The organism is Sphingomonas paeninsulae, from assembly GCF_003660165.1.
GTDB classification, from domain to species: domain Bacteria; phylum Pseudomonadota; class Alphaproteobacteria; order Sphingomonadales; family Sphingomonadaceae; genus Sphingomonas_O; species Sphingomonas_O paeninsulae.
Genome location: NZ_CP032827.1, coordinates 113,303 through 168,545, shown reverse-complemented (window position 1 = coordinate 168,545; position 55,243 = coordinate 113,303). Strand labels below are relative to the sequence as shown.

Annotated in this window: 62 protein-coding genes, 3 pseudogenes and 1 riboswitch (1 of these 66 only partly in view); of the genes and pseudogenes, 24 read left to right on the top strand and 41 right to left on the bottom strand. The window is 59.9% G+C overall.

From position 1 onward, the window contains the following. Positions 1-1,108: 1,108 nt before the first annotated feature. Together D3Y57_RS00895 and D3Y57_RS00890 are read left to right on the top strand one after the other, a co-directional pair. Positions 1,109-1,789, top strand: coding sequence for a ParA family protein (locus tag D3Y57_RS00895; protein ID WP_121150487.1), 681 nt, complete (start codon positions 1,109-1,111; stop codon positions 1,787-1,789). After that, positions 1,786-2,130 (top strand): hypothetical protein, encoded by a 345-nt coding sequence (locus D3Y57_RS00890; RefSeq protein WP_121150485.1) that lies wholly within the window; start codon positions 1,786-1,788, stop codon positions 2,128-2,130. Before D3Y57_RS00895 ends, D3Y57_RS00890 begins: the two co-directional genes overlap by 4 nt. Before the next feature lie 1,081 nt (positions 2,131-3,211). On the opposite strand, the gene D3Y57_RS00885 is transcribed toward D3Y57_RS00890, so the two are convergent. Next, a complete protein-coding gene (locus D3Y57_RS00885; RefSeq protein WP_121150623.1) occupies positions 3,212-3,475 on the bottom strand; it encodes a hypothetical protein in 264 nt (87 codons plus the stop codon). 332 nt (positions 3,476-3,807) lie between these two features. Here D3Y57_RS00885 and D3Y57_RS00880 point away from each other — a divergent pair, with 332 nt between their 5' ends. The 13 genes and pseudogenes from D3Y57_RS00880 (at position 3,808) to D3Y57_RS00825 (ending at position 16,188) form a co-directional block, all read left to right on the top strand. Continuing rightward, a complete protein-coding gene (locus D3Y57_RS00880) occupies positions 3,808-4,395 on the top strand; it encodes a hypothetical protein (protein WP_347400355.1) in 588 nt (195 codons plus the stop codon). Then, positions 4,337-5,827: a relaxase/mobilization nuclease domain-containing protein gene (locus D3Y57_RS00875; protein WP_239025683.1), complete on the top strand. Its 1,491-nt coding sequence runs from the start codon at positions 4,337-4,339 to the stop codon at positions 5,825-5,827. Before D3Y57_RS00880 ends, D3Y57_RS00875 begins: the two co-directional genes overlap by 59 nt. Next, complete coding sequence (locus D3Y57_RS00870; protein WP_121150480.1) at positions 5,824-6,699, top strand: hypothetical protein; 876 nt, start codon at positions 5,824-5,826, stop codon at positions 6,697-6,699. The genes D3Y57_RS00875 and D3Y57_RS00870 overlap by 4 nt, the downstream gene beginning before the upstream one ends. 194 nt (positions 6,700-6,893) lie before the next feature. Further along, positions 6,894-7,478 (top strand): hypothetical protein, encoded by a 585-nt coding sequence (locus D3Y57_RS00865; protein ID WP_121150619.1) that lies wholly within the window; start codon positions 6,894-6,896, stop codon positions 7,476-7,478. Positions 7,479-7,795: 317 nt separating this feature from the next. Next, positions 7,796-8,029, top strand: a complete 234-nt coding sequence (locus tag D3Y57_RS00860; protein ID WP_121150478.1) for a hypothetical protein — start codon at positions 7,796-7,798, stop codon at positions 8,027-8,029. 184 nt (positions 8,030-8,213) lie between these two features. Then, positions 8,214-9,413 carry an ATP-binding protein gene (locus D3Y57_RS00855; RefSeq protein WP_121150476.1) on the top strand — a complete coding sequence of 400 codons (1,200 nt, stop codon included), beginning with the start codon at positions 8,214-8,216 and terminating at the stop codon, positions 9,411-9,413. Positions 9,414-9,966: 553 nt separating this feature from the next. Beyond that, a riboswitch (Fluoride riboswitch) is annotated at positions 9,967-10,037 on the top strand. A gap of 23 nt (positions 10,038-10,060) precedes the next feature. Next, positions 10,061-11,416, top strand: a pseudogene (locus tag D3Y57_RS00850) (voltage-gated chloride channel family protein); the annotation flags it as partial. Between the two features lie 48 nt (positions 11,417-11,464). Beyond that, the gene (locus D3Y57_RS20555) at positions 11,465-11,890 is read left to right on the top strand and encodes a DUF190 domain-containing protein (protein WP_347400361.1); all 426 of its coding nucleotides are present in this window, start codon (positions 11,465-11,467) and stop codon (positions 11,888-11,890) included. Positions 11,891-11,935: 45 nt separating this feature from the next. Beyond that, positions 11,936-13,579 (top strand): alkaline phosphatase family protein, encoded by a 1,644-nt coding sequence (locus tag D3Y57_RS00845; protein WP_239025682.1) that lies wholly within the window; start codon positions 11,936-11,938, stop codon positions 13,577-13,579. 20 nt (positions 13,580-13,599) lie between these two features. Continuing rightward, the gene (locus tag D3Y57_RS00840; protein WP_121150614.1) at positions 13,600-14,034 is read left to right on the top strand and encodes an EamA family transporter; all 435 of its coding nucleotides are present in this window, start codon (positions 13,600-13,602) and stop codon (positions 14,032-14,034) included. Between the two features lie 70 nt (positions 14,035-14,104). Continuing rightward, complete coding sequence (gene crcB / locus D3Y57_RS00835; protein WP_121150472.1) at positions 14,105-14,494, top strand: fluoride efflux transporter CrcB; 390 nt, start codon at positions 14,105-14,107, stop codon at positions 14,492-14,494. Position 14,495: 1 nt separating this feature from the next. Beyond that, entirely contained in the window at positions 14,496-15,314 is an 819-nt protein-coding gene (locus D3Y57_RS00830; protein ID WP_205590023.1) for a universal stress protein, read from the top strand. Between the two features lie 322 nt (positions 15,315-15,636). After that, positions 15,637-16,188: a hypothetical protein gene (locus D3Y57_RS00825; protein WP_121150470.1), complete on the top strand. Its 552-nt coding sequence runs from the start codon at positions 15,637-15,639 to the stop codon at positions 16,186-16,188. 110 nt (positions 16,189-16,298) lie between these two features. Here D3Y57_RS00825 and D3Y57_RS00820 read toward each other — a convergent pair whose 3' ends face one another. From D3Y57_RS00820 to D3Y57_RS00750, 15 genes and pseudogenes are all read right to left on the bottom strand, one after another. Continuing rightward, positions 16,299-18,224, bottom strand: coding sequence for a type IV secretory system conjugative DNA transfer family protein (locus D3Y57_RS00820; protein WP_162986850.1), 1,926 nt, complete (start codon positions 18,222-18,224; stop codon positions 16,299-16,301). Between the two features lie 13 nt (positions 18,225-18,237). Further along, positions 18,238-19,259 (bottom strand): annotated as a pseudogene (gene virB11 / locus D3Y57_RS00815) (P-type DNA transfer ATPase VirB11). 3 nt (positions 19,260-19,262) lie between these two features. Then, positions 19,263-20,564 carry a type IV secretion system protein VirB10 gene (gene virB10 / locus D3Y57_RS00810; RefSeq protein ID WP_121150468.1) on the bottom strand — a complete coding sequence of 434 codons (1,302 nt, stop codon included), beginning with the start codon at positions 20,562-20,564 and terminating at the stop codon, positions 19,263-19,265. Between the two features lies 1 nt (position 20,565). Beyond that, on the bottom strand, positions 20,566-21,573 hold the full coding sequence (locus D3Y57_RS00805; protein ID WP_121150466.1) for a TrbG/VirB9 family P-type conjugative transfer protein: 1,008 nt from the start codon (positions 21,571-21,573) through the stop codon (positions 20,566-20,568). Between the two features lies 1 nt (position 21,574). Next, positions 21,575-22,252 carry a VirB8 family type IV secretion system protein gene (locus D3Y57_RS00800; RefSeq protein ID WP_121150464.1) on the bottom strand — a complete coding sequence of 226 codons (678 nt, stop codon included), beginning with the start codon at positions 22,250-22,252 and terminating at the stop codon, positions 21,575-21,577. Between the two features lie 464 nt (positions 22,253-22,716). Beyond that, on the bottom strand, positions 22,717-23,754 hold the full coding sequence (locus D3Y57_RS00795; RefSeq protein ID WP_121150608.1) for a TrbL/VirB6 family protein: 1,038 nt from the start codon (positions 23,752-23,754) through the stop codon (positions 22,717-22,719). A 72-nt stretch (positions 23,755-23,826) separates the two neighbouring features. Further along, positions 23,827-24,096 (bottom strand): hypothetical protein, encoded by a 270-nt coding sequence (locus D3Y57_RS00790; RefSeq protein ID WP_121150462.1) that lies wholly within the window; start codon positions 24,094-24,096, stop codon positions 23,827-23,829. Positions 24,097-24,098: 2 nt separating this feature from the next. Continuing rightward, on the bottom strand, positions 24,099-24,824 hold the full coding sequence (locus tag D3Y57_RS00785) for a TrbJ/VirB5 family protein (RefSeq protein WP_121150460.1): 726 nt from the start codon (positions 24,822-24,824) through the stop codon (positions 24,099-24,101). 1 nt (position 24,825) lies between these two features. Further along, complete coding sequence (locus D3Y57_RS00780) at positions 24,826-27,192, bottom strand: VirB4 family type IV secretion/conjugal transfer ATPase (protein WP_121150458.1); 2,367 nt, start codon at positions 27,190-27,192, stop codon at positions 24,826-24,828. Further along, the gene (locus tag D3Y57_RS00775; RefSeq protein ID WP_121150455.1) at positions 27,185-27,526 is read right to left on the bottom strand and encodes a VirB3 family type IV secretion system protein; all 342 of its coding nucleotides are present in this window, start codon (positions 27,524-27,526) and stop codon (positions 27,185-27,187) included. The genes D3Y57_RS00780 and D3Y57_RS00775 overlap by 8 nt, the downstream gene beginning before the upstream one ends. Then, positions 27,519-27,842, bottom strand: coding sequence for a TrbC/VirB2 family protein (locus D3Y57_RS00770; protein ID WP_121150606.1), 324 nt, complete (start codon positions 27,840-27,842; stop codon positions 27,519-27,521). Before D3Y57_RS00770 ends, D3Y57_RS00775 begins: the two co-directional genes overlap by 8 nt. Before the next feature lie 20 nt (positions 27,843-27,862). Continuing rightward, positions 27,863-28,660: an LPD7 domain-containing protein gene (locus D3Y57_RS00765; RefSeq protein ID WP_121150453.1), complete on the bottom strand. Its 798-nt coding sequence runs from the start codon at positions 28,658-28,660 to the stop codon at positions 27,863-27,865. Next, complete coding sequence (locus D3Y57_RS00760; RefSeq protein ID WP_121150451.1) at positions 28,657-29,259, bottom strand: lytic transglycosylase domain-containing protein; 603 nt, start codon at positions 29,257-29,259, stop codon at positions 28,657-28,659. Before D3Y57_RS00760 ends, D3Y57_RS00765 begins: the two co-directional genes overlap by 4 nt. Further along, positions 29,256-29,609, bottom strand: coding sequence for a hypothetical protein (locus D3Y57_RS00755; protein ID WP_121150448.1), 354 nt, complete (start codon positions 29,607-29,609; stop codon positions 29,256-29,258). Before D3Y57_RS00755 ends, D3Y57_RS00760 begins: the two co-directional genes overlap by 4 nt. After that, complete coding sequence (locus D3Y57_RS00750; protein ID WP_121150446.1) at positions 29,606-30,397, bottom strand: lysozyme family protein; 792 nt, start codon at positions 30,395-30,397, stop codon at positions 29,606-29,608. The genes D3Y57_RS00755 and D3Y57_RS00750 overlap by 4 nt, the downstream gene beginning before the upstream one ends. 275 nt (positions 30,398-30,672) lie before the next feature. Here D3Y57_RS00750 and D3Y57_RS00745 point away from each other — a divergent pair, with 275 nt between their 5' ends. The 4 genes from D3Y57_RS00745 (at position 30,673) to D3Y57_RS00730 (ending at position 33,481) form a co-directional block, all read left to right on the top strand. Next, positions 30,673-31,332 (top strand): hypothetical protein, encoded by a 660-nt coding sequence (locus tag D3Y57_RS00745; RefSeq protein ID WP_239025680.1) that lies wholly within the window; start codon positions 30,673-30,675, stop codon positions 31,330-31,332. Between the two features lie 45 nt (positions 31,333-31,377). Continuing rightward, positions 31,378-31,704, top strand: a complete 327-nt coding sequence (locus D3Y57_RS00740; protein ID WP_121150444.1) for a single-stranded DNA-binding protein — start codon at positions 31,378-31,380, stop codon at positions 31,702-31,704. 216 nt (positions 31,705-31,920) lie between these two features. Further along, positions 31,921-32,364, top strand: coding sequence for a hypothetical protein (locus D3Y57_RS00735; RefSeq protein WP_121150602.1), 444 nt, complete (start codon positions 31,921-31,923; stop codon positions 32,362-32,364). 247 nt (positions 32,365-32,611) lie between these two features. Further along, positions 32,612-33,481: a DUF7146 domain-containing protein gene (locus tag D3Y57_RS00730; protein ID WP_239025679.1), complete on the top strand. Its 870-nt coding sequence runs from the start codon at positions 32,612-32,614 to the stop codon at positions 33,479-33,481. A 254-nt stretch (positions 33,482-33,735) separates the two neighbouring features. Here the strand turns inward: D3Y57_RS00730 and D3Y57_RS00725 are convergent, their stop codons facing one another. From D3Y57_RS00725 to D3Y57_RS00715, 3 genes are all read right to left on the bottom strand, one after another. Beyond that, complete coding sequence (locus D3Y57_RS00725) at positions 33,736-34,161, bottom strand: TonB-dependent receptor (protein ID WP_121150441.1); 426 nt, start codon at positions 34,159-34,161, stop codon at positions 33,736-33,738. 2 nt (positions 34,162-34,163) lie between these two features. Then, entirely contained in the window at positions 34,164-34,928 is a 765-nt protein-coding gene (locus D3Y57_RS00720; RefSeq protein WP_239025678.1) for a Crp/Fnr family transcriptional regulator, read from the bottom strand. Positions 34,929-35,119: 191 nt separating this feature from the next. Then, complete coding sequence (locus tag D3Y57_RS00715) at positions 35,120-35,509, bottom strand: response regulator (protein ID WP_121150437.1); 390 nt, start codon at positions 35,507-35,509, stop codon at positions 35,120-35,122. A 218-nt stretch (positions 35,510-35,727) separates the two neighbouring features. Here D3Y57_RS00715 and D3Y57_RS00710 point away from each other — a divergent pair, with 218 nt between their 5' ends. The 3 genes from D3Y57_RS00710 (at position 35,728) to D3Y57_RS00700 (ending at position 37,309) form a co-directional block, all read left to right on the top strand. Then, positions 35,728-35,937, top strand: a complete 210-nt coding sequence (locus D3Y57_RS00710) for a hypothetical protein (RefSeq protein WP_121150435.1) — start codon at positions 35,728-35,730, stop codon at positions 35,935-35,937. 266 nt (positions 35,938-36,203) lie between these two features. Then, positions 36,204-36,833 (top strand): phosphatase PAP2 family protein, encoded by a 630-nt coding sequence (locus tag D3Y57_RS00705; protein WP_121150598.1) that lies wholly within the window; start codon positions 36,204-36,206, stop codon positions 36,831-36,833. Between the two features lie 296 nt (positions 36,834-37,129). Then, a complete protein-coding gene (locus D3Y57_RS00700) occupies positions 37,130-37,309 on the top strand; it encodes a hypothetical protein (RefSeq protein WP_121150433.1) in 180 nt (59 codons plus the stop codon). Positions 37,310-37,597: 288 nt separating this feature from the next. Here D3Y57_RS00700 and D3Y57_RS00695 read toward each other — a convergent pair whose 3' ends face one another. The 8 genes from D3Y57_RS00695 to D3Y57_RS00665 all read right to left on the bottom strand — a co-directional run bounded on the left by D3Y57_RS00695 (position 37,598) and on the right by D3Y57_RS00665 (position 42,307). Then, positions 37,598-37,984 (bottom strand): DUF6180 family protein, encoded by a 387-nt coding sequence (locus tag D3Y57_RS00695; protein ID WP_162986849.1) that lies wholly within the window; start codon positions 37,982-37,984, stop codon positions 37,598-37,600. 217 nt (positions 37,985-38,201) lie between these two features. After that, entirely contained in the window at positions 38,202-38,582 is a 381-nt protein-coding gene (locus D3Y57_RS00690) for a lysozyme inhibitor LprI family protein (protein ID WP_162986848.1), read from the bottom strand. 215 nt (positions 38,583-38,797) lie between these two features. Beyond that, positions 38,798-39,763: a tetratricopeptide repeat protein gene (locus D3Y57_RS00685; RefSeq protein ID WP_121150427.1), complete on the bottom strand. Its 966-nt coding sequence runs from the start codon at positions 39,761-39,763 to the stop codon at positions 38,798-38,800. Continuing rightward, positions 39,760-39,942: a hypothetical protein gene (locus tag D3Y57_RS00680; RefSeq protein WP_121150425.1), complete on the bottom strand. Its 183-nt coding sequence runs from the start codon at positions 39,940-39,942 to the stop codon at positions 39,760-39,762. The genes D3Y57_RS00685 and D3Y57_RS00680 overlap by 4 nt, the downstream gene beginning before the upstream one ends. 56 nt (positions 39,943-39,998) lie before the next feature. Further along, on the bottom strand, positions 39,999-40,718 hold the full coding sequence (locus D3Y57_RS00675; protein WP_121150423.1) for a surface-adhesin E family protein: 720 nt from the start codon (positions 40,716-40,718) through the stop codon (positions 39,999-40,001). Between the two features lie 196 nt (positions 40,719-40,914). Then, positions 40,915-41,073, bottom strand: coding sequence for a hypothetical protein (locus D3Y57_RS19945; RefSeq protein WP_162986847.1), 159 nt, complete (start codon positions 41,071-41,073; stop codon positions 40,915-40,917). Positions 41,074-41,128: 55 nt separating this feature from the next. Then, a complete protein-coding gene (locus tag D3Y57_RS00670; protein ID WP_121150420.1) occupies positions 41,129-41,701 on the bottom strand; it encodes a DUF3617 domain-containing protein in 573 nt (190 codons plus the stop codon). Positions 41,702-42,025: 324 nt separating this feature from the next. Further along, the gene (locus D3Y57_RS00665; RefSeq protein ID WP_121150418.1) at positions 42,026-42,307 is read right to left on the bottom strand and encodes a hypothetical protein; all 282 of its coding nucleotides are present in this window, start codon (positions 42,305-42,307) and stop codon (positions 42,026-42,028) included. Positions 42,308-42,488: 181 nt separating this feature from the next. Here D3Y57_RS00665 and D3Y57_RS00660 point away from each other — a divergent pair, with 181 nt between their 5' ends. Beyond that, complete coding sequence (locus D3Y57_RS00660) at positions 42,489-43,490, top strand: tetratricopeptide repeat protein (protein WP_162986846.1); 1,002 nt, start codon at positions 42,489-42,491, stop codon at positions 43,488-43,490. A gap of 255 nt (positions 43,491-43,745) precedes the next feature. On the opposite strand, the gene D3Y57_RS00655 is transcribed toward D3Y57_RS00660, so the two are convergent. From D3Y57_RS00655 to D3Y57_RS00605, 11 genes and pseudogenes are all read right to left on the bottom strand, one after another. Next, a complete protein-coding gene (locus D3Y57_RS00655) occupies positions 43,746-44,537 on the bottom strand; it encodes a hypothetical protein (protein ID WP_121150414.1) in 792 nt (263 codons plus the stop codon). A 394-nt stretch (positions 44,538-44,931) separates the two neighbouring features. Then, positions 44,932-45,126: pseudogene (locus tag D3Y57_RS21470) on the bottom strand (lysozyme inhibitor LprI family protein); the annotation flags it as partial. Between the two features lie 286 nt (positions 45,127-45,412). Then, on the bottom strand, positions 45,413-45,760 hold the full coding sequence (locus D3Y57_RS00645; RefSeq protein WP_121150410.1) for a hypothetical protein: 348 nt from the start codon (positions 45,758-45,760) through the stop codon (positions 45,413-45,415). A 163-nt stretch (positions 45,761-45,923) separates the two neighbouring features. Then, positions 45,924-48,245, bottom strand: a complete 2,322-nt coding sequence (locus tag D3Y57_RS00640) for a nitric-oxide reductase large subunit (protein WP_121150408.1) — start codon at positions 48,243-48,245, stop codon at positions 45,924-45,926. A 75-nt stretch (positions 48,246-48,320) separates the two neighbouring features. Next, entirely contained in the window at positions 48,321-48,662 is a 342-nt protein-coding gene (locus tag D3Y57_RS00635; protein WP_121150406.1) for a cupin domain-containing protein, read from the bottom strand. Between the two features lie 33 nt (positions 48,663-48,695). Next, positions 48,696-49,022, bottom strand: a complete 327-nt coding sequence (locus D3Y57_RS00630) for a hypothetical protein (RefSeq protein WP_121150404.1) — start codon at positions 49,020-49,022, stop codon at positions 48,696-48,698. 26 nt (positions 49,023-49,048) lie between these two features. Then, positions 49,049-49,576, bottom strand: a complete 528-nt coding sequence (locus D3Y57_RS00625; protein ID WP_430738978.1) for a hypothetical protein — start codon at positions 49,574-49,576, stop codon at positions 49,049-49,051. Then, positions 49,536-50,747, bottom strand: a complete 1,212-nt coding sequence (hmpA, locus tag D3Y57_RS00620) for an NO-inducible flavohemoprotein (protein WP_121150400.1) — start codon at positions 50,745-50,747, stop codon at positions 49,536-49,538. The genes D3Y57_RS00625 and hmpA overlap by 41 nt, the downstream gene beginning before the upstream one ends. A gap of 45 nt (positions 50,748-50,792) precedes the next feature. Beyond that, positions 50,793-51,062 (bottom strand): TehB family protein, encoded by a 270-nt coding sequence (locus D3Y57_RS00615; RefSeq protein ID WP_121150398.1) that lies wholly within the window; start codon positions 51,060-51,062, stop codon positions 50,793-50,795. Position 51,063: 1 nt separating this feature from the next. Then, entirely contained in the window at positions 51,064-51,753 is a 690-nt protein-coding gene (locus D3Y57_RS00610; protein ID WP_121150396.1) for an alternative oxidase, read from the bottom strand. Between the two features lie 17 nt (positions 51,754-51,770). Beyond that, positions 51,771-52,175, bottom strand: coding sequence for a group III truncated hemoglobin (locus tag D3Y57_RS00605; RefSeq protein WP_121150394.1), 405 nt, complete (start codon positions 52,173-52,175; stop codon positions 51,771-51,773). A 91-nt stretch (positions 52,176-52,266) separates the two neighbouring features. On the opposite strand from D3Y57_RS00605, the gene D3Y57_RS00600 reads away from it, so the two are divergent. Next, on the top strand, positions 52,267-52,713 hold the full coding sequence (locus tag D3Y57_RS00600; protein ID WP_121150392.1) for an Rrf2 family transcriptional regulator: 447 nt from the start codon (positions 52,267-52,269) through the stop codon (positions 52,711-52,713). Positions 52,714-52,968: 255 nt separating this feature from the next. Here D3Y57_RS00600 and D3Y57_RS00595 read toward each other — a convergent pair whose 3' ends face one another. The 3 genes in view from D3Y57_RS00595 to D3Y57_RS00590 are tightly spaced (at most 6 nt apart) and all read right to left on the bottom strand, a layout consistent with a single transcriptional unit that may run on beyond the window. Continuing rightward, positions 52,969-53,442 (bottom strand): phosphatase PAP2 family protein, encoded by a 474-nt coding sequence (locus D3Y57_RS00595; protein WP_239025677.1) that lies wholly within the window; start codon positions 53,440-53,442, stop codon positions 52,969-52,971. Then, positions 53,439-53,693, bottom strand: coding sequence for a hypothetical protein (locus D3Y57_RS20545; RefSeq protein WP_239025676.1), 255 nt, complete (start codon positions 53,691-53,693; stop codon positions 53,439-53,441). The genes D3Y57_RS00595 and D3Y57_RS20545 overlap by 4 nt, the downstream gene beginning before the upstream one ends. Before the next feature lie 6 nt (positions 53,694-53,699). Further along, on the bottom strand, positions 53,700-55,243 hold the 3' portion of the coding sequence (locus tag D3Y57_RS00590) for an efflux RND transporter permease subunit (protein ID WP_121150390.1). Its footprint extends 1,513 nt past the window's final position; 1,544 of the gene's 3,057 nt are visible here — the last part of the coding sequence; the start codon falls outside the window, past its right edge — the gene reads right to left on this strand; its stop codon occupies positions 53,700-53,702.

The following is a 55,243-nucleotide window of genomic DNA, read 5'->3' as shown; positions in this document are numbered from 1 at the left end:
ACCGCGCTAACCGCGCTAACCGCGCTAACCGCGCTAACCGCGCGCTCCGGGATAGTCGTTGTGTTCGCTGTGTCATTGATAATGCATCTGGCACGCTGATAAGTATAGCATAGCGCCGGATTAGCAGCCTTCAGACAGCGACACATTTTGTCACGTCCGCGCGAACACAGCGGTTACAGCTCTCCGCGGGGAGCGGGCAACAGTGTTTCCAGGAACACTTACGAGTGAGGAAGTCTTTTTGGTCGCTCAGGACCCGCGAAACTCCCCCCCCCTCCCTCTCCTTCCCTCACCAGCCCTGCATCGTTGGTCTAATGTCATATTCTGACGCCGCCCGCTTCAAAACCAGATATGTCTTTGCGAATTCGGTTCTTCGGTGGGCTTCGCCGCAACGCTCGCAATTCAAATCGGCGCAGAGGTGAAGCGGCTACATAGGTTACATCGATCGCAACGGTTACAAGGAACCGTTGCGTTACAGTCGGTGCGGTGGCGACGACTGACGAGCGCGGTTCGCAGATGTCGCACCGAACGTGTCTGCGCATAACGATCTTTGACGATTCCAACTCCCAATAGAACACAAATATTGTAAAATTAGCGCGGAGACATGTAACCGCTGCGTTCGAGCGCTCCGCGTTGTCCGTCGGGATGTAGGCGCAACTTCGAACCGTGAGCACTTAAGAATGGTTCCAAATCGCGAACGGTGGGCCGCCGGCAGCGGGGTTTAAGCCGTCTCAACCGCGTCGATGACCCGACGAAGTGTTAGGCCCGATTTTCCAGTCCATACTGTTGGTCGTTAGTGGGCAGGGGGCGTTCATGCGCTGCACTATCGTTCGTTTTAGCGCTCCGTGCGCTCCACTGCGGCCGCGCAGTTACAACGGAGCGTTCTCGATTTACTTATCGCACGTGGCGCACGACCTCCGTCGAGGGGGTCCGCTTGCTCGACGACACCTTCATTAAGCTCAGAAGCGGCACTGTAACACAACTGTTAATGCGAACGCATATAACCGCGTGGTGCTCTGTGTTCTCGCGAACCGTCGTGACTTGCCGACCCGCGCGAACCGTTGTAACGCGTCGTCACGCCATAGCGGCGCGCGCTGACCGGAGGTTTCGAATGCCCGTTATCACTTTGCTGTCGCCAAAGGGGGGGGTGGGCAAAACGACGACGGCGCTATTGCTGGCCACCGAACTCGCGGCGCAAGCGGCGGACGTCATCCTAATCGATGCCGACCCGAACTTTCCCTTGTCGAAATGGGCCGCTCTGGGAGGCAAGCCCGACAATATCGAGGTGATTGAGGAGATCGACGAGGAGACGATCATCGACACGATTACGGAAGCGCGCAAGCGGGCCAAGTTCGTGATCGTCGACCTGGAGGGCAGGGCGTCGGGTCGCGTTACCAACGCGTTGCTTGTCTCCAACCTTGCACTCATCCCGATGCAGGGGTCCGCCCTGGACTCGAATGAAGCTGCCCGTGCTTTCAAGAACGTGCGACAGGTTTCCAAACACCGCGAAAAGCCGCTCAAATTCGCCGCAGTCCTCGCCAAGACGCAGGCGTCCGATCGGCTTTGGCCTCGAGAGCTCAAACAGATCATCGCCGGACTGGAGCAGGCAGGTATTCCGGTGATCAAGACCGCGCTGGCGGACCGCGGCGCGTTCCGGGCGCTCTTCAGCTTCGGCGGGACATTGGCGACGTTAAAGAATTCCGAAGTTGGTTCGCTAACGACAGCGCGAGCGAACGCTGCGGCGTTCACGCTCGACGTCCTGACTCTGCTCAACGAAAAGGCTTCGGCATGACCAACGGAACCGCGCGCCCGGGTATGGCGACTTTTTCCCTCGACGATGATGACGAGATCCCGGTTCCGACTGCGCAACAGCGCGCGGCGGCCAAGCAGGGAGGGGAGCGCCTTGGATTTAAATCCGAGCCCGCTGAAGCGGCTGCCAAGCGCGTGCCGCCGCCGGCCCGGGAAGCGATCTACACGGCAAACTTCCACATCCGTACGACACCTGAGGACCGTGAACGCTATGACGAATTCGCCTATCGCCATCGCATGAAGAAGGGCGAGGCGATGAAGCTGCTACTCGACCTTGCGGAAGAAGCCGAGGCGGTCCGCAGTAAGGCGACCAAGCGCGGCTAGCTGCCAACCCGGAACGGTCCAGCGTCAGACAAAGGAACGAGATAGCGGCGGCGCCTGTTCCTCTGATTGCGGATTATCCGGCGGACCGCACGGTTACGACGGAGACCTGTAACCAGTTACTGAAGACATGCTCGTGGTGTTGACCGGTTCATCCAGAGTGGGGCAGGGGAGTGACTTTCCTCCGAGAGTATCTCGTCGCTGTGCGCAACGTGGTCGCCTTCCTTGTGACGACAAAAGACCCGGTCACATGCTGGCGTCGATCAAGGATCACATCTGTACCGTATGGCCTGATGTCCGGATTTGGGTGAGGTGACCAGCACGGTGGCGTCCGCAGCGTCGGACACCAACATTGCAGGTTAGCGGCAACGAAAACTTTTGATACGTTCTGACAGGCGGGGCTACTGAGGAGATGCTCGGGTGCGTGGTGCCGGGAAGGACTGGGCACGCGCCAACGCTGGAATATGGGCCTGCGGCCGCTCAGCTTGTCGGGTCTGCCATCTGAATGATCTACAGTGAGTCAGACACCGCACGCGCCTCAAGATGAGCGCCTATGCTGCGGGCCGAGCTCGTTCAGGGGATCATGTTGGGCGTTGTCTGCATTGTCCGCAGCGCGGTACAGCGCCGCTGAGAAAGCCCGGAGACACGGGCAGGCGACAGCGGGCTGCACTTACTGTCGTCGCCTTGCAACCTGCTGAAGCTTCTTGCCGTCGCGCCGCGGATTGCAGGCTGGCTGTCTTACTTTCAGGCGTCCGTTGATCGAAGCGCCGGTGGGGAGGCGTATTCGCTGGCGCGCCCGCTGAACAGGATCGGAAGCGATCGGCATGACCTCGAAAAGCGGCCAGTATCGTTTAAGGGAATCGAGATTTTCTCGCCCGACTGCCCGCGCGCTTTTCCGAGATCATCAGCAATATTTTGCGGACCGATCGGCTACGCTGTCTCACACCATCGGCTATTGAGAGCCGCAGCGGCTATCGTCAGGCAGCGCGTGCGTTCGTCCTCGAAACGGACGCAGACACACGTCAGCTAGCAGAGGTATGGGGGCAGGGGGCCGCACTTCCCGGTGCTGACTTGGCCTCTGGATTTAAGCGAGAGATGCCAGATGTTTCGCGACGGCCGATCCACCGTGAACCGCGATAGCCGAAGCGATAGCCCTCGCATCCGCTTTGTCGATCGCCCCGACTTGGATACGTTCGAGCGCCGCCATCAGAACGGGACGACCGGCATCCTTGGCAGCAGTCTCGATCGCTTTAGCCCGTTCGTCGAGCGCTGTAAGTTCGGCTCGCAACGCTTCACGTCGTCTCTCGATTGAGGCTAGATCATCAGCCCTGGTGGCAGCTCGTGGCATGATTTGTTTCTCCATGGCGGCGATCCACCTCGATCAGAATTGACGGGTCAGTTCTCGATCAATCTGGGGTCACCGAAGCTTACAGAAATTTGCCTCCAACCGTTCGAGTGCCGACCGATCGAAGCAATTGCACCACATAGTCCAGTTCGATGTCGTCTTCTCCTCCGCGTTTGGAGTGATTCCACTCCAACGACAGTGTTGTTAAGTATTAGAGAGGGGTTAGTTCGAAGGGAGTTGGATTCGTAGGGATGGCAGGATATGCCACATGGCACCAATGTCGGACATTGGTTGATGTGGTTCCGCTGCTCGGGGCTTTAGGAATGAAAGTAAGCGTGCGGTTGAGTGACGGGCTGGTCGCGGAGATCGACCGCGCAGCCTCGGCACAGGGGCAGAGCCGCAGCGCATGGATGGCGCTGTCACTGACCCGTGCAGCCCTGATCCAGGAGAACGATCACCTGCCGACGCCAGCGCGCGGATGCGAAGGGGCTGCGGACGACCAGATACGAGTGACCGTCAGGCTGGACCGCAGTGAGATCGAGGCGATCGGCGTTGTCGGCGCTGATATGGGATTGAACAGGAACGAATGGATCAAGCGCGCGATACGGTGGCAGCTATGGGACAGTGCCGCTCGCCTTCGTCTTGCGCCGGCTACGGCTGCTGAGATCGGCAAGCTCCGCAAGCAAGTCCTGGCGATCGGACGCAACATCAATCAGGCGGTCCACGCCATGAACGCAGCCAATCAACCCGGTAGTTCACTTGCTATAGACCGTATCGCTGAGCCCTTCGTAGAGACATGCCAGGAGCTGAAGAGTCTGCTTTTCTCGACGCGCCGTTCGCTGTCGACGTACGTCGGTGGCGAGGTTGAGTATTGGACGGGCGCGCATCGTGATGTGCCCGCCGTCCGGGACGCCAGCGAATGAGGTTTCGGCTTTCCGCTGGTACGTTGGACTCTATGGCCGGGGTGTTTGCCCCGCCGAAAAAGCATCGCATGGGTTCCGGTGGCGGGAGCGGGAAGGGGCGAGCGCAGGCGGATCGATGCTCGGGATGGCGGTCGCATCCATGTTCCCGAACGCGGCATCGGGGTCAGCCGGGTCTGGAGCTCGCGCGCAGACGAAGCGCGCTTTCGGAGGTGGTTCCCATGCAGCCTTAAGTCGCCGTGCAGTGTCGACGATGGAGCGAACGGCGCGGCGCGTCCCGGAGGTGATGGTCCGCATCACCGGCCGACAGCATGGTGGGGGGCACGTCCTCGCAAACTTTTCCTACATAAGCCGCCTGGGTCATGGTGCCGAACAGGAACTGGAGCTGCAAACGAGCGAAGGCGACGTGATTCGCAGCGGCAAGGAGATGCAGACCCTCGCCCAGGATTGGCACGAATGGGAGATGGACGGTGACGCCCGAAGGAAGGGGGCAACCTCGATGTCAATGATCCTGTCGATGCCAGCGGGCACCGATCCGGAGAAGCTGAAGGAAGCGGCGCTTGATTTCGCCAAGGTCGAGATGGCCAACCGATCGTGGGTCGCATCACTTCATGTCGACCGTGACCACCCGCACGTTCATCTTACATTTGCGCGTCGCGATCATGATGGCCGACGCTTTCACCCAAACCGCGATGACCTCTTCCGCTACCGTCAGCGGTTCGCAGAAAAACTCCGCGATCGCGGCATCGAGGCCAACGCGACGCCTGCCATCGCGCGCAGCATCGACCCCAAGCATGAGCCGATCGCGGCGATGAAAGTGCGCGAGAAGGGGCAGCTCTCAACATTAGATCGAAACCGCTCGGCGCGCATTGCCAAGCTTCGTGACCTGGGCACTGCGGATCCTGTGGGTGCAGTCCTGTCCAAGCAGCAGGCATTGGTCAGAGCGGCTTATGAGCGATCAATAAAGGAGCTGTCCTCATCCCCATCACTGGCCGACCAGGTCATCGCGATAAGCCTCGAGCGATTCATAACGTCTTTGCCATCGCCAGAGCCAAACTCTGCCAGAGCCGCGAGGATGGTAACCGGTACCAAAGGCGAGGTTGAGCGAGAACCGGTGGCTGACCGCGGCGCGGGGAACGCCAGTGCGGACCCTGATCAGCTCGCGGCAGCGCTCGCGCGATCGGGGGCGATGCGCGAACAGCTCGATGCCAATCGGGGTGCGCCAGAGGTTCCCGGACGCTCGAAGATCGAAGAGACGGGTGAGCGGCCTTCAGGTATATCCGACCGCTTGCGTTCGCTGATGGAGGATGCCGAGAAGCAATCCGCTTGTCCGGTGCCCAACAAGGCTGACGAGATCCGCCGCCAGACGCAGGAACGCGATCGTGCACAACGCGACCGAGAGCGGACGCCCGATAAAGATGGGCCGCGTCGATGAGCACAGAAGCAAACGCGGCTGCGCTAGCGGCCGTCCTCGACGCGCTGACCCTCGTCCAGGGGCAGCTCGATACGATGGCAAGAGGCAATGCCCGCATTGAGGCAGCGCAAAACGACATTTTGGGTCGGCTCGATACGATTGATGCCAGCCAGGCTGGGGTGACGGATCTGGTTCCGGTGCTTGAAGCCATCCTGACGCGCTCGATCGAGGATCGGGACCTGACGGCGGCACAGTTTGCGACGATCGCGGGGATTGCCGCGTTTGCGCATGCTGCAGCGAACGGAAATCTCGCGTCGCTGCCCGTTGACGTTGCCGACGATCCAATGCTTGAGCGCTTTGCACTCACGCAGCCGGCCGACAGGATGGCGCAAGACCGCGTCATGGTGGACTGGCACGAGGCTGCGCGAAGCGCCAGGTCGGCCGAGCTCCAGGCTCTTTTGGCAAGACAGTATCAGCCATCTCCGACTGACACGCCCGAAACGCGCGTGCTGCGGTATAAGCTCGCTGCGATCACGCGCGCCGAGATCGAGGGGAGGGGGGCCATCCCGCCGACGCCGCCCGCCTCAACCGTCGCCAAGGACCGCTCAGGGCCCGCCCAGGATGCCTGGTCGGAGCATCTTGCCCGCTTATGGCGAGCGGGGGAGAGCATCGCGCTGTTCGCCGAGCCGGAACTTGCCGGCTCGCTCGACCTCTTCGCAAATGCCGAACGCGGCGGGGGAGGGGATGAGGATCGGCTGTCGGCCGACCTCGCGATCCTGCACCGCACCTTGGGCGATCGTCTCGCAAGTGGGGGGCGGCCTTCGATTGCTGACGCCCCTTTACGGGCCTCGCATGAGCCCGCCTCCGAAATTCAGCCGGACAGGCAACGCTAGCGTTTCATCATGCGGCGAGCGCGGGCAGCGATCATTCGGCAGGAAGGCCAAATTTATTGAACGGTGAACGTCATGACGCTGCGATCGTGGAGGTAGACCCAACGAGCATGGACGCGTCGCCATTGCATGAATTTTAAATGAAAAGTTGAACAAGCTGGATGTAAGGTCTATCTCTCTGGATGAGGGATAAGACGATGACTGCGCTGACAGAACTTACGAAGCACCTGCGCCCAGGGCAGGTTTACCGCCGGAAGGATCTGGCGCGATGGTCGACATCCGTCGATCGCCACCTCAAGCAGCTGCTTACCGAGGGGCGCCTCGAGAAGGTCGCTGGCGGACTCTACATGGCGCCGCGCAAGACTCGCTTCGGTAGCGCTCCAGCGAAGCCCGAAAAGCTGGTGAAGAGTTTCCTCGGCGACGATCGTTTCCTGATGGTCTCGCCAAGCGCCTTCAACGGCCTGGGTGTGGGTACGACCCAGCTTCACAACGAGCCCGTGGTCTACAACCGCAAGCGCCACGGTCGTTACAAGCTCGATGGGCGGACCTATGATTTCCGAATGCGCTCGACTGTACCCGCTCAGCTCTCGCAAGAGGTGCTTCTGGTCGATCTCCTCCACAATCTCAATCGGCTACCCGAGGATACAGCGGACGTTCTGCCGCGTGCGCTCAAGCGGGCGGAGGCAATGGATAAAAAGCGTCTTGCGCGCGCAGTCCGGGATTTCGGATCTGCGCGCGCGGAGCGCCTCCTGGCGTCGGTGCTCCACACCGTGCCCGCCTGAGCACGACGCGGCATGCTGCTTCACGAGAGTTCGGATTTCCGGGACCTGATCGACGTCACCGCCCGCGATCTGTCGATCGACCCTGGACTGGTGGAGAAGGATTATTGGATCATGCACGCCGGACAAGATCGAGGACTCGCTTGCCTTGCTGTCCGAGGATCCCATTGTAGGCGAAGACCCGCGCCTCTCAGAGTTAAGGGGCCGTCGTCAACGCTGAACCCGTACTCGGCTCAGCGCCACCGTCGGCGGTAGATGCGGGGCGCAAATTTGAATGTTGGATCGCCTTCCGACCGCTTCCCCATGACCTGCCAAAGATTGTGCTGCAGGCCCGCATCGACGGCCATGCGCATTGCCGAACGGAAGCCACTTTCGTTCTGAATGACGATACGGCGGCGTGGTGCCTGCTGCCGCTTGAAATCGGACTTAAGGAAGTCGAAGAAATATTGAGATACCTTTTCGATATCTCCTTGATCGTCTCACCTGCGATGTTCAAGGAACCCACCCGACGCACTGAAAACCAATCACTGAAGCTCGCGCTTCACCTCCCATGAACAAATTCTCAGCGGGTTCACAACGGTCCTGACTCGTCGCAAGTCATCGCCTGTTGCTGACAAACGCGTCAACCACGTTTCCGAAAATTCCGCGCGTTCATCTTGATTAGCTCGAGGTCAAGCGAGATATAGCCGACTTAGATAGTTCTATACGAATCGCCTAGAACTATCTAAACAGCTTAGAATGGATCCACGCCGTAACCCCTTCTCGCCTGGCGCGGGTAGCCGACCGCCCGAACTTGCAGGCCGAGAGGAAGTCCTCGAGACCGTTGCCGTCGCGCTCGACCGCATCCGCAACGGACGTCATGCGCAAAGCATGATCCTGCTCGGCCTGCGGGGGGTTGGCAAGACGGTGCTCCTCAACGCGATGCGTCGGGCAGCGGAAGGCGAGGGCATCTTGAGCGTGCCGATCGAGGCACCAGAGGGTCAGTCGCTGCCCGCCATGCTGGTCCCGGCACTCCGCACCGCAATGCTGAAGCTCGATCGGGGACAGGCGGCGATGACGCTCGCCAAGCGGGGTCTGGGAGCACTCGCTCGGTTCGTGAAGGCATTCAAGCTGAGCTACGGTGAGCTGGAGGCTTCGCTTGATCTTGGCGAAATAGGGGTCGCCGACAACGGCGATCTCGAAGCCGATCTGATCGACTTGATCGACTTGGCCGGGGCGGCGGCAGGGGAACGCAAAACGGCTCTCGTGCTGTTCATCGACGAACTGCAATATGTGGCTGAACGCGAACTGGCGGCATTGATTACGGCGCTTCACCGCGCTCGCCAAAATGATCGCCCTATCACGCTGGTCGCTGCCGGCCTCCCCCAGCTGGCCGGGCAAATGGGCAAGGCAAAGTCTTATGCCGAGCGGTTGTTTTTGTTCACCAGCATCGGTCCGCTTGGGGACGACGCTGCCGCTTCCGCCATCGTCCATCCGATCGAGGCGGAGGAATGTGCCATCGAGCCGGACGCGGTCGCGAAGATCCTCGCCGTCACCGAGGGCTATCCCTATTTCCTGCAAGAATGGGGCAAGCAATGCTGGGATGCAGCGGACGCCTGCCCGATCACGGCAGCAGACGTTGACCTCGCGCACCCGACCGCGATCGCCGCGCTCGACGACAGTTTCTTCCGGGTCCGTTTCGACCGGCTTACGCCGTCGGAGAAGCGCTACCTGCGCGGTATGGCCGACCTGGGCGAGGGGCCTTTCGCGTCAACCGCGATCGCCGATCATATTGGCCGCAAGCCTTCCAGCTTCGGACCCGTGCGCGCGTCGCTGATTGCCAAGGGCATGATCTACACGCCGGGCTACGGGGAGACGGCGTTCACCGTGCCTATGTTCGGCGCGTTCATGCGCAGAGCAATGCCGGTCGCGGATGGTGCGGCGGCGCAGGGAGAATAAATGCGCGAAGCCGGGTTCAGGGTGTGGTTGGGCAAGCGTCTCTGGAAAGGGGAACCTCTCACCAAAAAGGCTACTGCAAACCGGGTTCGGCGAAGCCAGCGGGCAGAACGCGGACTGCAGGGCCCGGGTTTTCCATATGAGACCCTCGATCAGCTGTTTGATGACGGGAAGTGGGACATACCTGCCTTCCAAGCGACCCGCTCCGGACGGCGGCTTCGAGTAGTAGCGGTCGTTCCGAGTCGACGCGAACGCGTCTGCCTATGCGCAAGTTTGGTGACAAGCGACCGTTGGCCTGACCACGGCGGCGAGTTACTCGTTTTCAGGGCTGGCCGCTGATCGCTCGCTTGAGTGTTCATCGGTGGAGGCATCTGGGGCGGACTGATCGGCACCCGGATCGCCAAGCGCCTCGGAACAGGGCACACGCTCAGCGCTGTCTATGCGGTGCTCATCTTCGTCATTGCGCTCGATTGGGAGAGATCGCGATCTTCCGCACCACATTTCACGACTCAATCCGTCCGGCACCGTTTGACAAGAAGTGACCGATACGTCATCAGCGCATCGAGGCGATGGATTTCCGCCTGGCTTTGGCCGAACCGCCCTCGGGCTGATGATTCCTACCTGCTGCGTTTTCGCAACAAGGGGGAATTGTGCGCGCTACTTTTGTTAATCTCGTCCAGTCGCTGAATCTCGCGTCCCATGCGATGGCGCGGCGGGATCACGCCGTGTCCGTGGTCCGCTGGACCTTGTTGCTCGTGCCAATGGCGATCGCCGTGGGGACGCTGTGCGCCGCTTTCCTCTGGAGCCTCGATGCAGCGACCCGCGCGCGCTTTGAGCATCCATGGCTTCTTTTCCTCCTGCCTGTCGGCGGAGCTGGTGTCGGCTGGCTGTATCACCGGCTCGGGCGGTCGGTGGAGGGTGGCAATAATCTCATCGTCGAGCAGATCCATGAGCCCGGCGGTGGTGTGCCCCTGCGCATGGCGCCGCTGGTGTTCCTTGGCACCATCGTCACCCATCTCCTTGGCGGTTCGGCAGGGCGCGAGGGCACCGCAGTACAATTGGGCGGCAGCCTGGCCAGTGCGGTCGCCGGGTGGTTCCGGCTCGATCCACCGAGCGTGCGGATCATCCTCATGGCCGGTGTCGCCGCCGGCTTCGGCGCCGTGTTCGGAACGCCGCTCGCCGGGGCCTTGTTCGCGCTTGAAGTGCTGGCGGTGGGCCGGGTTGAATATTCGGCCCTTGTCCCGTGTCTCGTCGCGGGGTTGGTCGGTGATTGGACATGCCAGGCATGGGGCATCCATCACGCCGCCTATGCGGTCGCGCGCTTCGCTCCCGCAGGGCAGGGCCTGCTGTTCGAGCCTGGACTGCTGCTCAAGGCGGCGCTTGCTGGGGTCGCGTTCGGCCTTGCCAGCCTGGTGTTCGCAGAGGCCAATCATGTGCTGGGCGGCTGGCTCAAGAAGATCATTCCCTATGGCCCGGCACGCCCTGCGATCGGCGGTCTCGCCGTCATCGGGCTCGTCTATCTGCTGGGAACCCGCGCCTATCTGGGGCTCGGCGTCTGGAGCCTGATCCCCGGGGATCCGACGATTGCGGGCTTCTTCCAGCACGGCGCCGACAGCTGGAGCTGGGCGATCAAGATGCTGTTCACCGTCGTCACGCTCAGCGCCGGCTTCAAAGGGGGCGAGGTGACGCCGCTGTTCTTCATCGGCGCGGCGTTAGGGCACGCGCTAGCTGCACCGCTGGGCGTACCCGTTGACCTGTTCGCGGCCTTAGGCTTCGTCGCCGTGTTCGCTGGCGCTGCCAACACGCCGCTTGCCTGCACCATCATGGGCATCGAACTGTTCGGCGCGGGCGCTGCGGTGCCGATCGCGGTTGCCTGCTTCGTCGCCTATGCATGCTCCGGCCACAACGGCATCTATCTCTCGCAGCGCGTCGCCGTTCCCAAGCGGTCTCGGTCAATCCTGCCCCCGGACCTGACGCTCCGCGATGCCCGCGCGCTGCGCCCATCGGCAGACCTCTCGATCATCTTCGCCCCTCGACATCTAAAAGGCAGCACCATGACCCAGACCCACCATGTGACATCACGCGAGATCGGCATGATCCGCATCTATCTGAAGCCCGCCGACAAGGCGCCGCGCGCGCTGTCGAAGTCACGCTGGGGCGCCAAGCCGCTCTATCGGGCTTTGGTCACCCAGGCCAAGGCTGACGGAATCATGAATGCCGTCGCGCATCACACCCATTACGGCTTCAGCAATCATGGCCCGGTGCGGGAGAACGGGGCCGAGATCTCCGATCCTCACCTCACGATGTGCGTCGAACTCATCGGCTCGAAGGACCAACTCGAGCTGTTCTGCCGTGCGCAAGGAGCGCTGCTGGCTGACAAGGTAATCGTCTACAAACATCTCGAGCATTGGCATGTTGGCCCCGGCGAGCTGGCCCATGAGGATGCCAGTCCCGACCAGCTTGCGGCCGAGGCCGACTAGGCGAGCGACACCAGACCCGAACAACCAATCGAACGAGGCCGTGATATGATGAAGTTGCTGATACCCCTTGTCGCGCTTGTGGCCGCGCCCGTTGCGGCGAAGCCCCCGGCACCTCGGCTCATCGTCGCGATTTCGGTTGATCAGTTTTCGGCTGATCTCTTTGCGGAATATCGCCAGCATTACACTGGCGGGTTGAAGCGGCTCTCGAACGCGATCGTCTTTCCATCCAGCTACCAGAGCCATGCCGCGACAGAAACCTGCCCTGGCCACTCGACGATCCTGACGGGGTCGCATCCGGCGCGCACCGGGATCATCGCGAACACCTGGTTCGACGAAGGCGTCACCCGGACCGGCAAGGCGCCGCATGCAGTGTATTGCGCCGAAGACGAGCGAGCGCCGGGATCCAGCGTATCGGACTATGTGGTCTCGCCTGAGCATCTGAAGGTTCCCACCCTGGGCGACCGCATGAAACGGGCCGACCCGCGCTCGCGCGTCGTCTCCGTGGCAGGCAAGGATCGGGCCGCCGTCATGATGGGCGGCCATATGACCGACGCGATCTGGTATCTCGACCCGAAGAAGGGCCGCTCATACGTCACACTGCAGGGTCGCGATCAGACCCCGCCTTCAGTCGTTCAGACGGTCAACGCGCGTGTGGCCGCGATAATCGATCGTCCGCCCGCCACCACACTGCCTGCGAAATGTCGCGCGCAATCCATTGCGATACCTACGCTGCCCGATGGGCCGGTCGTAGGCCAGTTGAAGCCGCACGACGCTGGCGACGTGAAGGCGTTTCGAACCTCTCCGGATTTCGATCGGGCGACGGCCGATATCGCGATCGGCTTCATCGGGTCGATGAAGCTGGGTCATGGCCCAGCGCCCGACATTCTGGCCATCGGACTCTCGGCGAACGACTATGTCGGCCATGCGTTTGGGACCGAGGGTGCCGAGATGTGCGCGCAGCAGGTCGAGCTCGATCAGACGGTCGGCCGGATCCTCGCCGCGCTGGACGCAAACGGTGCGCCTTATGCCGTCGTCCTGACAGCCGACCATGGCGGCTACGATATTCCCGAACGACATCAGGAGCGCGGCTTTGCCGATGCTGCCCGCGTCGATCCGGCGCTCGATCCCCGCCAACTGGCGATGAGCCTTGTTACCGATTTCAAGGTGGACGTTCCGCCGGAGGAGCTTTTGCTTGCCGATGGTGCGCAAGGCGACTGGTATCTATCGCATAAAGTGCCTGACGAACTCCGCCCACAGATGCTGTCGGCGCTGGAAGCCAGGCTCAGTGCCTTCCCGCAGGTCGCTGCGGTTCTGACGGCCGACGATTTACGCCGCATGGCGCCGCCGCGTCCGCCTGTCGACGATTGGTCCCTCGTCGAGAAAGCGCGCGCCTCATTCGATCCCTCGCGATCTGGCGATCTCATCGTGCTGCTGAAACCGCGCGTCATTTCGATCGCGAAACCCGCGCCGCTCTACACCGCAACGCACGGCTCGCCCTGGAACTATGATCGCCGCGTACCGATGCTGTTCTGGTATTCCGGCGCCACGGCGCATGAAGAACCGCTTTCGGTCGAGACGGTCGACATTCTTCCCACGCTGGCCGCGCTGATCGACCTGCCGGTGCCGCAGGATGAGATCGATGGCCGATGCATCGATCTGGACCCCACTGCCGCCTCCACCTGCTCATGAGCCTTGGAGACGAGCCTATCATGTCTGCCACATCCCACTCCTGGCTGGTCTGGGCCGGACTTTCCGCCTTGTTCGCGGCTCTGACGGCGATCTTCGCCAAGGTCGGCGTCGAGGACATCGATTCCGACCTGGCCACGCTCTTTCGCACGCTCGTCGTGATCATCGTCCTGTCTCTTCTTCTCTTGGGTACAGGAAAGCTGGTGCTTCCCGCATCGGTAAACGGGCGGACCTGGCTTTTCCTGATCCTGTCAGGCTTGGGCACGGGAGCCTCCTGGCTCTGCTATTTCCGGGCTCTGAAGCTGGGCGAAGCCGCTCGCGTGGCTCCAGTCGACAAGCTCAGTGTCGTCCTGATCGCTCTGTTCGGCGTGACGTTCCTGGGCGAGCGCCTCTCCGTCGGAGGGTGGGCGGGAATTCTGCTCATCGCCGCCGGTGCGGCACTCGTCGCCGTAAGTTGAACCGCAATGCCAACGTCACGGAGCACGCGATGCGACCCTTCTTGATCCTCCCAATCGGGGAACAGCCCACATGACGGCACTTTGGATCGCCGCGGGCGGCGCGCTGGGAACCCTGGTCCGCTATTGGATCAATCTGCTGGTGACCGCGCGCGTCGGCGAGGCGATGCCGTGGGGCACGATCGGCATCAACATCAGCGGGTCCTTCATCATCGGTTTTGTCGCCGCGCTGACGGAGGAGGGAGGGAGGTTCATGCTGTCGCCAGAGCTCCGGTTGTTTCTGATCGTCGGTTTCTGCGGCGGCTACACGACCTTTTCCTCCTTCAGCCTGCAGACCCTCGCGCTGTTGCAATCCGGAGAGCCGGGCCGGGCCGCCGCCAACGTTATCGGATCCGTCGTCCTGTGCCTCGCAGCCGTCTGGCTCGGCTATTCGGCGCCGACCCTCTTCTCGCAAAGGAACTGACATGAAAGTGCTCGCCATCCTCTTAGGTGCGGAGAGCGCACCCGCTTGCCTCGATGCCGCCATGCTCGCGGCGACTGCTTTGCCGGATCCGACCGTCGAAGCCCTTCATGTCGTCGTCGACCCCGAGAAAATCGTGACGTCGAGCGAAGAGGTGCAGTTTCAGCGTCTGCGCGAGCAGCGGGAGGGCACGGCCGAGCAGCGCGCAGAGGCAACCCGCACGGCGTTCGTGACCTGGATCAACGGCGCCGACGATGCGGCTCCCAAAGTGCAGTGGCGGGCCGTCACCGGAACCGAAGAGCAAACCGTTTGCGCGGAGGCCGACGAGGCCGACGTCCTCGTTCTCGTCCTCGCCCCCGAACATAATATGGATAGCGGTGACGCCCTGCATGCTGCTGTGTTTCGCAGTCAGAAGCCGGTGCTGGTCGTGCCGCATGATTGGCGCGCCGGCTCTCGCCGATCTTTCGCGCACATCGCGGTTGGGATGAGCGACAGCGCTGCAACTCAGCATGCGATAGAGAGCGCCGGCCCTTGGTTGCGGGCAGCGGAGCGCGTCACGGCGATCAGGATCGGTGAACAAGACGATGCCGCGCTCGGGATGACAAGACTGCTATCGGAGTTGGGGACGACGCCCGAGCTTCACATTGTCGCGGCACAAGGTTCGGATCTCGGAGCGCAGATCGTCGCCGAGGCCAAATCTGCTGGCGCCGACCTGCTCGTGGCTGGCGCGTACAGACATGCGCAGATGATCGAATGGCTGATGGGCGGCACGACACGGCACCTGCTTGCTGCAGCCGATATTCCACTCCTGATGATGCACTGAAGCAGAAGACGACGAGCAGCATTGAAGGCGCTTCGGCGCAGATCGGCGGAAGCCGATCGACCGCCGTATCGAACTCGTACGGCGGCTTGTGTCCAGAGCGGCCGTTCGCAACCCGTCGCTCAAACGACTTAGTTTGGTCGCGAACTGCCAAAACCGGACGGCCTGCACCTTCGACGCCGATCCACAGGCCTCACCCTGGCCACGCTCGGGCTGTGTCACCAGTGTCACTTTACCCGGCCGGGTAAAGTGACACTGGTGATTTTTGTTGAGCCGGATGATTTAGGGGGATTCACAGTGGAATCGCATGTGCTAGATTCCTGCTATGTTCCACCAAGCCGATCTCTTCGAGCATATCAAACACGCTGCGCTGCCTGTGGCGCCGCCGACCGTCGCGCTGCCAGATCTGGTCGAGCGAGTGTCGCAGGTATCGAAGCGTCCCAGATACGTGTTGCTCATCCTCAACCTGATCGCGAAGGCCGCAGGAGAGAATGGCAGTCTAGGACCTTATGTCCGAAACGAAACGGACCAGGTTCCGGTACGGGACTGGTTGTGTCGGGCACTGGCGCCTCTGGCCAACCGCGACTGTCGTCGTACCGCCATGATTGCAGCGGTCCGGTCACAGCTGTTGGCAAAAGCTGATGCGTCGGAAGATGCGGGCGATCTGGCTCAGCAGCAGAATGACGAGGTCGAGGCGCGCATCCTACGATCCGGCCGAACGAATGTCAGCCGAGCGGTATCAGACCTTGTACGCGCTGGATTGCTTCATCGCCATTATCAGGGATATCGCGTCGACCATCCCAATCGGGGGGCGCAGCGCGAGGCGGTCTATACGATCGCGCCGGATGTGCGGCTCGCGCTGGCGAGTGGCTACTGAAACGGTGGCATATTTGCTACGCAGTAAATATCGCGTTTTCAGGGAATGTCGATGATTGTGACGCGCGCCTTCCGTGCGTCTGTGGTTACCACAAGAGTCTATCCTGGTGTTCAGGAGACCATCTTCTCCTTCACAATGATGAGATTATTAAACAGCACGGCCATGCGCTGGCTGGGCGGATTTGCTTTGGCCGCTTCGATTGCCGCTTTGTTCAATCGGCCCTCTACCGCTGCCCCGGCGCCCGCCGGCGGAGAGGTCCGGTGGGTTGCCCCGGGGGCAGCAACGACCGGGGACCCGGACGCGTCATTCTCAGCTTCAGCTGCGGCGATCACACGAAGGCTGTTATGTGCGACGGCCGGGTCAACACGGATCGGGGGCATCTCCGGTGCCGGTATTTTCGTCCGCTCTGCCAGCTGCTTTTCGGCATAATATCGAATCTTCTTGCCATAGGAGGCGTACATACCGCGCCGGAACACGATCAGGTCGTCTTCCGGAAGCATCTCGACCTCCTGGGGCAAGAGCAATGCCCGGCGCTGATCCGACTCCGAGGTTGAGCCTCCCGGGCCACCCCATGTCCCCATTGAGCGCGAACGCGCTTTGAACGTGTAAGTCCCAAGCTGTTCAGAGACCTTCTTGGCATCCGGCAGGCCCGCAGGGCGCAAGACAAGCCGCACGGCACAGTTTCGTTCGATGTCGGCCGCGACTTTGTCGCCATAAACGCCCTGAATCTGCTCCATCGACTGAAAGGCGGGCAGTAAGCGCAGACCGTAGCCGGCGACGTAGCTGAAGGCCTGCGCCAAGACCGAGCATTTGCCAAGGCTGGCGAACTCGTCAAGCGCCACCAGTACCTTGATCTGGTGTCGATTGCCTTTTGGGAGTTCGCGCACGTTCCTGTCGACCAACTGCTGGAAAAGGAGGCCGTAAATTGGCGCGACCCGATCCAGATCGTCGGGAGAGACACCGAGGTAGAGCGAGATTCGCTTGTCGCGAAAATCACTGAGATCGAAATCGCTCTCCGAGGTTGCAGCGTCGACATAAGGGTTGAGCCATGCGTTGATCTTGGCCGTGACCGACTGCCGGATTGAGGTGAATGTGTTCGCTGACGCCGACGTGAAGTCCTTCAGGGCCGAGATGCACCCGCCAGACAGCGGTTTGCCCACCTGCTCGCGGCTGCGGATAATTTTCGGGAAACGTTTCGCGGCATCACCGGCAGCAAATTGCCGGTAAATCTCGCCGATGGTGAAAGGCAGCGCGTCCTCGCCGTCGTCGACGGTCGCAGCGACATAGGCGGCGACCCCGAGAAATGCCGTGCGCGCGCTTTCTGCCCAGAAGCTTTCCCCCGTGAGGGGGTCGGGAAACAACATGACCCCGATCTTCTGCAACTCGTTGATGACCTCGACCGGGTCTCGCCGGTTGATGTAGCTCAGCGGGTTCCAGCGGACCGTCCGCCCTTTTGGATCGAGGGGATTGAACAGCAAGACCTGCTGTTTGAGCACCTTCAGGCGATAGCCTGCGGTATTATCGTAATTCTCCTGCTTGATGTCGAGCACGACCAGCGAGCCGTGCCAGTCAAGGAGGTTGGGAATGATGACGCCCACACCTTTGCCAGCGCGTGTCGGAGCCTCGAGGAGGACATGTTCGGGACCGCCAAATCGCATGACCTTGCCGCCGAACTTGCCCAGGACGATCCCGGCTGGCGCAAGCATCAAGCCCTTGCGGACCTCTCCGACGCGCGCCCAGCGTGCCTCGCCGTGCAGCTTCTGGCGCGTAAACAGCGTCGAGACGACGACGATCATTGTCAGCACCAGACCAATTACGAAGCCGATGAAGAACGGGAGGTAGACGATCGGATAGGCCTTCAGCGCCCACAGGGCAGCGGGCACTTTCCGCCATGGCGTTTGGGTGCTGAGCAGATGCGCGCTCCACAAAACAGCAATCGCACCAATCGCGGCGCTGGCCACCAGGCCCATCATTGTCAGAAAGGCGATCGCACCTGGCTGCGATCCCTCGTCGCTCCGCACCCACTTGCCGCTCACGCTTGCGTCCTCCTCAGTCGCGGGGCTTGCCCGCAGGACCGAACCAAACTTCCGTCATGCGATACCGCGCCGGCCGCCGATCCACCGGGGGAGCCGGTGCATCTGCACGACGATATCAACCAACGAGCGCAGCATCGCCCGGATATCGTGCCGATCGAGATCGTTGCCGCCATCCGACTCTTTCACGAGCAGGGTAAGCTGTTCCAGCGCACCCTCGGCGGTGTTGGCGTGGACCGTCGTAATCGAGCCGGGGTGGCCGCTATTGACGTTGCGCAGGTAGAAAAAAGCGGTGCCGTCGCGCAGCTCCTGGAGGAGAACGCGGTCGGGCCGCATCCGCAGCGCCGATTCCAGCAACTCCTTTGCGCCCGCCTTCTGGAGGCTTTTGCCATCCTTCGCATACATCATGTGGACGTGATTGCGCTGCGGCACGACGAGTTCGCGCGTGTCCTCGATCGTCAGGATCCGCTCATCCTCCGGAATCAGCTTGATAAGGCCCTTGGAGAAGCTCGTTTTGCCAGAGCCCGTCGCGCCTGAAATGAGAATATTCTTTCTCGCCTCGACCGCGAGGCGGAAAAAAGCCTTCCATTCGCCGGCCTGACGATAGTCCTGCAATCTGGAGTCGACCTCCTCGTGCAGGCCGTGAGCGCGCACTTCACTAAACAAGCCGGCGCGCTCGAAATCATCGATGTTCATCGACACGCCCGACGCCTTGCGGATCGTGATCGAGACAAAGCCCTGTTCAACAGCGGGAGGCACCACCACCTGAGCACGTTCTCCCCCGGGGAGGACCGAGGATACGACCGGATACTCGGCGTTGATATCTTGCTTGGTCAGCCCGGCGATCAACTTGGCAAGCGTCATCAGGGCCGCGTTGTCCAACGCGGGCTCCTCATGCCATTCCCACCCGTTCCGGGTTTCGAGCCCGACCCATCCGGGTTGATTGATGACCAACTCGGTAACGTCGTCGCGCTTGAGGTGTCGCCCGATCGGCGCCGCATTGTGTTCGTAGATCAGCGAGGAGCCGTTAGAGGCCATCGGTCAGCGCCTCAACTGAACATCATAAACCGAGCGGAAATCGAAATCCTTGGCGACAAAGATCGCAGCGGTGTCGCCCTGGTTCTTTTTCAGGATTGGCTTGATCTGCAGGGTTTGCTGCAAAACCGTCTGTCCCGTCGTGCTGGGGACCTCCGTCGTGTTGGTGCCATTGCCGGCCACGGCCCGACTGGCGATATTCGACGCATCTTCGAGCACCGAAATCACGAGTCCGACGCCGAAACGTGCCCAGAACTGCGTATCGACCCCACCCGGCAGTCCCGCTCGGCCAAGACTATCGGCCGAAGGCGACCCGAGATCGATCGCGATTCCACGAGGCGTCAAGGCGCGGGTCCACAACACGAATAAACGCGCTTGCCCCTGCGTGATGCCGCCGGAATACTGGCCAAGTACTTTTGTGCCCTTGTCGAGCAGGACGATGCGGCCGTTTTCGGAATAGACATCGTGATTGATGACGCAGGAGACGAAGCCCGCCTGCGTCGAATTGATCGCCGTCTGCAGTGTGCAGGGAATGACGGTACCGGCGCTGAGCAGCAGATTGCGATCGGCGACCATCGTCGCCCGCACCGTCTGGATGGCCGAATGGCTGAGCTGGTCGCTGAAATCGGTCGAGCCCTTGGCGGGAGCAGCGGTCTCCTCATTTGGACCACCGAAACCGCTGGCACCCAAGTTTCGAGACGCCGTTGACTGCGTCCCGGTCTGCCCCGCGTCGCTTGGCGGTCCCTGCGTTTGCCCCGATCCGTCCGATGCTACCATGGATTGGCCCGCCGCGCCGCCGCCGGTGTTGCCGAAGGCCATGATCGGAGAACGCCGCGCAGCATCGGCCATCGCGCGCGTCTGCTCGGCACGCCGCTGTTGCGGCGACTGCTGTCCGTTAGCCGAGGTCATCGTGCCGGCCGATGCCGGTACGGGGTTTCCATTCACGTCGACGACCGGCTGCCCCGTCTTCGGGGCTATCGGCCGACCGAAGATGTCGGTCGGGGAGGCGCCGGGTTGTCCGAGCTGGTTGGCAAGTTGGGCGCGCTGAGCTTCAGGGGAGCCCATCACATCGTTGACAGACCGGTCGCTGGCCTTGGCAGGCTCGGCGGCGGTCGTCGTGCTGGCGGCATGATGAAAGGCCCCGTAGCCGATCGCAATGCCGCCCATGGCCCCGATCAGGCCGATACCGGCGCCAACGAAGGCGATGTTGCCCCAACCGCCACTGCGCGCGATGGGACTGTCCGATTGGTTCGAAGGAACGACGTCGGGGCCGACTTCGCCGCCCCGGTCAATGATGTGATCGCCCATTTTACTGCCCCTTCACCTTGCGTTCGACGACATTGGACACCGTGCCGGTGCGATCACCGCGATCGTTGCGCAGCGGCGCTTCATTGTAGACGCACAGCACCACCGACCCGCGACGGAGCCGGAGCTGCCGATAAACGGCGTGGATCACGACGAAATCCTCGCGGACGTCGTACGGCACGATCGTCTCGGTCCCGTCGATATCGACCGCGAAGATCGAGGGAATATCGGCATGGCCGGGATAGCGCAGTACCGTGAACTCGCCGTTGTCGGAGATCTCGGTTGGCTGCAGCGAGGCGTCGCCCTGCACGGTATACTTCATGTTGCGGGTGCCTTCGATCACCGCATGGTCGAGCGCCGACGTCGTGATGTTGGTTTCGATCACCTTGGCTGTCTGCATCCGGGCAAGCTGCCCCTGCAACGCGGCCAACGCGTGCTCTTCGTGTGGATAGCGGAAGCGGATGCCGTACATCGTCTGCGCGGTGCCGAGGCTGAGATTGAAGTGGTAGGTGCGCGGCGAGCCGCTCGCATTGGTGACGACGATCAGGTTGGTGGCGCCAGCGCGCTCTCGCGGCTTCAGGAAGACGATGTTGCCGACCGGGGCGATCTGCCACGAGACGGTATCACCCAGTGCAGCCTGAGTAATCGTCTCGCCGGGACCGAACTGGATTTCGATTGCGTGGCGAAAGCTGCCGACGATCGTCACGACCTGGTCGGGATCGTAGCTGATGTTGCGCACGTGCGGATCTTTTGACCCCGGACGCGGGGTCTCCGACGCAAACGCTTGATGAGGCACCAGCGCGACGGCCGATGCTCCGAGAACCGAAAAGGCTATCAGCCGGTGCCAGACGTCACCGAGACCACGCCAGAAACGGCTTTTCGAGCCGCATGCTGTTACCACGAGTTCGGTCGCCGCGGGCGATAGACGGGCGTCGAGCTTTCTGCGCAGTGCTGGGAGAAAGGGGACGACAACACCATCGCCAAATTTCGAGATGTTCGGCTGTTCGGTCATGTCACGCCTCCGGATCGGAACGATAGTTCACGACCTGGAAGCCGAGCGGATTGATGTTCCGATCCTTTTCATGCTCCGGTGCCGTCGTGTATTTGAACGTCAGAATCGCGTTCCAGTTTTGCGCTACCGGCGCGTTCTGGCCGAAGGTGATGATCTTCGTGTACCGAACCTGCGCTACCGTTGGACTGAGAAAGCTGATCGTTCGGATGGCGATCGAGACGTAGCCCTTTTCACCGTAGATATTCGAAGGGGCGTTCCTGTTGCTCGACTGGACGCTGCCAAGATACCGCCCGCTTTCGGGCTGATCGCTCATGAGGATCACCGTATAGGCGTTCTCACGGGCCGCATCGTTGAGCCAGCCTTCACGCAGCCGCACGTACTGCGATATAAAATAGCGGTTGACCGCATCGTCGTAGGTCCGCGGCTGAGGACCCTTGAGCGCTGTTATAATCTGCGTCTCGCCCGAGGACTTGTCTACCCGGATGACATAGGGCTGCACAGTCTTCAGCGGCGTCAGCATTGCTACCGCACCGACCGACATCACCGCCAGCGCGCATGCGCCGGATGCGACACCCCAAGCAAGCCGTTTGGACTGGATCGCGGCCCGCATCCGGTCATACTCCCACGTCCTCGCGGTCCCGAAGTATTTCTCTTTGTCTTGGGCCTTCACGACAGCCATGGCGTCGATCCCTTTCAACAGGAGTGGTCAGGCAGCGTGGTACTGCGCTGGGACGTGCGCGGCGCTGCCGCGTGTGTGTCAATCGGCCCTTGTCCAGGCAGAGCCGGCAAACCGCCCGTGTCTGGCGTTAGTGACGGCGCAAGGTCGGGGGGCGGTGCCGGAAGCGGCCCCGGGCCAGGCCCCGGGCCAGGCACCGGTCCTGGCGCCTCCATCGACTGCCCACGCATCTGCGATGCAGGCAACGGGACCGGGAGGGTCGGAAGGATCGACCCGTACAGGTTCGCCGGACGCCGGTGCTTCCCGTCGCAAACTGCGGGCGGCTTGATGTGCGCGCCGGTGCATCCGCCAAGTGCGAGCGCCCCTAATGCGGCGAAAGTCAGCCTTTTCATACGGTCTCCGTTGCTATGGTGCCCGCGCTGGCGGTTCCCGGGTTCATTGTTCGAAGGTCAGCCATTTTGCCTGGCTCATGCGGCCCGGTTGACCGCGTTGCTGGGCGTCGCACCTCCAGCTTGACGCCCGGCAGCCTGGGTGGCGCGCCGGAACATGAGGCGGTTCGCCATCATGTTCATGCCGGTTTGCATGAAGCCGTGCCCACCCGACGACGCACCGCCAGCGATGCCGGCGGCGATCGATGGCGATTGGAAAAAAAAGATACTGCCGACGATATAGATCGCGCAGCACGAGATGGTCGCGACGATCATCACGCCAGCGCTCAACGTGAGGTAGGTGTTCTCGACCGTAACAAAGGCTGTGCCATCGCCGATCGAGCCGAGGATGCCATCCATAGCCGCCTCCTGAAGACCAGTGATGAACTTCGTCATGATCGCCATAATGACCATCAGCAGGATGTAATTGGCCGTCTGTTTCAGCCATCCATCGAACAGCCAACGCGAAGAATTGAACAACAACGTCGCCAGCGCCAGCGGCGCTAGAGCCACGCAGATTGAAACCGCCAGCTTGGCAAAGATGACGATACAAAACCCGATGGATGCCGACAGGAATGCAAAGACGTACAGGATCGCTATGCACGCATAGGTGATGATCGAGCACGTCAACTGGATCAGGGGCGTTCGAAAGTCGGTGAGCCCCCGAGATGACTGCGCCTGAACTTTCGTGTTGGCATCCACCATCCGCTGAGCGAGCTTGCCAGTGTCGGAAACATACGTGTCGAACGTGGTGCCTGGGTTTGTGACCGGCGTACCGGATCCGGCGGCGATGATCTCGCTCGGGAGGTTGGTGGCGATGTTCACCACGAACGCCGAGTATCCGACGGCGCTGGCGGCAGCCAGTGCGAACCCTACTTTACCAGCTTGAAACACCAGCTCGCGAAGCGGCGCCTGGATAGCGCCACGCAGAACCGCGAAACCCAGCAACACGAAGTAGATGGTCGCGGCCAAGGCCAGCGGCGCAGCGACGAACGCCACCAGGCCCGCGCCGAAGCTTGCAACGGCGCCTGCGATCGCGGTTTCCACATACCCGTACATGGTTGTGAAAAGCGTCATGATATCGGGAGACGACACCATCAGGCAGGCCCTACCATTTGACTGGACTGCTTTTCGGAGTGAAGCCGAAGGTCATTTCCGCAGCGTGCTGGCTTTGAAGAAATCGGACTCCTTCTTGCCACTCTCGATTTGCGCAACGGAGGTTGTGGCGTCTTGCGTCGACGAGCACATCTCGGTCTTCTCCGTTGCCCCGAGTTGGCTATAGTCCCCGGTGTCACACTTGGTCTGCCAGACAGCGAGAAGTTGTCGATTGCCGATAAGGTCCTGCGACGTAGGGACCGAGACCTTCTGTTGACACGCACAGGTCGCCAACAGGACAGACATCGCAAACAGTGTACGCATGGTCAGTTCCTAATCGTGTTGGCTTTGAAAAAGGCCGACTCATTACGGCCCGCAGAGACCTGCGCTGCACTCGCGGCCAAGTTTGCTTCGCCGGCCTGGGCCATCTGAACTGCCTGAATTTTGAGCATGTCGTTCTGGAGCTGGGCCTGCTCGACGGCGATGCGGGCTTGCAGGTCCATTACGTCCTTGGGGTCTTTCGCGCTCGACAGCGCTTGGCGGAGCTGATCGAGACCCTGCATCCGCGTCTGCGTCGCGCTAAGGGTGTTTTCGCCGAGTGCTGCCGTTGCAGCGGCCGAGCCGGTCGCGTTCGCCAGCGCCTGGTTGTAGGCAGCATCAGCGTCCGACGATCCCGTGGCTGAGAGCTTGTAACGCGACTGAATGCTCGAGGCCAAGGTGCCGAGCGACCCGATCTTCGACAGATCGCCGCTGAGGAGTGTGTCCGCGTCGATCGTCGTGTTTGGCAAGATGTTGCGGATCTGCGAATTGAGCAGGCTCGTGGCCAGGCTGTTGACGTTGGTCAGCTTCTGGAGCGAGGAGAGGGTGGTCGTCGCGGTCTGAATCTGCTGCTTGCCCTGCTCGATCATCTTGACCGTATTCTGCACCTGAGCAAGCGCCTGGACGTAGGTCGATGTGTCGAAAACGGGAATGCCCTGAGCGGCAGCGGGCGATGCCAAGGCGGTGAGCGCGATGGGCGAAACTGCCATCATTATGAAACGCTTGAGCGACATCTCAGCTTCTCCTTTCGTTTGCATAGAAAGCGGGGAGCCACGCCGCAGGATCGTCGCCCATTTGGGCTATGGCCTCTTCCATGGCCGTGAGGGTCTCCTCGCGGCCAGAAAGTACTTTCAGCTCATTGGGCATCCCACCGAGATCGAGCTTGGCGACGATCGAGGTATGGCCCTGCTTGACGAGAAAACACCGGCTCTCGGGCGTCAGATCCTCGCGGATCAGCCGATACTCGGCATCGGTCAGACCGAGGCCGTCACAATAGTCGGATCGCTTTGCATCGGAGTTCGGCAACAATATCTTGGTTGCCGTCTGCTCGATAATCGCGTGCGCGATGGGTGACCGCAGCGCATCGGCCGGCGACTGCGTGCCGAAAACCATGAAGGCGTTGCGTTTACGGAAGGTCTTCAGGCCATCCTGTGCAAACGCCCTGAAGGCATCATCCTGCAGCGCCTTCCAGAACTCGTCGATGTCAACCACGACCCGCTGGCCGTTCAGCAGCTCGTCCACGCGGTGGAAGAGGTAGAGCATGGTCGGTGTGCGGATCTCCGGGTTTTCGAGGAATTGCGTCATGTCGAACCCGACGAAGCGGGCCGCCATCGACACCTCGTCAACGGGACCATCGAACGCCCATCCGAGCGGACTTCCAAGGCACCAGCGTTCCAGGCGGGCACCGACGCCTTCGGCATCGGAATAGCCCAGCATCTCACGCAGCGCACTAAAGGAGCGCGAGGGCGCCGGCAGCCGCATGACAGCATCCAGCCCCTCGTCGATCAGCCTATCCTCAGCCACTGAAAATGGGCGGTTTTCGCGCCGGACCAAAACGCGGATGAACTGGCGAAGAAACGCGATATTCGACGGTGTCGGCGACAGCCCCTTCAGCGGTGCGAAGCCAGTAGGCTGGCCGTTACGGAGCGTCAGATAGGTTCCGCCGCATGCCCGAACGAAGATCTCAGCACCGCGATCCTTGTCGAAGAAGACCTGTTTTGCGCCGGTTTTCTCGAGCTGAGCCTGGAGGAAATTCTGAAGCACCGTCTTACCACCGCCCGTGGGGCCGATGATGAGCGTGTGACCGATGTCGGCGCGGTGGAAGTTGAACCAGAAGGACGACCCGGCGCGCGTCTTGAGGAGCGTGACGGCGTCGCCCCAATGATTTTCCGACTTTCGGCCAGCCGGGAAGGTGTAGAACGGGCTCAGGGCTGCAAAGTTACGGCTGTTGATGACCGCCGGCCGCGCGCGCATCCGGAAGTTTCCGGGAAGCTGGGCCCAGAACGCTGCTTCAAGCGCAACATCTTCACGAGCCATGACCATGCCGGTGTCAGCCGCCGCGGACCGCGCGATGGCGAAACGGTCCAGCAGACGCTTCGGGTCCTCATCAATCACCGAGATCGACAGATGATGCTCGCCCATGACGAAACGGTTCGCCATGAGGTCGTCGACCCCGTCGAGCAGCTCCATCGCCTGACTGACGCCCGCATCGTCCGACGACGTCATCTGCTTGTATTTTTTTGTGAAGCGCTCGCTGGCGACCGACTTCACGAGCGGCGCGAAACTCTGTGTCAGCACATAGGGGAAATCCAGCTTCAGCAGGCTGTTGAACTGCCCCGTCCGTGTGCTGGCGACATATTCGCGTACGCCGAACATGCCGAGATAGTGTGTCTTGTGCGGCAGGCGGATCTCCGCTGCCTCGCGACCAAAAACCATGCGCGATTGATAAAGAGCCTGCCCGAGACGGCCATCGAGCAGCGGGATGCGGATGCGATCGCCGGTCAGGATGAAGTGCAGCACCTCCATCGGCTTCGAAAACAGGACGCCGTCATGCTCGTAGATCGACAGGCGTTCTGGCGTCGTGTCAGCGAGCAGCGATTCAAAGTCGCGGCATTTGTCTGCCATGATCGCCAGCGCGCGGTCGTCGATCTCGCCGGTCTGCTTCTCCTTGCTGAAAATGCGAGAAATCTGATCGTTGGCCATGTTGGATGGCCGCACAACGATCGTTACGTAGAACTCGTTATGGTAGAGAACTTTCTCCCTGAGCCCCTCGGCGTAGCGTTCCTGGAGCGTGCGCGCGAATTCAGAGTGGAACGCCCCGCCGAGCACCGGGTCCGTCGCTGTCCTCACGAGATGCGTCCACAGGGCGACGCGGTCGTCACCGATCGCGCGCCAGGCGATGTTAAGTTTGCTGTGCCAGCTGTTCAGGTCAGCGACGTCACTGGTCTCGAACGGCCGCCCGTCGACGCGGTACATGCGCATGAACGAGCCATTCTCGAGAGCGACAAGTTCGTCGTCGATATGCCGCGTGTAGGGGATGAACTTGATGTCATCCACCTCACGAAGGGCGACCTTCTTATGCTTCAGCCTGAAATCAGTCATTCCCGAACTGCTTTCGCTTCACACCATTGCGGAGGCGGACGGGCGAGTAGCTCCCCCCGCCCCAGAACTTTCGGTTTTTGGACAAAAACACGGTCTGGAACCACAGGCCCCACAGCCGAAACGCATTGTAATCGTAGTGAACGATCATGCGCGCCGGGAAGTAGAGGGCTCCAAATAAGGCAAGCGGGTAAAATGGATTGTGGAAAATCCCCCAGAAGATCATGCAGACCATGATGATCGGCAGGATCGCCTCAAGCGGCAATCCCATGAACACCGATGGCCTGGTCATGGCGAGGAACACCTTATCCTCGGCCAGCTTTTCGACGTCAGCCACCAGAACCGCCCATCCATCCGACAATGGTCGTGGCCGAGAAGATGATGCCGATGCCGATCAGCACCGTCACGGCCTTGCCCCAGTCCATTCGGCCGGTCAGCTTGGCATAGCCGACCGCCATAATGGCGATGACGCCGACGACCGATGCGACCGTGACCATCCACGTCTTGATGGTTGTGAGACCGGACTCGATCGCCGTACCATCGGCGAAGGCCGGCTGCGCGATCGCGATGAGAGCGAGCGCTCCGGTAATGCTGACGAACTCACGAGTGCGGCGATCTGACATGATCCGGCCGATCTTCGGTTTAAACTTCATAGGGATCTTCATGTCTGGCTTTACCTTTCCAGGTCGGGACGAGTTTGAATCGGTTCGATTTGCCGAACTGCCGTTGGCTCACGGACCGAGACATCAAGGCCGCGCCTGAGCACGTCCGAGATCATTTGCCGGCTTTCGAGCTTCGCCGATGCCATATGGCTGGGATCGCCATCGAAGACCTCGCCGATGTGCTGCTCCATCGCCGCCTGCGCCTGCACGGCACCAGCAAGGCGTGGATCGTGCGCCAGCTTTTCCGTGCCACCGTGGAGGAAAAGCTCCGCCAGCTCTTCGCGTTCGCGATGAAGTCCCACTGTCTTTGCCGACTGGTGATCTGGCGCGGACTCCTGCTCAGCCTCTGGCTGCTGCTCCCGCGCTGACCGCTCTGCGGCTTGAAGCTCCTGGCGCGCCGACGCATCACGGTGCCCCTCGTCCATTGCCTCGCGCTCTGAGAAGGCCGGTTCGTACCCGCTGACAGCGATCCCCTCGCGCGACGCAGCCGACCACATCGCTTTGCGAAACTCGGCGGAGCCCTCGACGTCGATCCGATCCCAGCCATTGTGCTGCGCAATTTTCACCAGACTCGCGACCGTCTCGGGATCCTCGTTGCGAGCCGTGATCCGGTCGCCGGCAATCTCGATCGCGGGATTCTCCCGATTGGGAGGAAGGAACAACCCGACCCGCCGCTCCCCACCATCCAAGGATTGTACCTCGCGGATTTCGTATCTTGCGACGATTTCGGGTGGCAGATCGAACGAGGGCCGCTCCGCCGGGAGATCATCTTCGCGACCGCTCCGGACGATGGTGTTGTCGACGCTCACTTGAAAACCTCGATCTGATCGGAGGCGACTGGCCCGACGACCCAGCCATCACGATCGCTGACGGGCTTCACCGCCGGGGCCAAGGCTTCGTCAGACGGCAGCAGAGCGTGGGGGAGGGGCGGGGGCGACTGAATCGAGCCCATTCTGCTGGCCACCGACCACACACGGTCGACATATCCGTTGCGAAAACCTCGGGTCAGCGTGCCGGTGTTGTAGAGCGAGTAGGTTGCGGAGATCGCATCGAGGCCGGTATAATGACGGCTCGCGCGTGCATAGCCCTGCCGGATCATTGCGCCGGCGAGCGCGAGGTTGGTGCACGGCTCGAACGCCTGTTCAATCGTTACCCCCGATCCCGACAAATTCGCAGAGTTGATCTGCGCTAAACCGACGTCGACGGTGTAACCCGCCATCATGTAGCGCCGGACGATGGCAGCCCCTCCCGCAGAGGACCTCGCACGAACACGCGGACCCTTGTTGACGTTGATCTGCAATGAGTCCCCGCCGCTCTCCGTCACAACGAGCGGCACGACCGCTTCGGTCGCTACGTCTGGCGCGCATCGCTGCGCCAGCGACACGATCGCGGGGATGTCATAGATCACTGCTGCGTCACGGTCTGATAGCGGGTGTCGAGCGCGTACCGGGCCAGACTTCCATCCGACCGCGTCACCGTCAGGTTATAGCCGTGCTTCGCCTTTTTCGTGCTGATCCCGACACCGGTGCAGGTCGGATAGGAGCCTAACGTAGCGAGAGCGTTCCACAGTTTCATGATTGGCGGGACACATTCGGCGTATTTGGTCGGCGATCCCGGCGTGGCGAGGCATAAAACGACCTGGCAGCCCCAATCCGACGCGTCCGCTGGTTGCGGCACCGAAACCGCGATTAGTCCAAGGGCGGCACAGGCGAGCCCGCTCATCGCGCCGCCCACCCTGTTCAATAGTCGTCCAGTCATGAGCCACCTCCATGAGCCGCGCGCCAATCTGCAGCCGCGAACACGTCCCATTGCTGGGGAGCCTTCGCAGCGGGACCTGCAGGCGACGATGGCGCGGACAGCGCGTCGGTTTCACGCGGCTGCGCGACGGCGACGCTGCCGACGTCGACCAGCCAGACTTCATCGCTCTCCACGGGCCGGATGCGGTCGGTGGCCTGTCCAGGCAGGGCAAAAGCGATATGCCAATGGTTTGCGTGGCCACGATCTCCTGGCCCGAGCAGCTCGATGAGCCGGATGCCACTCTTGTCCATCAGGGTCCGGATTTGCGCCCGCGAGATGGCGTTGACACCGCCGGCGGGCACGAAGTCGATCGCCTGACCGACTTTGTGCCAGCTATACCGCGCGCCGTAATTCGCGTTTATCGGCCGCACGGCGTCGGTGATGCGTGCCCCAAAAGCTTGGTGCAGCAGGCTGGCGATGCGTGCGACCGAAGTCGGCCGGAACGCTGATGCGGGCAAGTTCTCATCGATATGCGCGAGCGCGCAGGCGTCGAACACCGAGGCAGGCGTTACCCCGAATGGAGAGAAATCCCGACCGTTAATGCCAAGCGGACCTGCTTCGAAATCCGCGCCGAGCGCGAGGAGGTTTTGGACTGTTGCTTCTGCATCGACCTCATTGCTCGGCTGCCGGTCGAGGATCGCGCCTGCGTGAACGGTGACCGCATACGGCTTCGGGGCTGGCAAACCAGCCGTGCCGAGCCCTGCGGCACAGACTTGGATCGCCTTTGCTACTATTGCCGCCGGAAGCATTGTGATGCTCCATTGTTAAATCTACACACGCCAAACCACCTTAAAGCATCATCAATAAGGATTTAACGAAGCGAAACCGTGTCAACAACACGCATTATGGAATGAGTTGGTAGCGGATTTGGAGTGAAAGACTTAAGCTATTGCAGTCGCTATAGTTATGAGACAGACTATAAAAATAATAATTACCAGATTTATCTCTCGGATTAACCTCCGGTGATATTGGTTCTATTTAGAGTTTTGACGAGCAATGCCATATTTGGATGAGAGGGTTGCCGATGAATCTCCACGCGCTCCTTGGCGGCATTGTTATCGTGGCCGTGGTGACCTTTGGGCGTCGGCCGACCGATGCAAGTCATACCGTCCCTTTGGGCACGCCATCGACATGCGCCGCGACTGGCGCGGGTTTGGTCTGCGATGCGATCGCCGGTCTTTCAGCAGCGCTGCACAACCCCATTCTGTCATCACGGCGCGGTGCGATCCTGCCGCCACGCGAAACGTCGGGAGCAGTGGACCCCATGGTCTCGCAAGCAAACATCGAAGAGACAATCTGCCGACCTGGCTATTCCCGATCGGTGCGGCCTGCCTACGCGATCACCGAGGAGATCAAGCGGCGCCTGATGCGGTCGCAGCATCCCGGCAAGCCGCTGGCGGACTACGAACTCGATCATTTGATTCCGATTTCGATCGGGGGCGCGCGCCTGAACGAGCGCGATCTCTGGCTTCAGCCGCGGCGGGGCCCAGCGAATGCGAACGACAAGAACATCCTGGCTTATGTTCTTTGGCGTCTGGTCTGCGAGCACCGGGTGCCGCTCCAAACAGCGCAACGGGCCATCAGTCACGATTGGACGCAAGCCTACTCGGTCTACGCGACACCCGAAAATTTCGCGAAATACCACTTCCGGCACGACGCCGGGGAGCACGACGAGCTGCGCTGAACGCGAGCCGACGCTTCATCCCAACGCTTACCCAAGGAGGAAACGATGCCGCAGAACATATCCGAATTTCGCATCATCGGCCGGATCGGCAAAATGACGCCACGCGATCGCGTGACCTATGTCAGCGTGGCGGCCAATTATAATCGTCGCGACGGCGACGACTGGAAAACCGATACCTACTGGAACAGTGTCGTTTGCTTCTCGAATGTCGCGCAACAGGTCGAGGCTGCCGGCAAGGGCGATCTGGTGCATATCACCGGTCGCGTGCGCGAGAGCAGTCACGGTGAGGCCAATGACGTTTCGTATCGGACCGAGTTGATTGCCGACACCTTCTCTGTCCTTGCCAAGGCCGAGGGCGAAGATAGCCGATGAGGTCGGGAAGCGGCCTGCGATACGCCTCTGTCGCAGCTTCGCTTCGATCGAGCACGCTCGCGGTCTGTGTCCGTTGGGGTAACGATCCACGCTTCGTGTACCATCGCGAAGCGATGGTCGGGTTGCCTGCCAGCTTTCGCCTGCGATGCAGCGCAAGATTGAAGCCTTGCGCATTTTCTCCTTTCGTTCCGGCGGCGAATGACTCAGAATCCAGCAATGCCGATCCGTCCGGAACATCGCTGGCTCTATCCGATCGATTGGCCGGAGATCAGCCGGATTATTCGCTTCACGCGGGCAGGGGGTCGCTGCGAGCACTGCCAGCGCCCGCACGGACGCTATGTCGCGCAGCTTGCCGGAGCCGATGGAGTCTGGTGGGATACAGACATCGCTGCCTGGCGCGATGGCCGCGGCCGGCTGCTTCGTCGCGCACCGGCCTTGGTTTCGCTCGAGGCGATCCGCATGACGCGCAGGCCTGTCTACCTTGCGACCGCGCATCTCAATCACGACCCGACCTTCAGCGGGCCGCGGTGGCGCAATCTCGCCGCGCTCTGTCAGCGTTGCCACATGATTCACGATGCGCCCGAGCATCGTCGGCGCCGGTGGTGGAATGCCTTTCGCCGCCGCGCTCTGGGCGATCTTTTCACTGGCCGATACAGTTAGCGCCATTCCGGCGTTCAAAGCGCGGGCAGGGGGGTAATTCGTGCTTTTGAGTAAGATAGCAAAGCCCCGCCACATAGCCGCCAATCCACCATGAGAAGCAGGCTCAGGTGGCGAAAAGTGCCCGCCGGCACCCCGCGTAGCTGCTTTCTCGTACCGTCATCGCAACAGAGTGGAGGATGCTGTTGGGCTGTCCGTAGATGTTCCGGAGACCAGCATGACCGAAATTTATCAGTCTCAAAGGAGGATCATGATGGCGCGACTTCCGATCGACGCTGAAATCCGCGCCCAGACCATCGTCGAACAGCTCGGCGGTGTATGGCGCGGCACCCGCGGTGAATGCCGCTGCCCCGCTCACGACGACGGCACGCCGAGTCTCTCGGTCCGGCTTGGCGACACCGCAATTCTCTTTCACTGCTTTGCCGGTTGCACGCCTGTCGAGGTGATGAAGGCACTCCAGCGTCAAAAGCTTCATGATCGGACCGCTGTGGCGATGCCGGCAGACAAACCCAAGCGCGACATGGGCGCGCTGGCGCTCCGCCTTTGGCAGGCGAGCAGCCCGATCGCGGGCACCCTCGCCGAGGACTATCTCGTCGCCCGCGGCTTGTCCGCGCCATTTTCCAGGTCGCTTCGCTTCAACGCCACGACCATTTTGGGCTCCGGTGCCGAAAAGCGAACCATGCCCGCGATGATAGCCGCGGTCGAAAACGACCTTGGCCTCGTCGCCGTCCAGCGCACGTTCCTCGATCCCGACAATGTGCTGCACAAGCCCATCCCCAAACCCAAACTTGCTCTGGGCTTGCTCGGCACTGCGGCCATAAGGCTTGCACCAGCGACCGACGAACTTGGTCTGGCCGAGGGGATCGAGGATGCGCAATCGGCGATGGAGTGGTTCGGCACGCCCACATGGGCGCTCGGCGGCGTCGAACGGCTCGCCTTTGTGGCCATTCCTGAAAGGGTGCGTCGGGTTATTGTTTACGGCGACCGAGGGCGAGCCGCAGAGCGCTTGCTGGAAAAAGCGCGCGATCATCTGACCGCCAATGGTCGCGCGCTCGTCACCCGCTTGCCCCAGCACCATGACGATTGGAATGACGCCTGGCGGGCACATTTGCGAATCTGAGCCAGCGTAATTCCGCCGCGGTGGCATTTCCCAGGCCGCTTTTAGCTCCCCATAGCGACGGAGCGTTGTAACCTCTCGCTCCGCGCGAACGCAGGCCAGTAGCTCGCACCCGCCGTTCTTGCCATGTTAGCTAAACTTCGCGTTGCGTGATTCCATAACTAAAATGAGTAGCCCACCGATACCCGTACTTGTCGTGGTTCAACGGGAAGAAGGTGATAATCATCCACGCCGTGAGACGTTTCGCCCTGCAAACGCTACGTGTAAAAATAGGTGATGTGTGCGTTTTGGGCGCTGAATAAATTCAGGATGTCTATCCCAAGCTTTGCGCGTCCCAATTTGTAATAACCTCCGAGATTGACGCGTGTCGTCGGGTGCGATCGCGCGCTGTTATCCTCGATCAGCGGTGCCGAACCGAAATGGCGCAAGCGTAGCGAGCCACTCAGGCCGTTGCCGAACTCGAATGCAGCGCCGCCGGAAATAACATTGCTGGTGGAGTTCGGAATACGATTCTGCGTGGCCTCGACGTTGCGAAACCGGGCATTGGTGAGGCCGACGGATCCATCCAGCGCCTGCCAGTTCGTCGGTCGCCAGAACAAATTCGCTTCTGTGCCATAGCACCGGGTGGCGTCATTGGGTTCGGTCGTGCCACCATCGCCGGAAAAAACCAGCTCCGATCCCAACGTCAGCGTTCGTCACGCGGTCCGTCGTCAGCTTCGTATTTTATTACTGTCTTTTTTAGTGGCTGACCCAGCAGCCGATGGTATTCCCGCTCGGCAAGACCGTAGCTGCCGCCAGCCAAATGCTTCAGTCCAGCTTGGTCCACAATCACAATGGTACCGCGACGTTTCCTTATGAGATGCTGGTTCTCGAGCTGATCGAGGGCTACACTTACGCCCGGACGTCGTACGTTGAGCATCATTGCTATAAAGTCGTGCGTCAGGCCGATCTCATCGCCGTCGATCCGATCGCCGCACATCAGCAACCATCTGGCGAGGCGCTTTTCGATCGTCTGACCAGCTGCCGCAATCGAACTCGACAGCTGGATCATCATTGCCTGCACATAATGCAGCAGGTGTGTTCGCAGCGTAGCGCTCTGGTCCATCGCCTCGTTCAGCACATCAACCGGCAGTCGCAATCCGGATGCTCCGGCAACCTGCACATAGGCTTCATGCGGAGATCGATCGGTTCCTAGGACAGTCGCTGTTTCAGACATGCCCTCCCGCCCAAACAGGCCGACTTCACAGGACGTACCTTCGAGAGTTACCGAAACGATCGAAACCACCCCGTCTTCAGGAAAATAGACATATTCGATGGTGTCAGCTGCTACATGCAACTGAAGCCTTACTGGCAGCGGTATGCGGATCAGATGCGGTTCGAGATGCGCGTAATCCTCTGCCGACATGGTCTGAAGCAGGATATTGTGCGTCGAGGACTGGAAAACTGACAATTCGCTCTACCTTAAATATCGGAGGAGCGAGAGCCGAGCCGTATCTCTCAGTCGCGAAAATGCCAGACTGCAGGTTTTACGCGATGATGACACCCTAACACAGAATCAGTCCGTTATCGAACATCTAATCCGATTTACTTTGCGCCCCCGTTGCCAAACTGTGCTTATGACTTCGAGTGGCAATTATCTGGTCAGGGCACACGGAGACTGCAAATTTGCTTATCTTCGATGCTGGCAACAAGCAGACTTATTGCCTTTGATGCAGCCTGAGGCTTCAGGACAACAGGCAGATCAGGGTGGAGGGATGCCAGATCGGACGGAATACCGACGCCCGAGTAAATCACGACAGAAATATCTTTGGCTACCAGCTCCAGAGCGACCGGCGTTATGTCTGCGTCACCCAGGTTGCCATCGAGTACAGCCCCATCGATTTCTGCACCGGCAGCTATCAATTCCAGCGCCTCCGCCACGCTGTGTGCCGGACCGATGACCTCTCCGCCGCAATCCTCGATGATCATCGACAGGTGCATCGCGATCACGGCTTCGTCTTCGACAATCAATATTTTCGTACGCTCCAGCACGGTTTTCCGATCACATAAGAGCAATGAGAGCGAAAAGATTGTTTAACGACCATATTTAGCGGTCACCCTTCCCCAACCGCCCGTTATCCGTCCGGTTCCGGAAAATGACTAAATGTTTCGCCTGGGAGCCTTGTTCAGGACCAGGCCGCGCGATATTCAAATAGCTCAGTTTCCATGCCAATTGCGCACTTTTGGTATGCGAAGTCTGTACGAGCTGATTGCCTAAGGATGTTAAACTGCCTGAACCCACGCACATCATCCAGAGAGCGTTCCAGCTGGCACGGCAGGGCCAGTGTATGAACGTCGACGAAATCCGGGCCACCCTGACCGACGAAGGCTATGAAAACGTCACCCGGCACATGGCCGGACCTGGGCTGGCCCGCCAGCTGCGTGGCATCATTGCAGCAGCAAAGGCCCCGGGAGCTTAGACCCGGGGCAGTGCGTCAATCACTTTGGAGTTGAATGTGTCGCTGTCTCGAACGACCCTCTCTAAATCTGTCAAACCGATAACGGTTCCATCAAAGCCACGATAGTAGTGATCGTCCTTCCAGCAAACGGTAGGAACCTGACTTTAAACTTTGTTCCGTCTGACCCGTTCTGAAGGGAAACCCTCAGCTTAAATCGCCAACGACGATCACGTATGACGCAGCTTTTTTCGATCTCGGGCGCTTGGCTCATAAGCAAGGAGGTTCAGATGCCGAACGTGAAGCGGGTTGCGAAAAAACAGACAGCCAAAGTCGAGCAAACTGATCGAAAAGTTGCCCATGAGACCGGAGGCAAGCGCGACACCTCCTTTATGAAGGCCGTCGGGAAAATCAGTGATCTGGCCGATCAGCCTCCATTGATAGCGCTTGGCGCCACCACCACCATCTTAGGTCTGGCAGCAGGCAACGATCGTCTCGCTCGCACCGGGATGCGGATACTGGCAAGTCACTGGCTCGCAACTGCTGCGAAATCTTTCGTCAAGCACCGCATCGACCGCACCCGCCCCTTTGTCATGCTTAATGGGGGGTCGTATCACGCTGAAAAAGGTTCCAGCACCGCAAAGCGGGAAAACAGCTTTCCGTCCGGACATACTGCTGGAGCAATTGCGGTCGCTCGCGCTATAGCGCGCGAATACCCCGAGCGTGCGCCCGTTGCTTATGGGGCAGCTGTATCCGCAGCCGCGGTTCAGCTCCCGCGGGGTACGCATTTTCTGAGCGATGTCCTTGTCGGCGGTCTCATCGGCTTTGCTGCGGAAGCTGCAATTTCAGTATTCCTGCACAAAAATACCAGTGATCTGTTCCCTTCTGCGTCCCGCGCAGCAGCGGCGTCTATCGATTGAGTTTGAAGGGACAACAGCATTGCAGTCACCAAAAATCACAATCCGTCGAAGGAGTGTCAGAATAAACCGTGTAATTTTGTCTGGCTCAAGATCACCGCACCGGTTATTGGGTCGGTATTCAGGGCCCTCCTGAGTACGGCGTCAGAGTGGGTTTGCGCCCTTTGCTCTGGCGCCGTTTTTATTTCACGAATTTCAACCTGTTGACGTCAACCCGGCTCGTTATCATGGTGATTTTGTATTCCGCCTGACGTCGGGCGATGTCTCACTCTGAGCGTAGCGATTAAAGGGAAGGTTGAATGACCCGCCATCCGGTGGAACGCGCTTTCGAGCTGGCAAAGAGCGGTAGTTTTTCGTCCATTGAAGATCTGCGCGAACAGCTCATTGCCGAGAATTTTGATAATGTTCATGGGCATCTCGTGGGGAGCCTGCGAAGGCAGCTTATCGTGCTTATCGCTAAATCGAGGCAAGCTTCGTAGATGTGTCTGAAGGCAGTGGGGAACTAGGCGTCGGAGGCCGAGCGTGAACGAATGGTAGGGCAGCCACATAGATGACAACACGCTATCGGTGGGTCACACCAACCAGAAGAGGCAGATGGGCTTCAACTTCAAAGATTGCCAGCGAAGCCGCGGCGAAAGCTGGGGTGGCGCGTATCGATCATCCAGGCCATGTCTTGCTTGATCCGCTCACGGAGATCGAAGTGAGGAAGTTTAACGGATTGAGCCCCTAGTCACCAATAATCTGTCGGCGCTTGGGGATGTGTAGCATCATCGCGCCCGCAGCAGAGCCTGATGGACATAGCCTGCTGTACGCTTCGCCGCAGCGCTTTGAGCACGGTTGTAATCCAGGGCCTGCACGACAAAAGCCGTCTTTTTATCCACTGCAATGCAATAGACCGTGAGTGATCCACCACCATTTGCTGGTCCCGACGCGAAAACTGTCAATTGCCCCGGATAACTTTTGGCGGTCATCGCGACATATCCCAGATCGGCTGACGCCTTCCTGGCGGTAGCGAGACAAGTTGCTAGGCTCAGGGTTCCAGCATCCTTGCGCTCGACCCGATACTCCAATCCGAAACGCGGGCTCGCAGCAACGCCAGCTCCAGAGATTGCGGTGACCACGGCTATCGCAACCATATTCAGGACGATACGCAAAGGCTTTCTCCATGTGATTGCCAGGAAAAATACGATAAAAAGTCCGGGGTCCAACAGGGCAAGATCTAGATCCGGTCATTATTAGATATCAGGTGCCCGCTTAGCTGTCTCAGGTGCGCGACGGTGACGCCGGTTGCTGACCACCAAAAGTATTGTTGGCAGTTTAAACGTGAAACGAATGATGCTTCGTCAATGCCATACGTTGACCGGCAATCGACTAAAATCGGATTTTGCTCTCCAGCTCGTCGGCGCGTAAGGCAGTCTTCGCGACGATACAGCTACTGTTGATCGTTTCCTGATCGACCTTGCAATCATAGTCTCGCGCCTTCAGCCAAGATCGCTGCTCGTCACGCAAAGCTATGCGTCGCGCCGGCGTAGCCGCCAGCTGGCGCATCACTTGCTGATAAGACTTGTTGAGGCGCGCATCCTGCGAGGCCATTTCGGTTTGCGCGCAGATGCCCATCTGGACAGTGTTTCCTCCCGCGCGCGCCTGACAGGCAGTGTATTTCGCAGACAGGCCAGACGCTCGACCTTGCGCAAGCGAAACCCCGGCAGGGGCGAAAAGAACTGCAGCCATTGCCGCCATCTTCCATGTCATCAGGCATCTCCCAGCATATTGTAGTGCGCACCATCCTAGCGACGGACTGATCACGCTGTCCACCGTTTCACCAGCATTCCCTTGCCACGTCCGTAGCGATGAGACGGTAGAGGATATGTTAAACTGCGGGATAATAGCGCCGCTCATCGGTCTGAAAGTGAATGGCCAGATATCGTGCGCAGCATATGGCAATGATAATTTCTGCGATATTTGGCTCAATTTGCCTTGTCAGTCACGAGATCAACGATTGCTGAGCTGCCCAAAGCTGGATTTTGGCGCGCGCTGAAAGGTAGCGCCCGTTGTGCCGGCCTGAAGCCGGGATCGATCTTCAGCGCCTGCTGTATCAACGCGACGCCCCGCACCTCGTCCTTCGGCACACCCTCGCCACGGCGATAGGCCTTGCCCAGGTTCGTGCAGCTTTCTGCCTGCGACAGGTCGCAGCCACGTCGGTACAGCGCAGCGGCCTCGGCTGCATCGCGCGGAACGGTCCAGCCCTTGGCATGGAACAGCCCGAGATTGCCGCAGGCAGCGCCCTCTCCATCGTCGCATGCCCTGGTGTAGAGCTGAACCGCGCGCTCGCGATCGCGCGGCACCGCCAGCGCATCGGCATACATCACGCCCAAATTGAAGCAGCCATTGGCATCGCCGCCGCCACATGCCCGCTCGAATAGCGGAACGGCGCGTTTCCTGTCCCGGTTAACTCCCACACCCTTCACATAAGCGGCGCCGAGATTGGAACAGCCGCCGGCATGATCGGCATCGCACGCGCGCTTAAAATAGGCAGCGCCGCGCTTTTCGTCCCGCTTCACGCCCTTGCCCAGTGCATAGGACAGGCCGATGTTGGAACAGCCAGCGGCACTACCCAGATCGCAGGCCTTTTCGAAAAACGCCGATGCCCGCTCCGCGTTGCGTGGCACGCCATCCCCCTTGTCATGAGCCAGACCAAGCCAGATGCAGCTTCCGGCGTCTAAGCCATCGCACGCTTTGGCGTAAAGTTCGGCTGCGCGGACCGGATCCTTCGTAATACCGTCGCCTGTTGCATAAGAGCGGGCAAGATGGCCGCAGGAATCCGCATCGCCGTCGTTGCAACGTTGCCGGAGTTCAGAGCGGAATCCCTCAACGGGGACAGATTGCGCGGCAGGGAGCACCGCAACCTGCATTGCAATGATGAGCGCGATCATGGTGTCGGTGCACCGCTCATTACAGTATCGCAATCGCCCGCCGTGCAATCGGGTAGTCCGCCATTGTTGCTTTTTATGCGAGCCACCCGGTAGCGCAGGCCGTCGGCGCGCGCGGCGATAACCCGAATTTCGAGATCACTGATGACGATGACTTTCTGTGTCGCCGAAAAGCGCATCATCTGGCCACTGCCCGCATGCGCCAGATCCGTAATATTGTAGCCGCGAAGTTCGAAAGTTATCTCTCCGTTTTGAATGCCGATGTAGGCGATATCGTAAATCCTGCCGGTTTCATCGGCGTTATAATCCTTGGCAATGGGCAGGCCGACTCCTTTGGCATAATCCCGCGGGGCACGATTGGCTGTCCGGCAGTGACATGTTGTTCCGTCCCGAACGTGGCCGGTTGCGCTGCCGTAGATCGGATCACAGCTGTCGCCGGATTCTCGCGCAGGCGATCATGCAATTCGGCTGGCTGCACCACACCGGCCGTGTCAGCGATCAGGGCATCGGCAAAGGCCACCTCGTCGATCTTGAGCGGAAACCCCGCCGTATCGGCACGGTTAGCGGCGCAGACGAAATCCAGTTCGGCTTCGCCCAGTGTCCCCGCCACAATCTGCTGCGGCTCGGCGTAGCTGGCTGACGACGGATCGAGCCGATGATCCTTCGCATCGTAGCGCGTAACCACCGACCACGTCTGCTGCCGCTTTATGCAATCGGTGCGCATAAAGGCGCGGATCAGCGCTGCGGGATTGCCCGGTTCCCTCAGGACCTGACTGACCCAGTATGACGCGACATCGCCGTCCCGTTCGATCGACTCCGCGTCGACAAACAAAACCCTGTCCGCCCCCTGCGCCACAAACCACCATTCGGATAAACGGGCCGGCGCCTTTGAAGGGAAGAACAGAATAGCCGACACGATGGCAGCGTTGCGAAAGGCAGCATTTATAAAAATTATCATCTCCTGTTGCTGGCGACTTACAGGCCGTTCGCCCGGGCAACCTGTGTCGAAGCGAATTTAGTTACGGCAATTGACCATCAGCGAGCAGAAGAGCTTAACGGTCACGGCGTCGACCCACCAATTGACCCTGCGGGCCATCGAGCTAATCATCTTGAACACCACGCTGAGCTTACTTTAATCGTTGCCAGCATATTGGCTACCACAATCCGAATGGAGTCAGTCCCGGTGCGTGGTGGCGCCCAGACAAGGCTAGGCGTGCCGCATCCATGATCAGCGTCCATGTCATCATCGGCCACATCGCAAAGCCGAGTATATGCTGGTTGAATCGGTCGTTTACCACGGCAAGATAAAGCAAGCCCTCATCCATCTAAATACAGGTGCTATCGCCCGCACTTACCGTGGCTTTGGTATTAAACGCCCTTTGGTTTGTCGCAGACGCCTAAACGCTTGCCGGTTACTTCAGTCTTGGTGTTCATCTTGGCTCCAGGCGCCGCGCCTGGCATAGGCGGCATGCTCATTTGCGTATCGCTGGTCACAGCATAACTTGTGGTGCTAAACGTGCCCGACATCTCTGAACGCATATCGCCCGGCAGACCGGCAGTTCCGTTCTTGCACGACAGCGTTGCATCCATTTTCCCGCCGGACATCTTGAACTTTTCGTACGTGCAGTTTTTGGCAGCGCCAGCAAACATATTTTCAGGCGGCTTTGCTGCCATTTCTGGAGTTATGCACATCTCTACGGACTGACTGCCCATAGCAGACATCTGTTGCTTCATAGCGCTAGCCGTGGCTGCCGGCATCCCGGGTGCATCAATTGAAACTATCTTGACAGTGGTCTGCCATTTGCCGGGCTCCAGCTTAATCGCGTCTTTGGTGGCGGCAGCAACTTCGGAAACCGACGCATTTGTCGCCGTAACTGTTGGCTGAGACCCACACGCGGTCAAACCTGCAAAAACTGGAACGAGCAAGAAGAAGTTTTTCATAGTATTTCCCGTCGATAGTTGCGGACATTTCTGCACACTCCATATCAAGACTATCGAACATGCAATACCAATTCTTGTGGGGCCGGTCTCTTAAGTCACGGATGTGTAAAGGGTTGCCGCGTTCGAACAGAAGGTCTTCGACGTTCCTCGGCGGCGGCGGATATCGCACGGAAATCAAAACAGTCAGGCGGATGACCTCATCCGACGAGTTGAAACAGCGGAACGGGCTAGGTGGTTTGGCTCTCGGTTCTAACGTTCATCCAAACCCGTGATCATCCGACCATGCGCACTGCCATATTGGCCTGAAAGAACCGTGACCTGACGCTATTGGCGTGACAGAGGCAGCGATGGAATGTGCTGAGCGGCATCCGGCAAGGTCAGGATCGGTTCGTCGGAAGAGCTATTTTCTGGTGATGCACGGACGGGGGGAGGGGGCCCGTTTTCCATATCCAATTTTGGGCCGTTCCTCATTCCCGGCCGTTTTTGCGCGGTGATGAACGCTGTGCATTCATTAAACGCCTGTGCTGCAGCACGGTTGCCGATGAGATCTATCGCATAAATCTGCTTGTTCTTGACCGTGGCCGTCAGCGTGACGTTGTCCGGCAACGCCGCCAGAAGGTCGATTACCGTTGGCTGGTCGCACGAATCGACTACGAGCGAGCCGCTCGGGGCGGTTAACGGCTACATGGTCTTGTCAATCGCCGGCAGAAACCTAGGCTGTGGCATGTTCTTTGGTCAAAAGTTTCCGACGTACAAAGCATTGGCGCCAAATAGTGCTGAGTCGTGGATGTTCCAATTTTCTTTGATATTTTGCCTTTCGCTTGGCTATCCCGCTCAGGCGCAGGAGAAACCGTCCGACCCACCACATGATCTGGCACAACCGAGCACGTCGGCACAGGGGATCGCCGATACGCCAGTGTCACCTTGTAAAGTGGACGATGCCGATGCGTGCACTGCACTTGGATACCAATATCTGGAGGGTGATGGCGTCACAAAGGACGACGGCAAAGCGGCCCGGATCTTTTGGGAAGCATGTCATTTTGGCAGCATGCGCGGCTGTACGATGACCGGATTTGCTTATTCCGAAGGGCGAGGTTTGAACAAAGCGCCTGATCGGGCGGCGCCGTTCTACGCCTATGCCTGCAATAATGGCGAAAGTGTTGCCTGTTCCAATCTTGGGCTTGCCTATAATAGCGGACGCGGCGTCGCTGTGGATACAATCCGCGCTACTGCATTGTTCAAGCAAGCCTGTGACATGGGAGAAAGTGACGGTTGCGCAAATTTAGGCGCGTCCTATTCTCTGGGCAGGGGCGTAGCGCGTGACAATCGCCGCGCGGCGTCCCTGTTTCAGAAGGCCTGCGCAGGCGGCGATTTGCATTCCTGCTACAACCTTGGCGTCCTACTCCGGGATCGGCTCGGGGTTGCACGCGACTACAAGCGCGCCATCGCACTCTTCGAACAGTCCTGCGAAGCGAACGAAGCAGCGGCATGCGGGAATCTTGGCTTGATGGTGAATGACGGTCAAGGGGTGGCAAAGGATCGCCAGCGCGCGCTGAACCTGTTCGACAAGGCATGCACTCTTGGTGAGCCCGAGAGTTGCTTCTCGCTGGGTCGGGCGTTTCAGACGGGAAATGGCCGCGATCCCGATAATGCCCGTGCCATCGCCTTGCTGGAACGGGCGCTTTCACTGGATCCTAAAACGCCATCTGCAGGCGAAGCTCGCAAGGCGCTGGAGATCGCTCGGGCGGCGATCCCCGTTCACGACACCGTGCCGCCGAAAAGTCCATGACAGACGCAGGACGATGATAAAGTTCAAGGCTGCTTCTCCTGTTCCTGCCCGATTTCGCCGTAATCAGGTTTTTTACAAAACCAGCACACCATCATCGTCCAATGTGGTGATAAACCTCTCAAACTAAAGATAATCAGAAAATGTTTCGGTTTGTTCGTTTTGCTTCTTGCCGGGAGCCTGGCCGATCGAAAATATTCGATGTTTATTTGAGTGAGGAACCACATTTCAGGTACGCTGATCCGCGGCGGAAGGCGATCACGCGCACCACAACGCACCGTTCCTGAGTGTGGGTTTTGGGCAGCCAGACAATGGTGTCGTTAGCTTCTGCCCCGGTCGCCACAATGAGAGACGGTGCAGTATCTGCGGCATCTCCGAGTCTATCACCGGCAGCGCGTTGCCATCGTTGTAACGCGTCGTGCTGCGGTATCGCAGAACATTACGATACGGCGCTGTTGCGCCGCCCGATCGCGCGACCGTGACCCAATAGCCGAACGGTGCGTCGGTTGTTGGCTCGACAGTAACGAAGGCGCCGCGTAGCGGCCCTGCTTCGATAAAGCGCACCTCTTGATTGTTGTTCGTGCCCGTGCTGTGCGCGAACAAGCGCACGAAGTGGTCGGTATCGCGGCGATAAGCGAGCGCCTGCGTGCCGACGAGTTGCCCGCCATTACCAGCGTGAATGCTCGCCAGAACGACAATCAGCAGCGGCTGTCTGTCTCCAGCCTGCCGATATGCGACGTGTGCTGTGCGCAGATAATGTGGAGCGTCGAAGTTGTTCTTCGGCGTATCGGGGTCGAGGCGGGCGGTCAGGGCGGTATCACAAGCAGGGGACCTGGAATGACGAAGGCACGGCATAATCACGCCAGGTTCCGGATCGCCAGTCGCTGATTCTCCAGGAAGCTCGCTTTGCGTTATTATCAGCCGCGACGGCGTACGTGTTGCGAATGGGCCAGCGAGATCGATGGTGGCGATAGGCCTATCGGCGCCGAGCGCGCCGCTGGCTGCGGCAAGGCTGAGCAGAAAAATAACGGCGCTACGCGCTTTGATCATATCTAAAATCCCGCTGTTCGCTGTTAAGTGTGGTCGGCGTAAGTGTCACCAAAAGCCCGCGCCGCTTCTATCATGCGAGGAAGATTTGTTCCTGTTTTTCGGGCCGTTGGCCTACGTTTATCCAAATTGCCATTTCGCTCAAACGCTAGAAAGGATTATTAAACGTCGCTTGAGACCGACAACGACGCACCGAGCATCAGCGCTTCCTTCATTGGCTGCCAGCCAGCGTCGCTTCATCGATGCGACGCACAAGATTATCACGGCCATTAATTCGAAACTTCGCGAGAAATCCGCGGTCGCTTACCAATATATGAACATCTACGGAGGAATCGGTTGCAGTCCGTTGCGCGCAAGGGCTGTTATCCATCCAGCGTCGAACAGGCTCGCTGTATGGTCATTCCTCAATCCTCATGGTGCTCAGGCTTGCTGCCAGCTGTAAGGCGCGGTCGCGTGTGTTTCGCGTCGCAGATGGAGCCTCCATCGGCACGTACCTGGTGCCCCGTCGGTTTGCGTACGGTGTGCTGCGCGCGAGCGCGGCGGCGCCGTGAAAAGCGATCCATGCACGCTGCGCATCCCCGAAGTCTTCCTGCGCGGGCGAGGAAGCCCATTTATCAGTTCGGCATAGGCCCTTTACTTGCGGAGATCGAAAGCCCGCGTTGCGGCGCTTTCGATCTTCCCCGCGGTCGAAACACTGGCCTCACTCGCAAGACAATGCGCAAACGTGGTCGACGTCTGAACGGGCGCTTCTGCCTGCTCATCTGAAGCAACGAAGGCAAAAATCCAAAAGCGCCAAATCTTGCTGAGGCCCCACAGCCATTTTGTCTTCTTGCCGTCGTCAGATCGCCGTCATCAGAAACGGTGATGCGTTCAATCCACTACCGCGCATCAACCTTCTGTTTCCAAAGCATGAGACCGCCGAGCGCGGCAAACACGCTCCCAATACCAATAAGGAACATTGCGAGACTGTTGCTGCCGATTTCGCTGTTGTTCGCCGCGCTGATAGCGCGCGCCGCAGCGGTTGCGTCTGTCGCCGTCATAGCGGTAGCAAAGGCAGCCTCATCGCATTTCGCGACCATTTCTGCACCCTGACTCTTCATCCGTTCCCTGCATTGCGCTGCAATGGCGGAACCAGCTTTCGGAGGGCCCGACGAAAAGCTCAATACGGCACCAACCGCTAATATCAGCAGGCCTAGCGCCAATAGGATCGATGGATTTTTCTTCATATCACCCCTGTAAAAAGCTCAAGACACCTGCCTACCGAAACGGCAAGCGCAAACCCTGGGATGGCTGTCCCACAAAGCCGAAGTTACAAGCAAGCTCGAGCGAAATTTTCCGGTCAGGCAGAGGCCCATTGAGGTGCCACTGAAATGCCGGACTCGGGTCTTGCTAACTCTTCATGTAACTTTCCTGAGCATCATAATCATGGGAGAGAACACCCCAATATGCTTTTAACGCGGCTATGCTGAGCGGGACGGCACCAAAGATGATGAAAATCAAATCGCCGGGTAGCCGCATCCATTCGAGCCGCCGTGCGACCGCAGTGCCGGTATATTCGATGCTGCGTGCGTGCCAATAGCCATGCTGCACCACATCCCAGACCTGCAGAACTCCAGAAGGAAACAAGCTGAGCACCACCATTGACGCGAGCCCGATGTTGGTCCCCCAGAAACCGATGCGGATATATTTTTCGATGCCTGACCAGCGCGCCATGTCAGTCGTCTGGCGCAGCACAAACACCATCAGGGCTAGCGCGAGCATCCCGAAGACGCCCATCATGGCGGCGTGGCCGTGATTGGGCGTCAGGATCGTTCCAACCTCATAATAGCTCACGATCGGCAGATTGATCATAAATCCGAAAACACCGGCGCCGAGGAAATTCCAGAATCCCACCGCCATGAGGAAATAAAAGGTCCACTTGTGGGTCAGCGCCGGAGCTCCCCCATTTTGGCCGGTTTCTCCGCGTGTCGTGCGGACAAAATCCCATGCGTCGAGTGTCAGCAATGTGAGGGGCACGACTTCAAGTGCCGAAAAAAGCGCCGAAGCCGCCATATTGATCTGGGTCTGGCCTGAGAAGTACCAGTGATGGCCAGTCCCCATCAGGCCGCCGAGGAAATAGAGGATCGCGTCGAGATAAATGACGCGCAGCGCGGTATTCCGCCCCGTGAGGCCTAGCTGGAACAACATCAGCGCGACCACGGTGGTTGCGAAGAATTCGAAAAATCCCTCAACCCACAGATGGATGATCCAGAAGCGCCAGGTGTCGACCACTGTAAAGTTGGTCTTGGCGCCAAAAAAGAGGGCGGGAACGTAGAAGACGGGAATGGCCAGCGCGCCTAACAGAAACATTCGGACGATCGGCCTTGCATGGACGTTGGTGACCTGGCTGGGCCGCGCAATCCACCAGAGCAGGGCGAACCACCCTAGCAATCCCACAACGAGCAGATACTGCCAGAAGCGGCCGATCTCGAGATATTCCCAGCCCTGGTTGCCGAACAGGAACCACCAGTCGCCAAGCCACCCGGAGATGCCCGCCCATTCGCCAAGGAGACTGGCACCGATGACGACAGCGAAAGCCGCGAACAGAAGATGAATGGCTGCGGGCAGCCAGCGGGGCTCATCGGTCCGGAGCGAGCGGCCGAGAAACAGCGCGGCTGCCACATAGGCCGTCGCGATCCAGAAGATCGCGGTCTGCAAGTGCCAGATGCGCATCAGGTTGCTCGGAAATATAGTCTCGAGCTGGAAGCCGTAGAAACTTCCCGGATCGGCGCGATAGTGCGCAACCGCACCACCTACGAGCGTCTGCATGAGAAACAGCAAGGAGACGACAACGAAGAATTTGACGAGGGCGCGCTGGCCGGGGCTTGCCTGCCCCGGGATCACCTGCGGCGTGGCGCTATGGCCCCGCGTAATCCAGCCCAGATAGTCGAATTTACCAAAGGCGAGCAGGACGGCCGCTATACCGCCAAGCAGTACGATCAGGCTGAGCGCGCTCCACAGCAGCGCACCGGCCGGAGCGACATTGCCAACGCCGGGGTCATAGGGAAAATTGTTGGTGTAGGAATAATCCGCCCCAGGCCGATCGGCGACCGACGCCCAGGCAGTCCAGCAAAAAAAGGCAGTCAAGTCGTGCAATTCTGCCGAATTGGTGATGAGCTTGGGCGCAAGACCGCCGTTGCGTGCTGGGTTGATGAAATAGGCTGTCCAGCGGGCTGTCTGTGCGCGATAAGCGACGGCCTCCGGCGCAGTCAGGTTCAGGGTGTTGCTCGCCGGATCGAATCGATTGGTTTTCAGCGTGACGGCGACCTGACCGCGGATCGACCCTGTCTCGAGTGGGTTAAGAGCAGTCAAAGACTTGGCGAACTGTTGCTGTGCCAGGGACGTGGCTACGCTCTCACCAATCTGATGCAGCGTTTCGGCCGAAAAATCAGGGCCAAGATAAGCCCCATGCCCCCAGACCGTGCCATTGTCCATCAAGCCATAGCGCAGAAATATGGCCTGTCCCGAGCGGATCTGATCGCCTGTGAACAGGGTCTCTCCACTGGCGTCTATAATAGTATCGGGGATGGGCGGCGCGTTTCGATAAGAGAGCATGGTGATCGCCAGAAGCCCCGCAAAGCCAAGGGTCATCACCATCAGGACTGATCGCAGCCACCATTTCGATATTGGACTGATTTCTGGATCACATTTGGGTTGGGCGGCTTCGTCCATTGCGCGTCTCCTGGCGAAACCGAAGGTTGAAAAAGAGCTGAACGGTCCGGCACACGTTCAACATCCGAAATGGGCTCAGCTTAAGGTTGGATGCTCGAATAATATCGTGAGCAGCAAGGCTGCATCTTCAATGCCTTCGATGCCATGCTCCTCGCCGCCGTCGAGATACGTCCAGTCGCCCGCCTGCAGGATAGCCGCCGCGTCTCCGAGCAATACAGACACCCTGCCACGCAGACAGTGGAGCGTCGCTTGTCCGGCAACATGGTGCGGTGGGATTACGGCGCCAGCATGGACGATGAGATGGATCGCCTCAAAGGCCCCGGTTTTGACGAGGGCGGTCGAGTGGGCATCATCTCTACTGACCACCAAGTCTGAGAGATGTACGACTTCGCCGTGCTGTGCGTGATGAAGTGCCATGATCAATTCTCCTTCTGCCGTTGCCTGAGACGGTTAATGCCGGCGTGAAACCCACGCGGGTGAGTCGCTGGCAGGAAAAGATTCCCGCGATGCCTCGTCGACGGCGTCCGACTCCGCCTGGCTCTCTTGTAGCTGCTCCACCCTCTTCGTTACGGCCGCTTCCAGCGCAGCGCGCTCCGCCAAAAAATCGGCATCGCTCGAATCCGTCATCGGCGTGGCGTCTGCTAGATGCTGGGCAACCGTCGCCGTCACATGCGCCGCTAGCGAGACATCGGATCGTCCATGGCAAAGCACATGGACGGCGTGCGCGACCGCGTCGATGCGCTCGGGATCTATCGATCTGTTTTCCGTATCAGGCACAACGGTCGGACTCCTTCATCGGCTGTCTAAAATGGCGAAAACCCGCGGCTTCCGGCAACCGCACCGATTACGGTAATTAGGCTGAGACCAAGTAGAAGGATATGCGCGCGGTGGAGCAGCCTGAACGCTCCATCCGGCGATCTTACCGCCCAAAACTCGAACCGGCGACGCAAGATTAGCGGTTCAACGATAAACAGCACCGAAAAGAAGATCGACCAGACGCATAGCATGGCGTGCATCCACCAGAAATGCAGATCACGAAAGCGATCCCACATTCCTCCGCGCTGGATCATCCACAGGCCGCTTGCGCCAGTGAATAGAATCCAGATGCGCGCCTGCGGGGCAAAGCGGCTTTCGATGCGGTGGAAGGCAGCCAGCCTCTCGGATGATGGCAAGGCTTTGACCGACGGGATGACCACGGTGGTTACAAACGCAACCCCGCCGATCCAGCATACGATGGCCAGGATATGGATCATGCGCGCAATGGTGAGGTCATCCATGTCGGTCGTCCCTTCAGGCGGCGAGGAGTTCGTCGGCAGGGCCGAAAAACTCATAATGAATCCTGTCAGATGCGACGCCAGCGAGCGACAAGGTGGCGACAAACGCGCGCAGGAATGGTCGCGGGCCGCATAGGTAATAGTCTGCTTCTTCGATCGGCGTATGGGTCGTGAGCCACTGCTCGTCGATCAGCCCATTATGGTCATAGTCCCGGCCCGCAACGTCTTGTGTCCTTGGTGTCTGGTAGAAGTTCGTGACGCGGATGTTCGGGCGACCGGTCGCGAGTGCGTGGACGTCATTGGAAAGTGCGTGGGTCGAGCCATCCAGTGTTCCATGAAGATATTGGACGGGAAGGTCAGGATGCTGCTGCGCTACGGCTTCGAGCATTGCGACCATCGGGGTCAGGCCGACCCCGCCGGACATCAGCACGACCGGGCGTTCGGGATTGTCTGTCAGGAAGAACTCGCCTGCGGGCGCGGCCACCTTGAGCACGGTGCCGGGCTTTGCCTGGTCGTGGAGCCAGCCCGAGGCGAGGCCGAGGGGCTCGCGTTTTACCGAGATACGATAGGTCTCGCCATTGGCGGCTTGTGAAACGCTATAATTGCGTTTGACTGGAGGATGGCCGGGTATCTCGAGCCAGAAGGTCAGATATTGACCGGGTTTGTGACGAATGACCGATCGCCCGTCGGTGGGGCGCAAAATGAACGAGGTGATGACGCTGCTCTCGGCGCGCACCGCGTCGATCGTGAACGTGCGCCAGCCCTCCCAGCCGCCATCCGCCGTGCGGTGCTCCTTGTAGAGCCGCTCCTCGCGCGCAATCATGATATGCGCCAGGAACCAATAGGCTTCGCCCCAGGCAGCGAGAATCTCTTCGGTGGCGGCATCGCCCAGCACGGCCTTGATGGCGCCGAGCAGCGCTTCGCCGACATGGGGATAATGTTCGGGCAGGATCTGCAGACCGACATGCTTTTGCGCAATCCGCTCCACCGCCGGGGCAAGGGCGCCCAGATTCTCGATGTTCGCCGCATAAGCGAGGATGGCTGCGGTCAATGCGCGCGGCTGCGATCCGGTGTCACCATGGTGCGATTGATTAAAAAGGTCGCGAATCTCGGGATTTTCGAACATCCGCGCGTACATCTCATGGACAATATCGAGACCATGGGCTTCGAGTGCGGGAACCGTGGCTTTGACGAGCGCGATCGTGCGCTCGCTGAGTGTCTGTGACATCAACGTCTCCTGTCTTGATAATGGGGTAGGCTGGCGCGGGCGGGATTAGCCGCCCGGCGGTTCACTGTAGAAATCGACCCGCATCTTCATCGCGCCGATTGGTTCGACAAAATGCGGCTGTTCGGGAAGCAATGGTCCCGGGGTGTCGGGATCAAGCAGACGTTCGGAAGGCGGCTCGAGATAGGTCAGTTTCACTGCGCCTTCGAGCACGCGAACAATGCCCCAGACCCCGGCCTTGGTCGTGTGTCGCGCGCGCAGCGCCGCAGGGAGGGTGGTCTCGTCGAACACCGGGGTTGAGCGATAGGGTTCGGCCATGTCAGGCTGCCAACCGAATGTCGTCGGCATGGTCCGGATAGGGCGCCACCGCCGCATGGTTGACCGCCAATCCGGCGAGTTCGTTTGCAAAGCCATGATTGATATCGCGGTGATGCGCCTCATCGGCGCGGACCAGGAGCACCACGTCGCGCAAGGTCGCATCGTCTCCAAGCTTCCAATAATGCCGCGCGATTGCTGGTGCCGGGCCATTGGGGGAACGACCCTCGTCAAGTTCAGCGAGATAGAGGGTGTAGCTGATCACCGCCTCTTCCTCGAAATATCCGACCACGCGGTGTGCGGTCTTGGCGCTGAGCAGATAGAGCGTGAAGAAGGCGAGGTAGAAGACCCACTGAACGGCCAGAATGATGAGCCGCTCGAACATAGTCGGCTTGGCCACCTCGATGAAGGTCATCAGGTGCATCCGCTCGTTCTCCGCTTCCTCCATCAAGGTTCGGATCCAGCCCTTGTCATCGCACATGCGCCGCAGGCAACGCAGATGCGTCAGCGTTGCGCCGACCATGCCCGGCACCGCCGCTACAGTCTCAAGCACGATGGCACGGTGGCCGTAGCGCTTGGCGAAGAATGTGTCGGCCGTGAACCGCAGTATCTTGGTGAAGGTCAGCGCGATGCGATCGGACGGACCGCGCGGTTTGCAGTGGACGCTAAGGTCGACAAAGGGAGCGGTTGGCATGAAGGATTCCTTGACGGTCAGGCCGCTGCGCGGTCTGGTTTGGTTTTTGGATCGAGTTTGAAGAAGAGCGCCAGTTGCAGGCTTTCTGCGATCCGCGCGGCCTTGGCCTGTAGCGCAGCGGCTGCAAAGGGCTCCATGACCTCGGCCGTGGTGCTGTTCCAAAGCGCCAGCCAGCGCTGAAACAGTTCGGGCGTTATACGTGTCCCGTGCTTGAAGTGGGCGGCCACAGGGTTGCCCTTGTAGCGGCCAGTGGTGAGCATCACCGACGACCAGAAGGCGACCAGCTTCTCGAGATGTTCGGGCCAGCTTTCGATGGCATCGTTGAAGACCGGACCCAGCGATTCGTGTTCGCGGACACGCTCGTAGAACAGGGAGACAAGCCGTTTGAGGGCTTCCTCCGTGATCTCATTCCCGTCGTCCATCGACCGACTCCTATTCATGTATTGATAATGCATCTATAAGGCATCTTTCAATGATGCAAGAAAAATGCATATATCGTCGCAAGGAGATTCCATGCGGCTTACGCGCTACACCGACTATGCCCTGCGGGTGCTCATCTATCTGGGCGCGCGACCCGATGCGCTCTGCTCGATTGCGGAGATCTCACGCGCTTACGACATCTCGCAGAACCACCTGATGAAGGTGGTCAACGATTTGGTGAATGTCGGCTATCTGGCCAGTACGCGTGGTCGCTTTGGCGGCATCAAGCTCGCCAGGCCAGCGGTGGAGATCAATGTGGGCGCGGTCATCCGGCACACCGAGGATGGGTTCGACCTGGTCGATTGCGGCACGTGCATCATCGCCCCTGCTTGCGGCCTGACCGGCGCTTTGCGGCAGGCGCTGACCGCGTTTCTAAGCGTGCTGGACGGTTATACGCTGGCGGATCTCATCACAAAACCGGCAGAACTCGGGATGCTGTTTAGCGCCGTAAGGAATCGGGATTTGCCTCAGACGGGGTAAAAAGACGGTGTTGAGGCCATTTGCGAACCGCCAAGCCAGTTCAATCAGCGACGCTTTGCCTTATAGTCTGCAAGGACGATCGTGTGATTGTGCTGCTCGTCCCGGGCTGCGTAGAGCAGAATGCCGGCCCCCCGATCGAACCGTGATCGCCAGTTTAGTGACCGTAGCGTCCCTTGAGCAGTACACTAACTTCGATGATTTGGTGAATTCGGCGCTCTTACTTCGATATGTTGCATGATAGTGAGTGGCGTGGGGTTACACGTCGATGATCGTCTCAGCCTCCTCGTCTTTACGTCGCTGCAGAGTCCGAGCCACCAGCGAACAAAGTGCCGCCCAACTGGCTCCGACGCACCACCCGCCTAAAACGTCACTTGGCCAATGCACGCCTAGATATACCCGCGAGAAACCGATCGCCAGGGTGAGAAAGATGGCCACGGTCATGAGGAATATTCTCACCGTTCGGTCAGCTTCCGCCCGCGCAAGGAGTGCGCCAATCGTCAAATAGGTGATAGCCGAGTTCATCGCATGGCCGCTTGGAAAACTCAGGCTATGCACGTCAACCAGATGTGCGACCACTTCAGGCCTGGGCCGCGCATAACCAAATTTGAGCAGCTTGCTCAAGATGGCACCGCCTGAGATGGCGACGACCAGGAAAATGGCTGTTCCAGTCTTCCTCGAGGCGAGCAAATATCCAGCGGTCAGCACGGTCAGGAGGGTGAGAATCGTCACCCCCCCAAATCGGTGATATCGATCATAGCTGTCTGCAACCAGAGCGGTCCAATCGGGACCGCGGAATTGGCTGGCTCGCGGAACGCTTGAAGGATCAGTTTGTCGAGCGCGAAACTGTCACCTTCTCGGATTTCTGATCCGAGGCGCAGAAAGATGAATGCTGCCGCTGCCGCGCCGAGGAAAACGATCAAGATCCGACTGTCGATGCGGTGGCGAGCAAAAAATCGGACGGAGTGTATGAGGATAGCCATTCTCACTTAATTCGTTGGGTTGTTCGAAGGCCGCTCGCGAGGGAGCGTGAGCCTGGTGAGTATGGGCATGGCGATCAGAACCAAGGGGTATTGGAGCAGGAGGCCGGCGATGATCGCGATTGCCAGCGGTTGTTGAATGCCCGAACCTTGGCCGATCGCAAGCGCGAGCGGAAGCAGGGTCAGGATCGCTGCCAGTGTCGTCATGGTGATCGGGCGCAGCCTGTTACGGCTCGCCTCGCGCGCGGCGTCGCGCCCTGGCATTGTGTGGGACAGCTCTTCGACTTCGGACATATAGAAAATCGCCATCTCTGTGCCGATGCCAATGATCATGGTCATCCCCATCAATGCTGTGATGTTGAGCTCGACGCCAGTGACCCACAGCGCGGTGAATACTGCGGTGGTGGAGAGCAGCGAGCACACGATGATGATCGTCGGGCGCCAGAACTGGCGGTAGAGGATCAGGAGCAGCACGAACTCCGCAACCAGCGCCGCCACGAAGACTTTGGCGAGGCCCGAGAACGCGATCTGCTGCTGCTGGTAAAGACCGCCCAGTTCGTAGCGTATGCCGGGTGCTAGTGCGCCAGGTTTGTCGAGCAACGCTTTTACGTCGCCCACCGCCGCACCAAGCCCCCGGCCTTCGATTCGGCCGGTGACGGCCACCATCGGTTCGAGATTTTCTCGGGTGATCTGGGGTTGCCCAGTTTCCCGGGCCACATCGGCGACGCGGCTGAGCGGAAATACGTGACCATCAGGCGCGCGGATCGGCAGTTGCGCGAGCTCGGCCTCGGTCATCGTCATCATGTTGGGAAGTCGTACCCGCACGTCCACCACCTTTGTCGCCTGCGGTAGCGACGTGGCGATCGAGCCGGTGAGCGCGGTGTTGAGCGCCGCTTCGATATCTGCGGGAGCCATGCCTTCAACGCCGGCGCGAATTGGATCGACATGGATGTTGAGCGCATCCCCTGCAAGCTGGACGCCGCTCTTGACTTCGACGACCCCGGTCAACTTCGAAATTTGTGCGGCCGTCTTCTCCGCCTGCGCACGAAGGGCGGTCGGATCGGACGAGTAGAGCTTGATTTCGATCGGCTGCGGGACCGAGGTCAGATCGCCGATCAGGTCTTCCATTAACTGGCCCAGCTCGACCTGTACGCCGGGTACCTTTACCTCGATGGCTGAACGGACATCGCTCATCACATTATCGGTGGTTTCTGTGTGTCCCGGCTTGAGGCGGACGAAATAATCGCCGTGATAGCTTTGACCGAGACCCCCACCGAGATCGGTGCCCAACCGCCGCGAAAAGGTGAGGACTTGAGGGTGGTGGCTCACGATTGCATCGACCTGCGCGATTTGTCTGCTCGACTCGTCGAGCGAAGTGCCGGGGACGGTATAATAGTCCATGTTGAAGCTGCCCTGATCGACCTTGGGCATAAAACCGGTCGGGACCTTCGCATAGCTCAGATACCCAAGCGCTAGCAGGGGAACGAGAGCGATCGCGAGCACCCACGGTCGGCGTGCGAGCCCATCGAGAGCACGGTCGTGGTGCCGGGCCA

Bases quoted from the DNA above. Each gene is read 5' to 3' on its own strand.
- D3Y57_RS00895 (WP_121150487.1), top strand. From the start codon at position 1,109: ATGCCCGTTATCACTTTGCTGTCGCCAAAGGGGGGGGTGGGCAAAACG.
- D3Y57_RS00890 (WP_121150485.1), top strand. From the start codon at position 1,786: ATGACCAACGGAACCGCGCGCCCGGGTATGGCGACTTTTTCCCTCGAC.
- D3Y57_RS00885 (WP_121150623.1), bottom strand. From the start codon at position 3,475: ATGCCACGAGCTGCCACCAGGGCTGATGATCTAGCCTCAATCGAGAGA.
- D3Y57_RS00870 (WP_121150480.1), top strand. From the start codon at position 5,824: ATGAGCACAGAAGCAAACGCGGCTGCGCTAGCGGCCGTCCTCGACGCG.
- D3Y57_RS00865 (WP_121150619.1), top strand. From the start codon at position 6,894: ATGACTGCGCTGACAGAACTTACGAAGCACCTGCGCCCAGGGCAGGTT.
- D3Y57_RS00855 (WP_121150476.1), top strand. From the start codon at position 8,214: ATGGATCCACGCCGTAACCCCTTCTCGCCTGGCGCGGGTAGCCGACCG.
- D3Y57_RS20555 (WP_347400361.1), top strand. From the start codon at position 11,465: ATGACCCAGACCCACCATGTGACATCACGCGAGATCGGCATGATCCGC.
- D3Y57_RS00845 (WP_239025682.1), top strand. From the start codon at position 11,936: ATGATGAAGTTGCTGATACCCCTTGTCGCGCTTGTGGCCGCGCCCGTT.
- D3Y57_RS00840 (WP_121150614.1), top strand. From the start codon at position 13,600: ATGTCTGCCACATCCCACTCCTGGCTGGTCTGGGCCGGACTTTCCGCC.
- crcB (WP_121150472.1), top strand. From the start codon at position 14,105: ATGACGGCACTTTGGATCGCCGCGGGCGGCGCGCTGGGAACCCTGGTC.
- D3Y57_RS00830 (WP_205590023.1), top strand. From the start codon at position 14,496: ATGAAAGTGCTCGCCATCCTCTTAGGTGCGGAGAGCGCACCCGCTTGC.
- D3Y57_RS00825 (WP_121150470.1), top strand. From the start codon at position 15,637: ATGTTCCACCAAGCCGATCTCTTCGAGCATATCAAACACGCTGCGCTG.
- virB10 (WP_121150468.1), bottom strand. From the start codon at position 20,564: ATGGGCGATCACATCATTGACCGGGGCGGCGAAGTCGGCCCCGACGTC.
- D3Y57_RS00805 (WP_121150466.1), bottom strand. From the start codon at position 21,573: ATGACCGAACAGCCGAACATCTCGAAATTTGGCGATGGTGTTGTCGTC.
- D3Y57_RS00800 (WP_121150464.1), bottom strand. From the start codon at position 22,252: ATGGCTGTCGTGAAGGCCCAAGACAAAGAGAAATACTTCGGGACCGCG.
- D3Y57_RS00795 (WP_121150608.1), bottom strand. From the start codon at position 23,754: ATGACGCTTTTCACAACCATGTACGGGTATGTGGAAACCGCGATCGCA.
- D3Y57_RS00790 (WP_121150462.1), bottom strand. From the start codon at position 24,096: ATGCGTACACTGTTTGCGATGTCTGTCCTGTTGGCGACCTGTGCGTGT.
- D3Y57_RS00785 (WP_121150460.1), bottom strand. From the start codon at position 24,824: ATGTCGCTCAAGCGTTTCATAATGATGGCAGTTTCGCCCATCGCGCTC.
- D3Y57_RS00780 (WP_121150458.1), bottom strand. From the start codon at position 27,192: ATGACTGATTTCAGGCTGAAGCATAAGAAGGTCGCCCTTCGTGAGGTG.
- D3Y57_RS00770 (WP_121150606.1), bottom strand. From the start codon at position 27,842: ATGAAGTTTAAACCGAAGATCGGCCGGATCATGTCAGATCGCCGCACT.
- D3Y57_RS00755 (WP_121150448.1), bottom strand. From the start codon at position 29,609: ATGACTGGACGACTATTGAACAGGGTGGGCGGCGCGATGAGCGGGCTC.
- D3Y57_RS00750 (WP_121150446.1), bottom strand. From the start codon at position 30,397: ATGCTTCCGGCGGCAATAGTAGCAAAGGCGATCCAAGTCTGTGCCGCA.
- D3Y57_RS00745 (WP_239025680.1), top strand. From the start codon at position 30,673: ATGAATCTCCACGCGCTCCTTGGCGGCATTGTTATCGTGGCCGTGGTG.
- D3Y57_RS00740 (WP_121150444.1), top strand. From the start codon at position 31,378: ATGCCGCAGAACATATCCGAATTTCGCATCATCGGCCGGATCGGCAAA.
- D3Y57_RS00735 (WP_121150602.1), top strand. From the start codon at position 31,921: ATGCCGATCCGTCCGGAACATCGCTGGCTCTATCCGATCGATTGGCCG.
- D3Y57_RS00730 (WP_239025679.1), top strand. From the start codon at position 32,612: ATGATGGCGCGACTTCCGATCGACGCTGAAATCCGCGCCCAGACCATC.
- D3Y57_RS00705 (WP_121150598.1), top strand. From the start codon at position 36,204: ATGCCGAACGTGAAGCGGGTTGCGAAAAAACAGACAGCCAAAGTCGAG.
- D3Y57_RS00700 (WP_121150433.1), top strand. From the start codon at position 37,130: ATGACCCGCCATCCGGTGGAACGCGCTTTCGAGCTGGCAAAGAGCGGT.
- D3Y57_RS00690 (WP_162986848.1), bottom strand. From the start codon at position 38,582: ATGACATGGAAGATGGCGGCAATGGCTGCAGTTCTTTTCGCCCCTGCC.
- D3Y57_RS00685 (WP_121150427.1), bottom strand. From the start codon at position 39,763: ATGATCGCGCTCATCATTGCAATGCAGGTTGCGGTGCTCCCTGCCGCG.
- D3Y57_RS00680 (WP_121150425.1), bottom strand. From the start codon at position 39,942: ATGATGCGCTTTTCGGCGACACAGAAAGTCATCGTCATCAGTGATCTC.
- D3Y57_RS00675 (WP_121150423.1), bottom strand. From the start codon at position 40,718: ATGATAATTTTTATAAATGCTGCCTTTCGCAACGCTGCCATCGTGTCG.
- D3Y57_RS00670 (WP_121150420.1), bottom strand. From the start codon at position 41,701: ATGAAAAACTTCTTCTTGCTCGTTCCAGTTTTTGCAGGTTTGACCGCG.
- D3Y57_RS00660 (WP_162986846.1), top strand. From the start codon at position 42,489: ATGTTCCAATTTTCTTTGATATTTTGCCTTTCGCTTGGCTATCCCGCT.
- D3Y57_RS00655 (WP_121150414.1), bottom strand. From the start codon at position 44,537: ATGATCAAAGCGCGTAGCGCCGTTATTTTTCTGCTCAGCCTTGCCGCA.
- D3Y57_RS00645 (WP_121150410.1), bottom strand. From the start codon at position 45,760: ATGAAGAAAAATCCATCGATCCTATTGGCGCTAGGCCTGCTGATATTA.
- D3Y57_RS00640 (WP_121150408.1), bottom strand. From the start codon at position 48,245: ATGGACGAAGCCGCCCAACCCAAATGTGATCCAGAAATCAGTCCAATA.
- D3Y57_RS00635 (WP_121150406.1), bottom strand. From the start codon at position 48,662: ATGGCACTTCATCACGCACAGCACGGCGAAGTCGTACATCTCTCAGAC.
- D3Y57_RS00625 (WP_430738978.1), bottom strand. From the start codon at position 49,576: ATGAGTTTTTCGGCCCTGCCGACGAACTCCTCGCCGCCTGAAGGGACG.
- hmpA (WP_121150400.1), bottom strand. From the start codon at position 50,747: ATGTCACAGACACTCAGCGAGCGCACGATCGCGCTCGTCAAAGCCACG.
- D3Y57_RS00615 (WP_121150398.1), bottom strand. From the start codon at position 51,062: ATGGCCGAACCCTATCGCTCAACCCCGGTGTTCGACGAGACCACCCTC.
- D3Y57_RS00610 (WP_121150396.1), bottom strand. From the start codon at position 51,753: ATGCCAACCGCTCCCTTTGTCGACCTTAGCGTCCACTGCAAACCGCGC.
- D3Y57_RS00605 (WP_121150394.1), bottom strand. From the start codon at position 52,175: ATGGACGACGGGAATGAGATCACGGAGGAAGCCCTCAAACGGCTTGTC.
- D3Y57_RS00600 (WP_121150392.1), top strand. From the start codon at position 52,267: ATGCGGCTTACGCGCTACACCGACTATGCCCTGCGGGTGCTCATCTAT.
- D3Y57_RS20545 (WP_239025676.1), bottom strand. From the start codon at position 53,693: ATGGCTATCCTCATACACTCCGTCCGATTTTTTGCTCGCCACCGCATC.